The sequence below is a fragment of the Butyrivibrio sp. ob235 genome, assembly GCF_900109475.1.
Lineage (GTDB): Bacteria > Bacillota > Clostridia > Lachnospirales > Lachnospiraceae > Butyrivibrio.
In genome coordinates, this window is sequence record NZ_FOBE01000009.1 from 1 (window position 1) to 57,671 (window position 57,671).

The window sequence follows — 57,671 nt, forward strand, 5'->3', positions numbered from 1 at the left end:
ACACAGGCTGATGGACAGGGAACAACATATGAGCCTGGTAATACATACACACTCACGGATGAGGATGACGTCCTTTATGCGATCTGGGAAGACACGCTTACCTATAAGGCAAACAATGGAACCGGAGATGAAAGTGTAACTTCAGGTGAGATTGGTGAATCACTTATAGTAGAAGAGTGTACCTTTAATGAAACACGTTATACATTTGTTGAATGGAATACTAAGGATGATGGAACCGGTGTAAGTTATAAACCGAATACCAGTACTTATACACTCACAGATAAGGAAGACGTCCTTTATGCAATCTGGGAAGATACGCTTTCCTATGATGCTAATGGCGGTGAGGGTACGATGGAACCCACAACCGGAATTGCGGAAGGTGATGTAACAATTAGCGATAACGAATTCACCAGAGAGGGATACACTTTCAATGGTTGGAATACGGTTGCAAATCCTTCAGACAATGATCCTGGAGCAGCATACAATAACGGAGGTACATACAGATTAACTTCCGGCGATGATATCCTTTATGCTCAGTGGGCTGCAAATTACAACGTATTCTATGATGCTAAAGGAAACGGTGCTGTATCGAATAAGGAAGATACGAATCTTGTACAGCGCACAACAGATAAGATAAAAGGTTCAACAGCTATACCTGACAAGGGATACAGATTTGTTAAATGGATTAAGTATGGTCCGGAGACACCTGAGAATCCTATGGGAACAGAGATAGTTGTTTCCGATAAGGAAGTCCTTGATGCCACGACTATAGCAAATAACCTCAATATTAATCCTGAGACAGAGCTCTATGAGGATACTTATTTCATAGCCGTATTTGAAGAAAGCGATGAAGTATATCATGTTCTTTACATCGGTGAAAAGGGCGGAACTGCATCACCCGGTGACCAGTCAGACAAGCTTCGTTCGTTCGAAAATATAACCGGTTCAACAGCAATTCCTGAAGACGGATATGAGTTCGAGGGTTGGTACAAGAAGGTTAAGAATGAAGATGGCTCTGAAACATTAGTAAAGATTGAAGGCGCAGAGCAGACTCTTAGCAAGGACCTTGCAAGGGATTATCTTAATAAGAATGAAAAGAACATAGACAATGCAGCCGGTTACACATCAGGTGAGCCGAACGCTTACTACACAACTTATGAAGATACAACCTTTGTTGCTAAGTTCAAGGCAGTTATTTATAACATTACCTATGAATACAGACTTGCAGAGGGTGTTGAGAAACCCGCAAACTGGGATGCACTTGTAACAGAGCTTGCAACACATAACAGAACCGCTATGAGCGGTGAAGAGTTTATGTGTCCTGATCTTCCGACAGTAGATGGATACACCTTCGGCCTTTGGAATATGGAAAAAGTTGCCAAGGAAACTCCTTCAACACTTGGAAAGATACTAAACTTCTTTGGTGATGTTGCAGATTTCATTACAGGTAAGACGGATGTTCGCGCTGAAAGCCAGAAGATGATAATGCCTGCATCAGATATCGTGGTTTACAGTATTGTTACCAAGAATCCTGAACAGCTCGATCCTCAGCCTGATCCTAAGCCCGATCCGAAGCCTACACCTGACGATGACGACGATGATGATGACGATGATACACCTAGAAGACGTCGTAATACACCCGGAAATAATGACAACAATAACAACGACAATAACGACAACACAGGTGATCCTCAGGTACTCGGAGATAAGAGAAATCCCGCTGATGATAAGGCAGTTCTCGGAGCAAAGAGAGACCAGGAAGAAGAGAAGAAGGTACTTGGCGCAAGACGTGGAGGAACCGACGACAACACCAATACTTCCAGAATAATCGTTCTTCTTATCGCAGCCGGAGCAGTAGCAACACTCCTTGTAACAGGTAAGAAACGTAAGGAAGAGGAAGAACAACAGTAAAAAATTCCGACAGGAATTTGAATATCTAACCAATGGGAAACCCCCACCGCTAAGCGGTGGGGGTTTCCTACGTTAATGGTTTTACATTTCAACTTTCACTATACAGTTTCTGCCGCCTTCTTTGGCGTCATACAATGCTTTATCAACTCGAAGGAACATATCCTTTGCATTTACACGTTTACTAACTGTAATAACTCCGAGACTTATGGTAAGGTGTCCGACACCGGGAAAATCGTGGTTTTCAACCTTTTTCCTAAGTGTATCTGCTATCGACAGGGCATCTTCACTCCTGGTATCCGGAAGTATGATAAAGAACTCTTCTCCTCCCCATCTTCCCGCATGCCCATCCGGAACTCTGTTCGCGGCATCATCCAAAAGGGCTGCAGTTTCCTTCAATACCAAATCTCCGGTATGGTGGCCGTATTCATCGTTTACACTCTTGAAGTAATCAATGTCTATCATCAGAAGACTGAGAGGTGTTCCGTTTTTGGCTGTTTCATCAAGAAGACCATAGATAATATCCTCGGTCTTTCCCCTGTTGAAAAGACCGGTGAGAGCATCTCTATCTGCCATAAGCCTTAATTTTTCATTTAGTACCTGAAGGTCTTTCTGTGCTTTCTGGAGTTCCTCCATGGTCGTGTAAACAAGACTTGTCAGCCTTCTCATCTGCGCAGCAGGCCCTTTTAGTACGGAATCATCCACCTGTACCGCGGGAAGTTCTTCGTCAGAGGGTTCTCCCTCGCGCATAGCTATGGAAAGCTGCGTCACATTATGCTCAACAATCTCTCCCGATTCTGTATCGCGAATGACCTCGCCCCAGGTATAGAAACCGGTAGTTGAACATAGCTGCCCGAAGGGCTTTAGCTCCAGATCAACATATCTTTCCCAGAACGCCTTTCGGACGATGCAGGAATAAATGAAAATTGCCTGCGGTTTAAAATCGTGAACCTTTTCAAGTCGCTCATTAACCTGCTTAACGATTGATGCGGGATTTCCGTAGGAAAGCTGGATATCCATCCCTTCCATTACAGAGCCGTGCATATTAAGAGAACCGTCCTCTTCTATGTGAATGGCACTTCTTAGCCACTCTTCGCCGTTATATTCTGCAAGAAGAGGGAAAGTATATCCTTCTTTAGCATTACTATCAAGTCGCCTGTCAATCTCAAGGAACTTTTCATAGATCCCGGAAGCAGGTCTGTTATCCAGCTCGATCAACTTGTGTCCGTCTGCCTTCGTAACTGTGAAGGGGACTCCCAGAGGCTCCCAACCGATAACCTTGTCTATATCTATATGAAAATCGCTGCCGGCAAAGGTTGTTACCAGTATGGAATCAAACATAATTCCGCTTGCATCGAACACATAGTGCACCGGAGAATTCATCGTATGACCGCCTGAATAGCCGCCAAAAATCCTTATGGATTTGTCACATTCATCAATTTCATCGAATAATTCTTTGGTATCAAACTCTGTACCGGGAAGTAAGAGCTCTGCGGCTTTAATCTCTGGAATGCTGTCTAGCTGCTCTCTTATTTTTCGGCCGACAGAGGGTTCATTTCCTTTAACATTGTCATAGCGGAATACTTCTGCCGTTGTGCTTTCTAAAAATAGCGCGCCAATAAGGATACCTTTTTTGATAAGGTGTCCGTCCATAATTTCTCCGGCTGACATAGTACCTACGATATCAGCTTCAGGGAACAGCTTCTGAAGTCTCTTCGCAGCATAAGCTGTAAACATTTCCGCCTCCATACCGCTGTAAATATGAAAAAGTACCTGCTTATATTTGCCGGATTCCCAGGTCTTTATTATTTCTTCAACCTGAATATTGAGTTCAGGCATTTCTTTTAATTCAACAAGGATCTGTTTCAAAACATTAGGCCCTCATAAGATATATCTATGTATCATTCCATCGAATAAAATCTTACAAATATAAGTTTATACCAATGATAACTTTCATAATAGTTGTAAATTATGCCCTATTTATTAAAAAAGAATAAACAGGATGTTCATCATTAAACTTACACAATTTGATAATTATGGTACAATTATAAAAAGATATTACAGTTTGGGGAGCTGCTAAGCTCCCCTTCTATATGTAGAGAGAAGCGCCAATGAATTATACAAAGACCTACGAAGAAATGCTGTCGGATGACAGGAAGAAGCTTTTCATAGATATAAGGGAAAGCGAAGAATTTGAGAAAAACTCGCCACCGGAGGCTGTAAATATTCCGAGGGAAGAGTTCAGGGAAAGAATTGATGAGCTCCCGAAGGATGAGCCGATTTATCTTATCTGCTACTCCGGAAAGTACTCGGATGAGCTGTGCGAGGAACTATCACCCAAGGGATATGAGATTTACAGCATAAAGAGCGGAATTTACAGCTATTATAAATACACCATAGAGCACCAGCTCTCAGATGAAGAAGAGCAGGAAAAGCGCTGCAGGGAAATTGAGAGAAGCATCATCAAGAAGTACAGAAGAGACCTCTGGAGCCAGTTTACAAAGGCTATCAACACCTATGAGCTCATTAAGGACGGCGACAAAATTGCGGTCTGCATCTCCGGTGGTAAGGATTCAATGCTGATGGCAAAACTTTTCCAGGAACTTCTAAAGCATGGAAAAAAGAATTTCGATGTGGTGTACCTGGTTATGAATCCCGGTTACAACGACATCAATTACACCACGATCCTTAATAATGCTAAGCTCATGCAGATTCCGATAACCGTTTTTGATTCGGATATTTTCGATATCGTGGCTGATGAGAGCGGATCGCCTTGTTATCTGTGCGCGAGAATGAGAAGGGGAGCACTTTACAGTAAGGCTAAGGAGCTTGGCTGCAACAAGATTGCCCTTGGGCACCACTACGATGATGTTATCGAGACGATTCTCATGGGAATGCTATACGGCGGGCAGTTCCAGACCATGATGCCCAAGCTTCACAGCACGAATTTTGAGGGCATGGAACTCATCAGGCCCCTCTATCTGATTCGCGAGGAGAGCATTAAAAAATGGAGAGAATACAATAATCTGACCTTCATCAACTGCGCCTGCCGCCTCACAGAGAGCTGTGCAAGCTGCGGCGGTACCGAGAAGGGAAGTAAGCGTGCTGAGATAAAGGAGCTTATCGCAGAGCTTCGTGAGAGAAGCCCCTTCATAGAGGCTAATATTTTTAAGAGCGTTGAGAATGTCCACCTTAATGCGATAGTTGCCTACAAAACAGCAGATGGCGAAAAACATCATTTCCTTGACAGATATTGAGAAATCATTTATGAAAAAATGAAATAATAGGATAAAGAAAAGGGCTGCACTCCATGATTTAGGAGTGCAGCTCTTATTATATGCTGTGTATTCGGCGGATACGCCTCTATGTATTAGTACTTTCTGAACTTATAAACAGCCTTGGAACCGCCTGCCTTTTTAACCTTCTTAACAAGCTTGTTATATTTTGAGTAGCTTGTAGCTTTGAGAAGGAAGAAGGTGTTGGCATCAGCTGACTTGAATGCATCTTTTCCTAAGGTGTTAAGAACATAGCCCTGAGTTTCAACTCTGATGAGCTTGGTCTTTCCGGAGAAGGCATTAGCGCCGATTTCCTTAACGTTTGCACCGATCATTACTGTTTCGAGCTTTGAGCATTTCTTGAAGGCATTTGCTTCAATCTTTGAAACTTTATAGCTCTTTCCGTCAACTGCAACAGTTGAAGGGATGTTTACATTCTTTATTGTTTTCTTGGTGCACTTTACAAGTGAAACATTATCATCATCTATAACCTTGTAAATAAAGCTTCCGGTTGTGTTATCCTGATCAACAAGATTAACGTTGAAGGAGATGGCTGTACCTTCGTTTGTGCCGTCATCATAGATCATTACAACACTGAGAACTCTGCTTGCACCCGGGCCATTCTTTGTAAGTGTGATCTTAGGTGTCTTTGGTGTCCATTGAGTCCATGTAAATGCGCTCTCTGCAGGGTTGGTAGTGATGGTCAGACTCTTAAGAATCATGCTGCAGTTGAGCATCGATGAATTGTCAATGAAAACAGGAACAAGTGTAACTGTTTGCTCTGTGCTAAGAAGAGTAGTACGTGTTACGGAATTATCCGGGTTCAGAACTCCGAGTGTAAAGTTCTTGGAATCCTTGAACATTTCCTCACTGTATTTCTGGAGCTTGCTCTTTGTTGTTGAATTGGATCCTTTTGACTCACGGAACTTTGTGCAATAGTCCACACGTGTCAGACCATAGCTCTTCATCTTCTTCTGAGAAGTGTTGAAGCAGGTATAATCAACAGTTCCTTTTGTGGATTTATCGCAGGCTACAAGATCAGTCTCATACCACTTGGTTCCAATTTTTACCTGATTCCAGCATCTGTAGCTGTTGAACAGAATGTCGTTGTTGATCTCAAGCTCATCAAGAAGTGCAGCAAATGCAAGGGAATAACCCTGTGTTGATGCGCGATGCTGAACTAATGCACCATATGCTGTATTCTTCAGATCCTTGTTGTCGATTGCAATCTTTGCATAAGTGGTATTGTTGATAACCATGTCGAAGCACTGGAGTTCCATGACAAAGTTGGTGTCCTCGTCAATGTTCTTCATGATTTTCTTGATTGCTTTTTTGAGTGCCTTTGTCTCGCCGGTGTAATCGTTATCACCGGTTTTCTGAAGGTATGCGTAGCAGGAATACTTGTTGTCCTTGCCCTTGATGGTTAGGAATTTGATCTGTGCCATGGCGCCAGCAATCTCAAGCGGATTGGAATAGATATAAGCGCGGCGGGCATACTTCAAATCATCTGCTGAGTACTTAACTCTCTCCTCAGCGCCGGTATACATTGTATAGAATCCGGCTGAATCAAATTCGGATTTGTTCTTAGCGGTAATCTCGACATCTTTCTCTTTGATCCTGGTATCCAGATACTGATAAGCGTCGTAGATCTTTCTCTCGTTTTCGCTGAGTGAATTGACTATAGACTCTGTTGCTGCCTGTGCTGTGATAGGCTTGGCAATGGCAAATGTCCCCGGAATGATTGTAAGAGCGATGGCTGCCGCAATTATGACAGACTGCACCCTCTTACGAATAGAATTGTCTTTTTTCATTATCATGTTATAACCTCCCGTCAATAAAAAACTTTCTTCGGGATAATTATAACTTATTTTTCGATAAAATAGTTGTATTTGGACGACGAATTTTTGCTTTTTTTCGTTAATTTTTGTTGTGCTATGATGAGACTACATAGTAGAAACAACATGAAAATCAAGGTTCTCAATAGCTTTAATGAATATGTCGTTATCAATATCCCTGTCATATTCAATGTCGACAAGCCCCTTTTTCAGGTTCACCTTGCAGGAGGCTCCTTCGATACTGTTTATCACGCGCTTTACTCTGTTTCTGCAATTTTCGCAGTGCATACCTTCAACCTTAAGAGTGGTTTTGCCGATGACGGGATTATCGAGTTTTTTATCGGGCTCTTTAACCACTGAGTTTCCACCTCCGCAGCAGCCACCTTCGCCCCTGAAGTGTTTTATTGATCCTCTAAGCGAGAATGCTATGATTGCTACAATGATTATAGCTGCAAAAATATTAGACATCTGTATTTCTTCCTTTAACTGATAAATATTCTCGAATAGTAATATTGAACTGTTGGTTAGTCTATTCTAACATAAATAGTTAGTTAAAGCTAACTTTATTTTTATGAAGGAGGAAAGTATGAGTCTGAGTGAGCTTTCTATGAATAAGCAGGCAGTGGTTGAGAAACTGTCGGGGGATGCGAGGTTTGTGAGCAGGATTACATCTATAGGTCTTACTCCGGGATGCACCGTCAAGGTCATCAGGAATGATAAAAACAGGCCAATGCTGATTTACTCAAGAGATACAATGATTGCGCTTAACAGAAATGAATGTATGGGCATTGAGGTAAGGGAGGTGGCAGTATGAGTACAGCTACTATAGCACTGCTCGGGCAGCCTAATTCCGGAAAATCGACGCTTTTTAATGTGAAAAGACAGATAGAATATCTGGAGCATATGGGGATAATCCGCAGAGTGGATATGTCCTGCTGCAGCGGAGGCTGCGGCGGAGATTGCAACAAATGTGCTCCAAAGGATGGCTTTAAAAACATGGGAGAGATGTACGAGATTGTCCTGAAAAAGCAGGCCTGATTGAGAAAAATTATCATGTACAAAGCTATCAGCGGCTATGTGATTATGATATGCTTAAAAAGCAAACAAATGCGGGAGGAATCTTGCATTTGTTTGTTTTCATATACGGACAATTAGATTTTGCTAACAAAGAAGGAGATTGGAAAAATGATTAAGAATTGGAAGCATTGTGCATGGTTTTTAGGCGGAGTTCTTTTCGGAACAGCAGGTATTAAAGTTTTATCCAGTAAGGATGCAAAGAAGTGCTACACACATACAACAGCAGCAGTACTTCGCGCTAAAGAGTGCGTGATGGATACCGCGAACAAGGTTCAGGAGAACTGCGGAGATGTCCTTGCGGAAGCTAAAGAAATCAATGAAGAGCGCAAGGCTAAGGAAGACGTCGTAGTCGGAGAGTAATAACACATGAAAATAGTCATAAAACATGAGATAAACGGCCGAATCCGCTTTTCCATGCCCAAGAGACGGTTTTCATTCGAAGAGGCAGATAGATTACAGTACTATCTGCTTTCTCTTAACGGGGTGGAAAAGGCGACCGTCTATGAGAGAAGCGCGGATGCAGTAGTTGTCTATAAGGGAGACAGGGAAGAACTCCTTAAGAGCATACTGAAATTCGATGCCGATTCGGAGGATGTGAAGGCTCTTGTTCCGGAAAATACCGGGCGTGAACTCATGGCATCCTATAAAGAAAAGCTCATAACCAATGTGGTTATTCACTATGGCTGCAGAGTATTTCTGCCATCACCTCTTCGAAGGATAAAAGCGTGGATCCTTGCTTTGAAGTTTATCAAAAAAGGACTGGTGAGCCTGTTTAAGAAAAAGAGGCTCGAGGTTTCAGTCCTTGATGCAACTGCCATAACGGTTTCACTTTTAACAGGTGATTATGAGACCGCATCCTCTGTCATGTTCCTGCTGGGAGTAGGAGATTTGCTTGAGGAGTGGACTCATAAGAAATCTGTAGACGACCTCGCGAGAAGCATGGCGCTTAAGTCGGACAGAGTATGGCTTAAAAAGGACGGAGTAGAGGTTCAGGTTCCGATAAATCAGGTGGCTCCGGGTGATGAGATTTCCGTTAGAGTCGGAAGCGTAATCCCGCTTGATGGAACCGTGGTTGCCGGAGAGGCAATGGTCAACCAGGCGACACTTACCGGAGAGGGTATTCCTGTTGAAAAGAAGGAAGGTGCCTATGTCTATGCCGGCACGGTTATCGAAGAGGGCGATATAGTCCTGAAAGTAGAAAAGGCATCCGGTGCAACCAGATATGAGAAAATCATCAAGATGATCGAGGAGTCTGAGCAGCTTAAGTCAGGCGTAGAGTCAAGGGCTGAGCATCTTGCGGACAGGCTTGTTCCATATACTCTCGGAGGAACTGTTCTAGCATACCTCCTGACTAGAAATGTAACGAAGGCGCTGTCGGTTCTAATGGTTGATTTTTCCTGTGCACTAAAGCTCTCGATGCCGGTAACCGTGTTATCAGCTATGCGTGAGTGTCAGGATAACCACCTCACCGTAAAAGGAGGAAAATTCCTTGAGGCTATCGCTGATGCGGATACCATCGTTTTTGATAAGACTGGAACGCTTACTATGGCTACTCCGAAGGTTGTGGATGTAGTCACATTCTCAGGGAGTGACAAGGACGAGATGCTTCGGATAGCGGCATGTCTCGAGGAGCATTATCCTCATTCCATTGCGAATGCCGTGGTTGCAAAGGCTGCAGAAAAAGGGCTTGAGCACAATGAGATGCACAGCAAAGTGGAATATGTCGTTGCTCATGGAATAGCATCAACCATTGAGGATAAGAAGGTCGTAATCGGAAGCTGGCACTTTGTCATGGAAGATGAAGCGTGCACTATTCCTGAAGGAGAGCAGGATAAGCTTGATAATATTTCAAAGCGTTATTCAAGGCTGTTTTTGGCTATAGGCGGACAGCTCGCGGCAGTAATCTGCCTGGAGGATCCGCTTAGGCCTGAAGCTCCGGATGTTATTAAAAAACTGCATGAGGCAGGCTTTAAGAACATCGTCATGATGACCGGTGACTCTAAACATATCGCTAAAAGAGTAGCTAAGAAGGTAGGAGTTGACTCATATTATGCTGAGGTTCTGCCTGAGGAGAAGGCAGGATTTGTTCAGCAGGAAAAGGCGAAGGGTCATACGGTTGTCATGATCGGAGACGGAATCAACGATTCACCGGCTCTATCGGAAGCGGATTGCGGCATTGCAATAAGTGAAGGCGCACAGCTTGCAAGACAAATTGCGGATGTGATGATATCCGAGGATGATCTGTACAAACTTATTACCTTGAAGGAACTCAGCGGACTCCTAATGAAGAGAATTCATTTCAACTATCGCTTTGTTGTGGGATTCAACCTGGGGCTTATAGCGCTGGGACTTCTTGGAACCATAACACCTGCCACGAGCGCTACGCTGCATAACGGCTCAACCATAGCGCTGGGGCTTCACAGTATGACGAACCTGAGAAGAGAAGATAATGAGAGGGGGTAACATGAATTACCATAAGTTTTTCGCTTGGGCTACAGTAATTTGTTTTTTGCTGACAATGTATACAGGGTATAAAAAACAATAAGTTAAAAAAGAAATGAGACCGGAGGATCACAATGATCATCGTTTTCGGTCTCATTTCTTTTTGAAGAAACATGTATGAAGGATTAGTGCGCTTTACGCCTGTGCAAGCATTCTTCCAAGGTCTTCACACTGTGAGATTGCATCATCGTCCGGTGCGTTGTTGGCGATTACACCTTCGCCGCCGATAATTGAAGCTCCGGCAGCTACAAGTCTGTCCTGCCAGTCTCTCATCCACTGACCGTCACCCCATCCGTAGGAACCAAAGAGTGCAACCTTCTTGCCACTGCACTTGGTCTCATAGTCTGCCATGAAGGGCTCAACGATACTCTCTTCAAGAACTTCGGCGCCCATGGCGGGACATCCGAAAGCTATAACTGATTCACTTGCTGCATCAGCAGGACTGATAGAACTGAAGGAAGCTACTTCTGCTTCGCCGCCTGCGCCTGTTATTCCGTTTGCAACAGCATCTGCCATTGCCTGAGTGTTCCCGCTCCCACTCCAAAATATTACTTTAACTTTACTCATACTTTTTCCATCCTTTCATCTAACAAATAAATTTCCTTGCAAAATAAGTTAGCAAATGCTAACATAATAATCAAGAGAGGTAATTGATAACATTTATCACGATGTAAACAAGTGGCAAAAAATCCCGATGATAGGCGGGTTTTTATTTGAGAAGAATGTTAGCAATACCTAACACTTACGGCGGAGGGACATACCAATGGGGGATCAATTATTGATCAGGTTATGCTCGCCTACCTTGGCGGGACTTAAGACAGGAAATCTTTTTACGGTGGACATTGATGACAGGGAGAAGTTCAATAAGGAGGTCAGGGAGTTTAACAGCAGATTCTTATCAAAAGGAATCCGCATGATACCCGTAAAATATTCAAAGGGTCACGTACTCATATATTTATACAGACCTTCATATCTTAAAAGAGATTTTAGAAGCGATGAGGTATGCAGAATATTAAAAGAAAAAGGTTATTCATACAGTAACGCAGACCTGTGTGTGGCGCAGCTTGCAAGGCATCTTGCAAAGGACGGCACGTTCCCTCATGAGATAGGGCTGTTTCTCGGTTACCCGGTTGAAGATGTTGTTGGTTTTATGAGAAGCCCGGAGGAGGGCGTGAAGTATACAGGTTTCTGGAAGGTTTATGGCGATATGGACTCGGCGCTTAAAACTTTTGACAGATACAAAAAGTGCACGGAAATATACAGCAGAGCTCATAAGCACGGCATATCACTGGATAAACTGACAGTAGCAAGTTAATTGAGGAGGTGGGCATATGCTTACATGGGATCATATTTTGAAGAAAAGAATAATGCTTTCTCTTGTCTGGATTGTCGGAGTGATCGTTTTTACAGGAATGGCGATAGCGTTGTTTTGATATGATTTTTTACGCAAATTCGAGACCCATGAGAACCAGGCTCATAAGGATATAAGTGATGAACTTAAGGATGAGTGCCACGAGATATATCATATTAGAAAAAATTCAGAAACAGGGTTGACAGTAAAGTTAGCAAATGCTAACATACATTTTGTTAGTAATAACTAACGTATGACGCACATAGTCATAAGAAATCTCCTACCTGAAAAGCCGCATCTTGCCAATGCGGCTTTCATTTATATTAAAAAACTTTTAAATTATAAGATTTCTTATTGACAATTATTCTTAATAAGAATATCCTATGTATGAAGTTAGCGACGGCTAATTAATTGTTATGCTTTGCTAACTGGTTTAAGGAGGATTATATGACACTTAACGAAGTAGAACCCGGTAAAGAATATGTAATAGATGAGATAGATACCAGCGGAGATGAGGAGATGGAAAGCTTTCTCTTTTCGCTTGGTTGCTACAGCGGTGAGAACATTACTGTTGTTGATAAGAAAAGAAATCTGGTGGTCGCTATAAAGGATGCAAGATATAATATTGATCCGGAGTTAGCGAACGCTATCAAAATTCGAGCTTAATGCTAAGCAAAACGCCCAAATAATATTAGTTGCTAATTAAAAATGGAATAAAACATTAACAACTGATAAAATCGAACGGGTGTTAGCATCTGCTATCAAAACACGTTATAACTTCTCAGAGTTATTACTCTGGATAATTATAAATTTTTAAAGTTTTTTAGGAGGAAAAGTAATGAGAATCGCAATGGCAGGTAATCCCAACAGCGGTAAGACGACCATGTACAACGCTCTCACGGGACGCAGCGAGAAGATTGGTAACTGGGCAGGTGTTACCGTTGACAAGAAAGAGAGTGTCATCAAAAAGAGTTTCTATGATGGCGGAAAGGAGCTGATCGCGGTAGATCTTCCAGGTGCATATTCCATGTCACCGTTTACATCAGAGGAGAGTATCACCAGCGGTTATGTAAAAAACGAGCATCCCGACGCTATCATCAATATTGTTGATGCGACAAATCTTAGCAGAAGTCTTTTCTTTACGACGCAGCTTCTGGAATTGGGGGTTCCTGTAGTTGTTGCGCTTAATAAGACAGATGCGAACGATAAGAAGGGCAACACTATTGATGAAAAGCTGTTATCCGAAAAGCTTGGCTGTCCAGTAATTAAGACAGTGGCAACCTCTGAGACAGGTCTTAAGGAAGTTGTAAAGGCTGCAGCAGAGCTTCAGGGTAAGGGACAGAAGGAGCCTTACGTTCAGGGTGACATCGATCTTACCGATAAGGCTGCGGTGGAGACTGCCGACAGAAAGCGTTTCGAATTTGTAAACAGCATTGTTAAAGAAGTTGAGAATCGTAAGGTTCTTACAAAGGATAAGAACTTCGGCGATACAATTGACAGCGTTGTTACACATCCTGTTCTCGGTATTGTAATCTTTGCCGCAGTAATGTGGCTTGTATTCTATATTTCACAGACAACCGTAGGAACCTGGCTTTCAGAGCTTCTTGCAGGTTACATTGAGTCTTTCCAGGGCTTTGTTGGAGATAAGATGGCTGATGCCAATCCGCTTCTCTATGCGATCCTTGTTGATGGTATCATCGGCGGTGTCGGTGCCGTTGTTGGATTCCTTCCTCTTGTTATGGTTATGTACTTCCTCATCGCACTTCTTGAGGACTGTGGTTACATGGCCAGAGCGACAGTAGTTCTTGATCCTATTTTCAAGAGAGTAGGTCTTTCAGGAAAATCCGTTATTCCAATGATTATCGGTACAGGCTGCGGAATCCCCGCTATCATGGCTTGCCGTACAATCAGAAACGAGCGAGAAAGACGTTCAACAGCTATGCTTGCAACCTTCATGCCCTGCGGAGCAAAGCTTCCTGTTATTGCACTTTTTGCAGGCGCATTCTTCCCTGAGTCAAGATGGGTTGGTTTTGTAAGTTACTTTGTTGGAATCCTTCTTATCCTTCTCGGAGCATTGCTCATCAAGGCTATCACAGGTATGAAGTACAGAAAGAGCTTCTTCATCATCGAGCTTCCCGAGTACAAGGTACCCAGCCTTATGTTTGCAATTAAGTCAATGCTTGAGAGAGGTAAGGCTTATATCGTAAAAGCAGGAACAGTAATTCTTGTATGTAACACAGTAGTTCAGATCATGAGCACCTTCAACTTCAGCTTCCAGCCTGTAGAAGAGGGTATGGAGAGCACATCAATCCTTGCAGGTATCGCAGGACCTTTTGCTTACCTCCTTGTTCCGGTTGTTGGTATTGCCAGCTGGCAGCTCGCAGCAGCAGCCATCACAGGCTTCATTGCAAAGGAGAACGTTGTAGGTACAATCGCTACAGTTTATGCTATTTCAAATCTTATCGATACAGAGGAGCTTGAGCTTATCGGAGAAGGTAACGCAGTTGCGGCAGTTATGGGTATTACCAAGGTTGCAGCTCTTGCATATCTGATGTTCAACCTTTACACACCTCCGTGCTTCGCAGCTCTCGGAGCTATGAACTCAGAGATGAAGTCAGCCAAGTGGCTCTGGGGCGCAATCGGACTTCAGCTTGCTACAGGCTTCACCGTTGGTTTCCTTGTATACCAGGTAGGTACACTTATTACCACAGGTTCCTTCGGAACCGGCTTTGTATTCGGACTTATTGCAATTGCAGTATTTGCAAGCATTGTAGTATATTTGATTAAGAGAAACCAGAGAGAAATGGTACTTGAGTACAAGCTTGATTAAAAGGATTTATTGATTTAGGAGTAATTATGAGTAATTTTATTGCAGGTGCAGTTATTGTACTGCTTGTGGGATTGGCCTCAGGGTATATCTATAAAGAAAAGAAAAAAGGAACTCATTGTATAGGTTGTCCCATGGCAGGAAACTGTCATAAGACAAAGACCTGCAAATGATTAAGAAAAAGACAAGACCCGCCTCGTGCGGGCCTTGTTTTAAACAGAGAGTTAGCAAAAGCTAACTTGCAAGAGGGGGCAACTTTTTATCAGTTATTTACTTATTTGTGTTGACGAAAAATAATCAAATTGGGGATATAATGATGAGTAATGAACAGATAATTACAGCGCTTAGAGATAAGGGAATGCGAATTACAAAGCAGAGAAAAATCGTGGCAAATGTCATTGCTGAAAATGATGGAGCATCATGTAAGGATATATGCTGTATTGTGCGAGCAAAGGACAAATCCATCGGGACTGCCACGGTATATCGCATGATCAAAGCGCTTGAGGATATAGGTATCGTTGAAAGAATCGATATGATCAAGCTTCACTGAGCGCATAGGATTTATGGTATGAAGGGGAAAGTTATGCAGCTGGAATTACAGAATATTAAAAAGTCATACGGCGAAAACGGAAGCCGTGTGGAGGTTCTAAAGGACATAAGTCTGAGTGTGGAAAAGGGCGAATTTGTGGTGCTTCTGGGCCCGTCAGGATCGGGCAAATCCACTTTGCTAAATATAATAGGCGGAATAGACAACGCCGATTCCGGGAAGATAATCATCCGGGATAAGAGTATGTCGGATATGGATGAAAAGACGCTGACGGCATACAGAAGAGATCATCTTGGGTACATTTTTCAGATGTACAATCTTATACCGAATCTGACGGTAAGAGAAAATATCGAAGTAGGAGCATATCTCTCCAAAAATCCATTGAACATAGATGAAATAATAAGTGTTTTGGGACTTACCGAACACCAGAATAAGGTTCCTAGTCAGCTCTCCGGAGGCCAGCAACAGCGCTGTGCAATAGGAAGAGCCATAATTAAAAATCCCGACATTTTGCTGTGTGATGAACCGACAGGTGCTCTGGATTACAACACTTCAAAAGAAATTCTGGCATTAATTGAAGAGGTTAATCAGAAATATGGTAATACGGTCATTATGGTCACTCATAACGACGCCATAAAGAATATGGCCGATTTTGTAGTGAAACTGCGAGACGGTGTTATCCGTAAGAGCTACAGAAACGAAGAGAAGCTTTCAGCGGCGGAGCTTGACTGGTAAAGGAGCATGGTATGAAAAATCCGTTAAATAAAAGGCTCCTTCGCGAGCTAAAAGGGGATATCGGAAAATACATAGTTATTTTCATATTGATGGTTCTGTCCATAGGCTTCGTTTCGGGATTCCTGGTTGCCGGGGAGAGCATGATCAAGGCATATAATGAGAGCTTTGAAAAGTACGCCGTCGAGGATGGTAATTTCAGGACGGAAGATCCTCTCACCGCTTCGCAGAAGGCGCGGATAGAGAAAAAGGGAGTTACGATATATGAAAACTTCTATGTGGAAAAGGAGTTTGATAATAACACAAAGCTTAGAATCTATCCAAACAGAGAAGAGATAGACAGAGCCTGTTTGATGAAGGGGAGCTTCCCCGAGGCTGATCTGGAGATCGCAATTGACAGGATGTATGCGGACAATAACAGCTTAAGTGTCGGGGATACGCTGGTTTCGGGCGGGAAAACCTACAACATAGTAGGACTCGTAGCATTGTCGGATTATACAGCGCTTTTTTACAGTAATAACGACATGATGTTCGACTCCTCTGCCTTCGGAGTTGCCGTTGTATCGGGAAAACAGTTTGCGGAGTATCCTGACAGTGAGGTTCAGTATAACTACGCCTGGCTTTATGATAAGAAACCTGCCGGTGAAGAAGAGGAAAAAGAGGTTTCCGATGAGCTTATGGAGGCCATCTCAAATAAGGCGGACCTTGAGAGTTTTACCCCTCAGTATCTGAATCAGTCCATCAAATTCGCAGGAGATGATCTGGGAAAAGATAAGGCAATGATGACGGTTCTTTTATACATAATCATCATTATTGTTGCCTTTGTTTTCGGAGTTACCATAAATAATACGATTCATAAGGAAGCCACGGTTATAGGAACTCTTAGGGCTTCCGGATATACCATAAATGAGCTGATAAGGCATTATATGGCGATGCCGCTTCTGGTCACCGTCATCGCGGCTATTATAGGAAATATTCTGGGATATACCTGTTTCAAAGAGGAATGCGTTGCAATGTACTACGGCAGCTATTCACTACCGACCTATGTGACGGTGTGGAGCGCCGAAGCATTTCTTAAGACGACAATAATCCCGCTGATAATCATGATGGTAATCACTTATGTTGTACTACGAAGAAAGCTTTCTATAAGTCCGCTAAAGCTGATAAGGCGCGATCTGTCGGCAAAGAAGCAGAAAGCTGCGGTGCCTTTAAATAAGAACATCAGCTTTTTCAACAGGTTCAGAATAAGAATACTCATACAGAATAAAAGCAGCTACATTATTCTGTTTTTGGGACTTTTGTTTGCAAACATGCTGCTCTTTTTTGGAATGATGCTTCCACCGATACTTGTTCATTATCAGGGAATTGTGACGGATACTATGCTGGCAAAGCACATTTATCTTTTGCAGATTCCGGCAGGTGCTATAGATTCAGATAATGAACTCTCGGCAGCTTTTTCCTATGTGGTTTTGAAGAGTAAGATAAATACCAATAACAGAGACGCGGAGAAGTTCTCAGCGAGCAGTTTGAAAACAACCGGAGATGGCGGAACGAGAGTCGAGGATGTGACCATCTACGGCGTCAAGGAAAACAGCAGGTATATAAACGCCGATTTTGATGAAAAAACGGTGCTGATTTCATCGGCGTATGCAGATAAGTATGACCTTAAAAAGGGAGCCGTCATAACATTGAAGGAACCTTACGAGGATAAGTATTATGGTTTCAAGGTCACGGGAATCTATGACTACGACGGCGGAATTACTGTGTTTATGAGTCAGAAGCATCTGAACAGTGTACTGGGCTATGACGAGGAATTTTTCTCGGGATACTTTTCGGACACGGAGATTACTGACATAGACAAAAAATATATCGGCACAACTGTAGATGAGGAGTCGCTTACAAGAGTTTCAAGGCAGCTTATGATTTCTATGGGAAATCTTATGTATATGGTGGACGGCTTTTCAGTGATAATGTTCATTGTGCTGATGTATCTGCTGTCGAAGCTTATTATCGAGAGAAATGTTCAGTCAATATCGATGACAAAGATTCTGGGATATTCCAGAAAAGAGATTGCAGCGCTTTATATTATTCCGACTGCACTGGTGGTGATTTTTTCACTGCTGATCTCGTATCCGATACTGTCCTATGTGATGGTGGAGATATTCAGGGTGATGCTGAAGCAGATGATGAGCGGCTGGATGATTATATGGCTTGATCCGTCAGTTTACGTTAAAATGTTTCTTATGGGAGTGCTGACCTATGTGGTGGTGGCCGTGATTGAATATCGCAAGATCGGGCGTATTCCCATGAGTGAAGCACTTAAGAACGTGGAGTGATAAGGAGTTAAGGCATGGCAGAATTGAAGTGCCCGCATTGCGGACAGGTATTTTCGGTTGATGATACGGAGCTTAGTTCCATCGTAAGTCAGATAAGGGACGAGGAGTTTAACAAGGACGTTGAGAAGAGGACCAGGGAGCTTGAGAAGCATCTTGAGGAAAAACACAAGCTTGAACTTGATGCATTGGGAGCCGATGTTAAGCTAAAGCTCCAGGAGAATTATGAAAAGCAGATGGCGCAGCTCCGCGAGAGCTATGATAAAGACACGCAGAAGCTCCGGGATGCGCAGACCGCCGAGGTACAAAAACTAAGAAATTCCTATGATGAGGAACTAAAAAAGCTTCGGGACGAGGTATCAAAGGCGGAGCTTGAGAAGCAGAAACTCTCATCCCAGATCGAGAGTGCTGAGGATAAGAAGCGTGTTGCAGTGCTTGAGGCTGTAAAAGAGGTTGAGGATAAAAGAAGTGATCTTGAGAGAACTCTTCAGGCTGAGAAGGAGAAGAATCAGTATATGCTTTCTCAGAAGGAAAAGGAAATCGAGTTTTACAAGGATCTAAAGACCAAGATGTCCACCAAGATGGTCGGCGAGACGCTTGAGCAGCACTGCGAGATTCAGTTCAATCAGCTTAGGGCCACTGCTTTTCCTAATGCATATTTCGAGAAGGACAATGATGCCCGCTCCGGCAGTAAGGGTGACTACATCTACCGCGAGAATGATGAGTTCGGCAACGAGATTATCTCCATCATGTTCGAGATGAAAAACGAAATGGATACGACCGCCACGAAGCATAAAAATGAGGATTTCTTCAAGGAGCTTGATAAGGATAGGAGAGAAAAGGGCTGCGAATATGCGGTTCTTGTATCACTCCTTGAGGCCGATAATGAGCTCTACAATGCGGGAATTGTGGATGTTTCCTACAGATATGACAAGATGTATGTGGTTCGTCCCCAGTGTTTTATTCCTATGATAACCCTGCTTCGTAACGCTGCGATGAATGCGCTTATGTACAAGCAGGAGCTGGCGGAGATCAGGAATCAGGACATTGATATCACTCACTTTGAGGAGAGTCTTCTTAAATTCAAGGATGACTTTGGACGGAATTATTCCATAGCACATGACCATTTTGAGAAGGCTATCGATGAGATTGATAAGACCATCCAACACCTTGAGAAGGTCAAGAAGGAACTGCTCGGATCAGACAATCAGCTTCGAATCGCCAACAACAAAGTGGACGATGTCAGCGTGAAGCGACTCACCAAGGGCAACCCCACAATGCAGGCGAAGTTTGAGGAGCTGAGGAAGTAAATTAAGGCGAAAAGTATACCAATTTGGTAAAAAGCCGCTATAATTTACTTTCTTGCAACAGTGTAGTAGATTTCTTCAAGTTTATTTATGTGTGAATCAAAGCTATACCCTTCATCCGCAAGTCTAAGGCTCTGGCGGCTTGCCTCTTCCCAGGCTGATCTGTCTGAGAAGTAGGAGAGGATGCCATCGGCCATACCGTCAACGTCCTGTGGCTTGTAGAGCTTTCCGTTTACATCTTTTGAGACTACGCGCGGAATTCCGCCGACCTCACAGGAGATGATCGGAAGGGCGTAGCCCATAGCTTCAAGAATGGACATGGGCATGGCTTCCATGTGAGAGGGCAGAAGGAAGATGGTGCTTTCTTTTAGAAGCTTTATCTTTTCATCGCCGCGGATCCAACCGGGCAGAAGGACTGTATCTTCAAGATGCAGTCTTTTTATTTCGGCTTCGGTAGGCTCTGTTTCGCCGGTGCCACCGAGGATAAATTTTGCCTCGGGGAATTTCTTTATTACTTTATCAGCGATAGCGGGGATATCCACTACGCCCTTAAGGTTGTCGAATCTTCCAAGGTAGAGGATTTGCTTTTTTTCAAAGCGCTTATCCATCACTCCTTCAGATACCATTTCTGGAACGATTACACTGTAATTAGGAACAACCTCTATCATCTCAGCAGGTACGATGGCTGAGATTTTTTTCTTCCAATCCTCAGATAAAACTATGAGTTTGTCGCAGCTTCCGTAACTCTTTTCCACCATGCGCTTTTTCCATGCGGGAGCGTTGGTGTAGAGCTCATCGAGAGCAGAGCCGTGGATGTGATTTACGACAGGAATCCCGGCATCATGTGCCATCTTTATTATTGGATATTTTCTGAAAAAGCTGGGACCGAAGGATGAGTGAACGTGCACTACGTCCGGGCGGTCTTTTTTCAGGACCTTGCGAAATTCGCGGTAGGCCTTAAGCGCTTTGGTCAGCTTGTCCAGCTTACTTCCGTCGCGGTAGGATTCCACATAAGTGATGTCAAAATCCTGCTCCAGGCGGCTTCCGTAATAGCCTCCGGTAACGGCGGCAATTCCGCCCTTTACATTGGGATCCTGAACAATCATACAAATTTTTAGTTTTTTGTTTTGTGGTTGGTTGGTATTTTTCATTTGTTGGTATCTGTATTGTTGGTTATTTTATTTTTTGCTGATAGTAGTAGACTTTTTATGTCAGCAGCCTATGTTGTTAACAATTCCGAAGGAGATGTAGTTCTCCACAAGTGCTCTGAAGTCAGTTCCTTCCTCGCACTTTTCGTTGTAGATTCCGTCTACCATGAGGCGAACTCCGCCGCCTTCGAAGTGCTCGATGACTTTGTATCTGTCCTTGAAGAAGGAACCTCTGGAGACTGCTACATCTCTGCGGATGCCCTTGAATTCCGAAAGGGGACATCCGGGGAAGTTGACATTCACAATCTGGCCGTATTCCAGTTTTACCTCAAGGGCTTCCTTAAGCATATCTCGTAGGTATTTGTTTGTAACTTCGTGATTGTCGTCTATGTGCTCCGAGAATGCGATGGCGTGATATCCCTGAAAAGCAGCTTCAAATGCTGCTCCGGCAGTCGCAGAGTACTGGATGTCAGTAGCGACATTGTAGCCGTAGTTGATTCCGGAGAGCACAATGTGGGGCTTCTTCGGCATGATATTGAGCCCGCCGACTCTGACGCAATCTCCGGGGGTTCCGCTGCAGGCAAAGGCGTGCACGCCCTCGACCGGGAAATCATGCGGGAACACATCAATAGGATCTCTTAAGGTTATGCTGTGTGAAGCTGCGCTTCTCTGGTGAACCGGTGCGACAACCCAGACTTCTCCGAATTCCTTTGCTGCTTCTGCAAGTCTGTGAATTCCACCTGCATCTATTCCATCATCATTTGTGATCAGTATTCTTTTCATGTGGTTTCCTCTGGAGTTATATATTTTGACTCAGTAATACTAATATAGCATAAATATCTTCCATAATCGCAAAAGATACACATTAAAAAAGCAAGATTATCTAAGACAATGACCTTGTTTTTTGGGATTATAAAGTCATAGCAAAAAACTTGGGAGGTTTTATTTTTATGGCTAAACAACTAATTTATTCGGTGTATTTTATACTACCGGTTCTGCTGCTGTGGAACGCAAGGCCCGCTGGTAGGGGACAGTGGAACGACAGTCTTTCACTTGAGCAGACCAAGGCATTTCAGGGGTTCCTTGCAATCTGCATTATGCTTCATCACATCGGTCAGAAGACCTGTGCTTCATGGCTTTTTCCTAAGAGCAGAATTGTTCCGGGACTTGAGTTCTTCGTTCCGATCGGATACGTGATGGTGGCATTTTTTGTATTCTTCAATGGATACGGTGCTTACAAGAGCTTCCATACGAAGAAAGATTATCTTAATGGATTTGTGAAAAAGAGAATCCTGCCCATTGTTCTTGCATTGTACTCCACAACACTGATTTACTTTATTGCAAGACTTCTTGTCGGTGAGAAGATGGACTTAAACGGTGCACTTTTGTATCTTTCAAGCATCAAGCTTTGCAATCCGTACACCTGGTACGTTATCGTGCTGCCGTTCTTCTATCTTGCATTTTATCTTGCATTTAAGTTCATTAAAAAGGATGGCCTCGCAGTAGCTGTTGTAGCTGCTTTCGTAATCGGATATATGCTTGTGGGAACAACGATTGACCACAACGACTATCTTATCCGAGGTGAGTGGTGGTGGAACTGCGTTCATCTTTTCCCTGTGGGAATTCTGTTTGCAAAATATGAGGATAAGATCGTTCCTCATCTCAGAAAATATTTCTGGGTATATGTAATCGTTGCAGTGCTTGCGCTTTATCCTCTGTATATGCTTTCAGTAAATGCGCAGGATGTGTTCTCCTACTATGGTGAGAACTGGGGCGCTCCGGATACAGTCCTTAGAAGACGTATTACACTTCTTACACAGGTTCTTGTTACTTTGGATTTTGTTTTTGCAGCAATTCTTCTTGGAATGAAGGTGAAAATCGGCAACAAATTGCTGAAGTTCATGGGCACCATTACACTTGAGTTTTACCTGATCCACGGACTTTTTGTAGAGCTCTGCGATCACACCTTTGACGGTGGTGTAAAGTCACCTTTCCCGATCAAGAATGTATTCCTGTATGTGCTCGTGGTATTTGCCCTCGGTGTACCGTCAGCTATACTTCTTAAGAAGCTTCACGGACTGATTCTCGGAAAAGGGAAATCCGGCAAAAACGGCAAGTCAGTTCAGAAAGCTGCATAAATTATTAAAAAGCTTTTTCTTCATTTAAATACCCTAAAATGATTTGTTTTACAGAAAAGGTCGCCCGGTATGGGCGACCTTTTCTGTTTATAATAATTATTTATCGTAATTTCACGTCTTGTTTATCAGAATTTAATACGAGTGTTTCATAATAATAATGTGATTGTATGTAACATAGCATTTTTATACGTATTTTTAGATTTATGGGGATAAAAATGCTTTGATAATGAGGGGAATTTATGAACAAGAAAGTGGTTTCGCTGCTTCTGGTGGCAGCTATGACGGCAAGTATGCTGGTGTCCTGTAAAGGCTCGTCTGATGAGATTGTTGGGGCGGATGCCGAAGAGGATGGAAACAACGTGATGGTTGTTGATATTCTGCTGACTGAAGAAGATTACGGAATAGGCGTTGATAAGGACAACCCCGAACTTCTTCAGCAGATAAATACCTTTATAGAGAAGGGACGTGTGGATGGAACCTATGATGAGATCACCAGCCACTACTTTGACAGAAGCAAGGAGCCGGTGCCGGTGTATTCAGCCAAGCTGGACAATAGCAAGGACCAGCTTGTTGTGGCGACTACAGGCGATTTTGAGCCCTTTGACTACGATGTGGGGAATGCATACTACGGCATAGATAAGGAGATGATCAAGGCTATAGCGGATTATCTGGGAAAAGAGCTTGTGCTTGTAACGGTTAATTTCGACACATTATTCATGACTGTATCTCAGAAGAAATGCGATGCCTGTATTGCGGGAATCACCATCAAGGAAGAGAGGGAAAAGTATGTAGATTTCTCTGTTCCATACTTTCATGCCGGGCAGAGCATTGCTGTAAGGAAGGATAATAAAGAATTCATCTACGCAAAGACAAAGGAGGATGTTGAAAAAATCATTCTTGGCTTTGATGAGACGAAAACTATTGCAGTGGAAGATGCAACCAGCGGTGAGGATTATCTGCTGGGGAAGGATCCGGGAGGATTCCCGGGCTGCAATTGCAAGTTAAAGAAATGTGCCAATATGAAGGAGGCACTGATAGCGCTGAGTAACGGTGAAGTCGACTACGTTATAGGGGATTCGTCGGTTTTGAAGTATATGATAGCACATGACTTCAGTGACTATTTCCAGAATTAAGGGGAAGGCAGATACTTATCCACCTAAGGATTAAAAGTATGAAAAAACTAAAAGAAAACTTATGGATAATTATATTAAGTACTCTCTTACTGATCCTGCTCGCTATTGTGGTGGGGCTTATAAATTATGCACGCCCGCAGGATGTGAAGAAAATAGTAGTAGGTGCGCTTTTTATTGATGGAGTAGATGACAGGGGATGGAGTGAAAGCCACTATAATGGGCTAAAAAACGCCTGTGATAATTTGGGAATTGCATTGGAAGTAGAAGAAAATGTATCTGAGACGCTTGAGGATGCAGAGCCTGCAATAGACAGATTAGTAGGAAAGGGCTGCAGTGTTATCTTCCTTACAAGTGATGGATATGATGAAAAACTTTATCCGGTGATACAAAATTATCCTGACATTGAATTCTATACGGTTTCCCCGGATTCATCTCCCGAAAATGTAACCACATATTTCGGAAGGATATACCAGATCAGATTCCTGGCCGGTATACTCGCGGGGAGGATGACAAAGAGCAATATTATAGGATATGTTGCAGGACAAAAATCATGTCAGGTAAATCGTGGAATAAATGCGTTTGCTCTGGGCGCGAGATCGGTTAATCCCGACGTTGTGGTAAAGGTAAGATTCATCAATTCATGGACGGATGCTGAAAAGGAAAAAGAGCTGGCGACAAAACTCATAGAGGAGGATGGCGCCGACCTCATTACTTATCATGCAAGTATTCACACAGCTGTTGATGCAGCTGAGGAACATTCGGCCTATTCAATAGGATATAACAACAACGGAACCGACTATTCCGAGAAGTATCTTGCCTCTGTTAATTTCAACTGGGGCAATCTGTATAAGACGCTACTGCATGATTTCTTTAATGGAGATATGTATCCGGGAAAGTATTACTGGCATGGTGTAGTATACGGAACCGTAGAGATGAAAACATACTCTAAGGTTATACCCGAGGAAGTTATAAAGGAGATAGATGACAGAAAAGAAAAGCTTATAAATGTTCAGGATGTCTTCTATGGGGATCTGTATTCGAACGATGGAACAAAGAAATGTTCCAAAGGTCAAAGAATAAGTGATGATGCCCTTTTTAGAAGAATGGACTGGTTCGTAGAGGGGGTGGAAGTATATGAATGAAAAGTTCCGCCTTTTCACAAGAAGACGTGCTGCCATCCTTATAGCCTTTGTTCTTATAATGTCGTTTTTGGGAGTTTACTTCTATTTATATCTTATGGATATCATAGATAGTGTCGCCAAGCATAAAATAGTCAGGGAGGCTGAGGAAGCAACTGAATTTTATTATGAGGAACTCAGTAACGAGATGAATGTCATCGAGTATATTGGGTCTATTCTTGAGGATGACAGAGAGGAAAATCAGGAAGAAAATTTAAAAAGAGTACAGCGTGCCATTGAAAGTGTTTTCAGCTCAGAACCCAGTATCCTTATAGGAGTTATGAACGGTGAGAGCGAAGCGGTATACGGTGAGAGAATTCCGCCCAATGAATATGACGGACTTCTTAGCTCAATGACGGGTAATGATGGCATTTCCTATATGCCGACAGGTGCATTCCTGTTTTCGCATGCGATTATTCATGGTGATAATGTTGCGTACGTAATTTATGCAATATGTTCTAAATCATATATAAGTAAGAATCATAGTCTTGATATAATACATAACCTTGGAAATATTGCACTTATGACAAGGGATGGCGATGAGGTACTGCCGTTTACGAATGTGGCTGAGGAAGACAAAGCCTTTTTCAGAAGCAAATCCGTAATGAAGACCTTTGAAAATATCCGCGATAATCACAATCTTGAAGAGGTTGCGGTTGAAAAAGTAAAAACAGTAAAGGGCGATATGTATTTCTATAACGCCCAGATTGAAAATACGCATTTCATGCTGAATGGCGTCATGAAATATGAGGATGCGGTGGGATATGCTGCCAAAGTTCCGCTTGTTGTATTGGCTGTATACGTAACCCTGGTTCTCATGACCACCATACTTTCGTTTTTCCTGATTATTACCTCTGTTAAGGCAGGAGAAAGCGTAGAGCTTAAGAAGGCAAAGCAGGAGGCCGAGGACGCATCAAAGGCCAAGGGCCAATTCCTTGCAAATATGTCACATGAGATTAGGACTCCCATCAATGCAATCATGGGTATGGGAGAGCTTATTACAAGAGAAACGAATGATGCAAAGCTGCAGCAGTATGCGTTCAGTATCAAAAACTCCGCAACTCAGCTTCTGACACTGGTTAACGATGTCCTTGACTTTTCGAAGATGGAAGCCGGAAAACTGACACTTCGAAATGATCCGTATTATCTTTCTTCTGTGCTCACTGACGTAAATGTAATGATCAAGTCCAGAGCGGAAGGGAAAGGTCTGGTTTATCAGGCAAAGGTTGATAAGACAATTCCCGATGAACTTATCGGAGATGAGACAAGGCTTAAGCAGGTTATAGTAAATCTTTTGACCAACGGCGTAAAGTACACAATGGCAGGGTTTGTTCATTTGACCATAGATATGGTAGAGAAGGGTGAGGATTATGTAGATCTCAGGATATCCATTAAGGATACCGGAATGGGTATGAAACCTGAGGACGTGGCAAAACTGTTCAATGCCTTCGAAAGACTTGACGAGGACAGAAATAAGACCATCGAGGGCACAGGCCTTGGAATGGCAATTGTTAAGCAGATAATGGATGCGATGGAAACAACACTTGAGGTAAAGAGTGTATATGGCGCTGGCTCGGAGTTTTCATTTGTGATTCATCAGAAGGTTGAGAACTGGCAGCCGATCGGCGACTATGAGGCCGCTGCCGAGAGAGTTGTATCCAGGCAGGAGAGCTACAAGCCAAGCTTTATTGCACCTGATGCAAGAATTCTCGCTGTTGATGATACAGAGATAAACCTTAAGGTTTTGGAAGGACTTCTCGGACCTACCAGGATCAAGATTGACACAGCAATAAGTGGAAGACAGGCTCTTGATCTCATGAGTGCAAACCGCTATGATCTGGCACTTATCGACCACCGAATGCCCGAGATGGACGGTATGGAGCTTCTTAAGCACATAAGATATGACGAGGGCAATGGGAACCACGATATGCCGTGCATAGCGCTTACAGCTAACGTGGTTGCCGGTGTCAGAGAAATGTATCTAAGGGCCGGTTTTGATGATTATCTGGAAAAGCCGGTGAGTGGAATGCGCCTTGAGGAGGCACTGCAGAAATACCTTCCTAAGGAGAAGCAGCTGGAGTACGTTGAGGGCGATAACAAGGAAGATAATAAGAGCGTCTCAGAAACAGCGGAACCTTCAACGGAATCCTCAGAGATAAGAGATCTTCAGGATGCAGGTTACATAGATATCGCAGCAGGCATTGAATACGCCGGAACTGAGGAACTTTTCATAGATACTCTCGGATTCTTCAGGGATGCGATAGATAAAAAGGCGGATGAGATTGAAGAACTCTATCTGGGAGAAAGGATAGAGGACTATACAGTTAAGGTTCATGCCCTAAAGAGCTCTGCGAGAATAATCGGAGCCAAGGACCTTTCAGAGAAGGCAAGACTTCTGGAAGAAGCCGGAAAACAGGGAAATCTTGATTACATAAGAGATAATAACAGCGATTTACTTGAAGCCTACAGGCATTATAAGGAAGTACTAAAAAATATCTGATCGGGGTGACAGACCATATGGACGGTAGAAAAATTCTTGTCGTCGACGATGATGAAATGATTCGCATGATGACAGTCAGAATGCTCAAATCTAAATATCATGTCATAACTGCTTCGTCGGGCATGGAAGCGATAGAAATCTATGAGAAGGAAAAGCCCGACATGATTTTGTCTGACCTTATGATGCCGGGAATGAGCGGCTTTGAGATGATGCAGGCTCTTCGTGAGAAGTACAGCTATGTCATTCCTGTTATGTTCATGACAGCTTTTTCAGGTGATGACACAGAGTCCAAAGGGCTTGAAGTCGGGGCTGTAGACTATATCAGGAAACCCTTTAAGCCTGATGTTCTCTTATACAGAATCGACAACATAATGAGTAATCTGGACCGCATAAGAGGTCTTGAGATGGCTGCAGAGGTTGAGCCGATGACAGGTCTCCTTAATAAAATTGCTACGGAGAGAGAAGTCGATAAGGCAGCAGCTAAAGGCCGCGGAATTTTCATGATGATAGACCTCGACAGCTTTAAACTGGTAAATGATCTGTATGGCCATGAAAAGGGCGACAAAGTACTTATCTGGTTTGCTGAGATGCTCCGCAGTATTATGCGGAGTAACGATGTTATAGGAAGAATCGGCGGCGATGAGTTTGCAGCGTTTTGCCTTAACACCAAAGAAGAGAAGATGGTTGCCGAGAGAACACAGTACATGAACCGGAAAATCGTTAGCTTTGCCAAGGAACTTCTCGGTGATGACATGAATATCCCGATCGGTGTGTCTGTGGGTGCGGTGCTTTGCCCCGATGATGGGTCGGATTATCAGGCGCTTTATAAAAAGGCAGACAGAGCGCTGTACGAGGTAAAGCAGAGCGGAAAACACAACTATGCATTATATAAGCATGAGGAAAATAATGGCGCCAGAAAAAGTCCGGAAGCAATGGCGGAAATCAACATGCTCTTTAAGGAAAGAAATCCTGCACGCGGCGCCTTTGTTCTCTCTGAGGATCAATTCAAAGTTGTTTACAGATTTATGATGCGTTTTCAGAAAAACTATGCATGGGATGTCCATTTCCTTTGCTTTAAGGTAGAAGCTGAAAACGGTGATGAAGAAAAACTGCAGAAGGCAGCGGATCATTTTCTTGAGGTTGCGGCGAGTTCCCTCAGAGGAAGCGATGTCCTTACAAGGTATGGAAATGACAAAGTGCTCGCTATTTTCCTGAAGGTGACAGAGCCTGATTGTGAGGTTCCGATCAACAGAATAGAGGCCAAATGGAGAGAGGATCCCGAGGCAGCAGGCTATACCGTCAGTGTGCTTAAGGAATATATGGTTCCGGATTGACGGTTAAGAAAACGGTTATGTGAGGGAGTATGTTCAAGGAAAATACCACTGTAGAAAATCCAAAACTTAAGAAGTGTTTATCTCCTATCGGGACGTGGGCGCTTGCTTTTGGCTGCGCTGTAGGATGGGGCTCTTTTGTGATGCCGGGAACGACTTTTCTTCCGCTTGCAGGACCCATAGGCACAATGCTTGGAATGATTCTGGGGGCTGCAGTAATGCTGCTTATTGGAATCAACTACCACTACATGATGAACCTGTATCCCGATGACGGAGGAACCTATGCATTCTCCAAGCATGAGTTTGGATATGACCAGGGATTTCTTGGTGCGTGGTTTTTGCTCCTTGTCTACATGGCGATAGTGTGGGCAAATGCTACGGCTATCCCGATAATCTGCAGAAATCTGTTCCCCGGAGTTCTGGAAGTTGGTCCTAAATTTATCGTGGCAGGGTTTGAAGTTTACCTTGTTGAATCCGTTGTGGCATCTCTTGTAATCGGAATCGCCGGCTTTATCTGTGTCTGCGGTGGACGGATATCTTCTCTTGTTCAGACGGTATTTGCGCTCGTACTCATCGGCGGCATCGTGCTCGTTGCAGTTCTGATAACAGTAAAAGGAAACGTATCACTTCTTGACGTGAAGCCTTCATTTGTGCCTGAAAAATCAAAGTATTTTCAGGTATTTCAGATAGTTGCACTGGCTCCTTGGGCATACGTTGGATTCGAATCCATATCTCATTCAACCGAGGAATTCAATTTCTCCACAAAAAGGACTATAGGTATAATGGTGGGTGCCCTTATCTGGGGAGCGATAGCGTATTCATTGCTTGCCCTTATAGCAGTATCCGCAGTTCCGCGTGGTGTGTGGGATTGGACCGGTTATTTATGTAATCTTGGAAGATTTAAGGGCTTTGGAGGGCTGCCTACCTTTAATGCAGCGACCACTTATCTGGGGGATCTCGGTTTCGTGATACTGGGACTCTCTGTGGCAGCAGCAATTATTACAGGCCTTATCGGAAACCTGATTGCAGCCAGCAGACTTATATATTCCATGGCCAGGGATAATCTTTTCCCCAAGTGGCTCATGCACCTCAACAGATATAATGTTCCCTACAAGGCAATTATCACTATTACGTGCATATCGATGGTGATTCCTTTCTTTGGAAGAACCGCGATAAGCTGGATAGTCGATGTCAGTACAATAGGCGCCTGCGTCGCTTATGCGTACACTTCTCTTGCCGCATTTTTCAGAGCAAAAAGGGAGAAGAAATTTCTTGTAAGAATTACAGGCATTACAGGTTTTGTATTGTCATCTGTTTTCGCATTATATTTTCTTATTCCCAATCTATGGTCAGTGGAAGCGCTCTCACCCCATTCATATCTGATAATAATAGTGTGGAGTATCGTCGGATTTGTATCCTACTTTTTCATTTTCAAAAGAGACAAGGGAAAACGTTTCGGGCATTCTACGCTTTCGCTTTTGTCACTTCTTTTCCTGGTGTTCTTTATAAGCATGCTCTGGTTCAGGGAGGAGTCCCACGAGACTACCGCGAGAGCCTTGGATGAATTCAATGAGTATAATACGACAATCCTCAGGGAGCACGGCATCAAGCAGGATTACATAGAAAAACTGGATATGAATTATTTCCGCGATCAAAAGCTTAAAGAAGTAACCGATTCACTTCAGATAAAGAGTATTGCCCAGATGGCGGTCATCATGGTTGCCCTTTTCATCATGTTCAGCGTTTATCGCTCCATGCACAGAAGAGAGCGTGAGCTGGAACTTCAGAAGGTTAAGGCTGAGGAGAACAGTAAGGCGAAGTCTATGTTCCTGTCGAACATGAGCCACGACCTCAGAACGCCCATGAATGCCATAATAGGCTACACTGAACTCACTAAGGATATTGAAGGACTCTCACCGGAGGTTAGGGATAACCTTGAAAAAATTGATAACTCGGGCAAGCACCTTTTATCTCTCATAAATGACATCCTTGACATGGGGCGTATCGAGAGCGGCAAGATGACGCTTGAAATAGAGGATACTGATCTGACCGAGGCAGTGGACGAACTCAAGGTACTTTTTGCTCCGCAGATGAAAAATAAGGGCATTAACTTTACCGTTGATACAAGCAAACTTACCAACAAATATGTAAAGTGCGATGAGAACAGATTAAACAGAGTGCTGCTTAATCTTCTTAGTAATGCCTTTAAGTTTACATCGGAGGGCGGCAGCATAACCCTTACTATCAGGCAGAGAGGAATGGATGGCAATAAGGGAAAATACGAGATAAGCGTAAAGGATAACGGAATGGGCATGAGTCCCGAGTTCGCTGCGACTGTTTTTGAGGCATATTCAAGGGAAAATACTGCAAGTAAGATTCAGGGTACAGGACTCGGGATGGCCATTACCAAGAGTATAGTCGATCTTATGGGCGGCAAAATCCGTGTTAAGAGTCAGCAGGGTAAAGGATCGGAATTTATTATCGACTTTGATTTTGAGACGATTCCGGATGCGGATTTTGTGAAAAAATATGTGCCCACCAAGGAAGAAACAGAGATTGATTACAGTAAATACAAGGTTCTTCTGGTTGAGGACCAGGCAATCAACAGGGAGATTGCGACAAGACTTTTGAAGAAATTCGGATTTCAGTATGACACAGCCGAGAACGGAAAAATTGCTTTGGACATGATTTCTGTGTCAACTCCCGGAACTTATAGTATAATACTGATGGACATACAAATGCCGGTTATGGATGGCTACACAGCTTCGAGAGAGATAAGAAAGCTCTCTAATCCGGAGCTTGCCAATATTCCTATACTTGCCATGTCCGCCAGTGCCTTCACAGAGGACATCAATAACGCTAAAGACAGCGGTATGAACGGTCACATTGCAAAGCCGATTGAAGTAAATAAGATGCTTGATACTATAAGGGAATTTTTGTGAGGAAAGTCATGGGGAGCAATCGCGGAAAAGGGGATCTGCGTCTACCTAAGATAGGTTTTTTTATTCTGATTATTTTATATCTGATTGTGGCAAGGTTCACGAGGTACTGCGCTACTTCAGATGATGTACTGGTTGTGATGGGGCAGCCGCTGGCGATCACGTCTTTTGCAGGCGCCTTTGATTCCGTGCAAAACGGAATTATCATATGTCTTGTCGTGTTTTACGGCATACCGGGCTTTGTCATAAGCCTGTTTTTCTATGCGATTACCATTTTTAATTTAATGAGCGGAATTATCTTCTCACATAATCTTTTGATATTTCCGGGATTTTTTACAGGCCTTGTCTCTCTTTTGGCTGTTGTGCTTATTTTCCGCAGAAACAGGGAAATTGAAAAACTGCAGAATAATGAGATTAAACACCTGAAGGAACAGCAGGTCTTTTCACAAAAACTGTTTGAACAGACGGCTACTGCGCTTGTCAGTGCTATCGATGCGAAGGACGAGTATTCAAGAGGACATTCCCTCAGGGTGGCAGAGTACTCGGTGAAGATTGCAAAAGCGATGGGTAAGGATGAGGAAGACTGTAGAGAGGTTTATTATGCTGCTCTTCTTCATGATGTAGGAAAAATCGGTATCTCCGACGTTATCATCAATAAGAACGGAATGCCTACGGATGAGGAATATGATGTTATCATGCAGCATCCGATTATCGGTAATCAGATTCTTTCAAGTATCAGTGAGTACCCATACCTTAGTATTGGTGCGCATTATCATCACGAGAGGTTCGATGGAAAGGGCTATCCGGATGGTCTAAAGGGTGAGGATATTCCCGAAATCGCAAGGATTATTGCGGTGGCGGATACTTTTGATGCCATGACCTCCAGCAGAAGCTACAGGGATGCACTCCCTCAGCAGCTTGCCTGGGAAGAAATCATAAAGGGATCCGGAACACAGTTTGATCCCGAGATAGTTAAGATTGCGCAGTGCCTTGTAGATATCGACGGCGAATTCAGTAAGAGAGAAAAAAACACCCTGCAGGAGCTTTTGGACAAGGGCGGAATGCATTTTGGGGAGTACAGAAGCGAGATATCCGTCGGAGTTTTGCTTTCTCCGTTTATCACAAAGATGAATTTCAAATATCACTGCGATGAGGTTACTTCCGAGAACCGGAAGGGGCCTTCAATGGTGTTCTTTGATTCCTTTGACGGAAGAGCTCATGAAGAGGAGAGCATCATCAGGGAGCTGAGTTATTTTGAGTACTGTGAGGTTACCGCAGACGGCACGGTCATCGGTGATGGCACGAGAAAAGTAAAGACTAACGTGATAGAGTACGAGACTTCTGAGGAGGCGGTGGTTAGCGACGATACTGCGCCGATTGACAGAGTATATGATATCGAAGCTGTTAAGTGCATCGATCATCTTCTTGTAAGAATTGATGACGGAGTTAAGAAGGTTGAAGTTATAGTTGCACTGCCTGACTCCACCAGGTTTGTTTATATGGGGCTTACAGGGGAATATTGTGATATCAGTGATGTCAGCATAGCCAAGTCCAAGGACAGGGTTGAAGAGGACTATATTCCGAGGATCGCAGAGCTTGTAAGCTATCTTGAGGGACCTGAGGGCGATGTACCGAATGTTCAGATAAACAGTCACAGAACACAGGCAACCAAGGGTGTTCCGATAGATGATGAGCTTACACTCACTTTCCATACAAAGAGCCTTCCGGCTGCAAGACTTATCTGGCACTGCGCCTACGCTGTGCTCTTTAGTTCAAAGAGCGGCGAAGTCGATTTTGAAGCACCGGATTATCATGAATATGCACTTATAAGATTAGACGGCGAATCCTGGGAGGATGGAAAATACTCTTCGAACAGGATAATTGTCAATATGAATGATAACTTTGACAGCTGGGAAGCCTGGAAAAAGGGCATGAAGGAGGGGACAGACTGTACCATCACCTTCAAGCGCGACGGCAATACGGTTATTTCGACCACCGAGGTCCTGGGACTGTTCATCAAGAACAAGACCACCCTCAAGGAGGACTGCGACAAGCTCTACGTAGCTATTACGGGAGATATCTGCGCAATTACGAATGTACGGGTGAATCCCTGACAAAGCCTTCCCCCTCCGGGGGCGCTCGACGTCCGGGGTTGCTACTCGTCCGGGGGACGAGTGCTTAGCAACGACCGGAGTGGAACGTAGACCGTCGGTTCAGCGCGGACCGAAGCGGAGCGAAGACAGGTGGCACGAAGTGCCGGATGAGGGGAATCTCTTAAATATCTCTAAAATTCGGTAAGAATATCTAAAGTCGATAATTTTTAGCAATAAATCAGCTAAAATATTATCATGGAAAAACAAATCACAGAGCATGTCATAAGCAAATTTGATACCGCTTTGGAGCAGGGCTGGGTAGAAGTATACTTCCAGCCTGTTATTCGTGCGCTCACGGGAAGGCTCTGTGGTATGGAGGCTCTGGCGAGATGGAATGATCCACAGTGGGGAATGCTTGCGCCCTTCAGGTTTATAAAGCCATTGGAGGACAATAAACTCATCTACAAGCTGGACGCCTATGTGGTGAGGGAAGTCTGTAGGATATTGAGCGAACGCATTGCAAACAAGTTGCCGGTGGTTCCTGTTTCCATCAACTTTTCACGCCTGGATTTTGTGATGTGTGACATGTTCGAGTCTGTGGAAAATGCGATTAAGGATTATGACATTCCCAGAGATTATATTCATATTGAGATAACAGAGAGCGTCTTCGTATCGGATGAGGGCTCTCTTCATGATGTCATAGATAAGTTCAGAAAAGCGGGCTACGAAATCTGGATGGATGACTTCGGAAGTGGATACTCTTCGCTTAACCTCCTGAAGGACTACGATTTTGACATGCTGAAAATCGATATGAACTTCCTTACATCTTTTACCGAGAAATCCAAGGCGATTTTGCGCTCGACCGTGGCTATGGCCAAAGACATAGGAATTAAAACGCTGGCAGAGGGCGTTGAGACAAAGGAACAGTTCGAATTTCTCAGAAACATCGGCTGTGAGCAGATCCAGGGCTACTATTTCGGAAAGCCAAGACCCATAGAGGATACATTGACACTTCTTGGAGAAAAGAGCGTTAAGATTGAAAGGCGTGAGTGGAGACATTTTTATGAAATTGCCGGCATTCATGTAAAGGATACGGATATTCCGCTTGAAATAATCGAGGATGACGGCGAGACTTTCCATACTTTATTTGTGAATAAGGCTTATTTGGAACAGGTATTTCATGACTTTGAGGGCGAAACGACTCCCGAGGAAATTGACAGAAAACTATATTCACCGGGCACACCGCTTCTTGGAAAATACAGGGAGTTCGCAAATACCATAGAGAAAAGCTCAAATATTGAGACTTTTTATTACACAGATAACGGATACTATCTGCGTTTCAGGGCTAAGTGCCTCGCATCGCATAACGGACATCATATAATTAAGGGCTCGATTATAAACATAACACTCGACCAGAATACCAGCGAGAGAGACAGACTCGACAGCAAGATCAGGGAACTGAATCGTCTGTTTGAGGTGGTTGATCTGGTAAATATTGAGACCAATATCATAGCACCTCTGCTGGGGAGATTTAAGTATCTTGATAGTGCCACCTATGTTTATTCCGATATGAAGAAGGCTATCAACCTTTTCGTAGAGTCGGTCATTTACGCTCCCGAGAGACAGGATTTCTTAAAATTCATGGATATTGAGACTTTAAGGGAGAGGGTGGAGAGCAGCAAAAAGGGATACATTGAGAAAATATTCAGAATTAAACAGCCTGATGGAACCTTCAAGAGGAAAAACGTGATCGTCATGATGGTTCCGGGAGCCGGAGGAAATGAGTTTCTTATTTGTTATAAGACAGTACCCGATGAGATATCCAAGATACTGGATGGTCTCACAGCTTCTGCGCGCTCACTTGTCGATAAGTATCTTGCTGACAGCGGAGCAATAACATACTCTGAGCTCTGGGAAAATATGATATGGGATTCTTCCATCAAGTTTTTCTGGAAGGACAAAAATCGCAGATTTCTTGGTGCGAGCCAGTCATTCCTCGATTTTTACGGTCTTAGATCTGTTGAAGAAATAGTCGGAAAAACCGACGAGGACATGCAGTGGCATGTTGATGAAGCCCCTTATATGAACGATGAGTTTGACGTTCTGGAAAACGGTGCGAAGGTGATTGACGTTCAGGGACAGTGCATTGTCTCAGGAGTTGTGCATGAGATCACCTGTCAAAAGATGCCGATTTACAGAAATGGTGAGATAGTTGGTCTGGTGGGCTTTTTCCAGGATAGGGACGAGGAGCTCTACAGGCTTGAAAAGATTGCCATTCCTTCAAATGTGGACAGCGTAACCGGACTTATGAATGCGAAAGGTATTTTCATAAGTACGACGGAGTATGCCGTTCAACATGCGGATAAGGGTAAAAACTACGGACTAATCCTTCTTAGAAACACAAAGTATCAGCGAATACTGTCAACCTATGGCCAGGATGTATCTAATAAGCTTCTCTTTGAGATAGGCCGGAAGATCGTTAAAGTTACCGGACAGACCTGCGCTGTTGCAAGGACGAAGGAGAGCTACTTCGCGATACTTACTTACGTCAAGACCAGGGAAGCGCTGGAATATTTAGCCGGTGAGGTGAAGAAAAACGTTGAGGGAATCAATGCTGTCGACGGCAATAACGTCACCGTTATGGTCAATGTGGGTATGGCCCTTAGAAGCGATGAGGGCGTCACGGACGAGAACATATATATCAAAGCACTTGAGGAGTGCGACGGAAATCTCTGACAGGGGAGGCATTTTTTGATATAGTATAAGAAGCATTTAAAGCCTTCCTCTTGGGGGAATGGAAATATTAAAGCCTTCCCCTTGGGGGCGCTCGACGTCCAGGGTTGCTACTCGTCCGGGGGACGAGTGCTTAGCAACGACCGGAGTGGAACGTAGACCGTCGGTCCAGCGCGGACCGGAGCGGAGCGTAGACAGGTGGCACGAAGTGCCGGATGAGGGGACCGCCACTTCAATATATTACAACATATGAATTACTAACTTTGGAGGAAACGGTATGAATAAGTATGCTATACGAAGGGGTATCGCCATAGGCATGGTATGCTCTATGGCTTTTTTATGTGCTTGCGGCAAAAAGAAGGAGGATGCTCCTAAGGATACTGTGCAGACTAAGGCACAGATTGACAAGGACCATATTTTTACCATGGATGATATGGAACTTCCGATGGAGGGTGACTACGGCGTAAACAAATGCTGCACCACAAAAGACGGTTTATATGTGCTTGCAACCACATACGGAGAAGAATCGGAGACAAACAAACTTTTCAAGGTGTCCTTCGAGACCGGTGAGGCAGAAGAAATCGAGATCGGTGATGATGACAATTCCTACTTCGACAACATGACCTGTGATGAAGATGGGAACATCTATATTATTAAGAGCGTCTGTAATGATGAAGAAGAGGAGGAGTCATCAGAGGATTCACAGGATGAGGAGACCTCTTCCGACTACCATCTTGTTAAGCTGTCACCTGCAGGCGAGGTGCTTTTTGATGTCGAGCTTCTGGAGGAAGACTTAAAGGAATACGTTCAGTCTTTAGTCTTTGTTAAGGGCGAGGGCGTCATGACCTGCTGCAACGGTAATATTTCGCTCTATGATATGAAAACCGGTGAGGGAAAGCATATCACAACAAGAGATAAGAACGACGACTATTATTACGGCAGTCTCTTTGCATCAAAAGACGGCACTGTCTATCTCTCGGAGGATGAATGGGATGATAACAGCAGAAGCATCCTGAATAAATATAATCCGCAGACAGGGACTTTTGATAAGGATGTATCGCTTCCCGACAACATTTATGCATCCAGTCTGTATGCCGGAAATTCTTATGATTTTTATACCTCGGATCGCGGTAACATCGAGGCATTCAATCTTGGGGATGAGAAGACAACGCTCATTTGCGATTTTACTGCCTCGGATATAATGACAGAATACATCAGTTATATTGCTGAAGCCGGCGAGGGAAAGCTCTTTGTGATAAATAGTACTGATTACGGATATGGCAAACTCGCCTGTATGAACAAGGTGGAGCCGTCCGAAGTTACTGACAAAGAGATTCTTACGATCGGAACAACCTTTGTGCCGGAAGCAGTCAGAAAACAGGTTGTACAGTTCAACAAGTCTAACGACAAGTATAAGATAAAAATTGTTGATTACACAGAGGACGATACAGAGGACGATGCAGAAGCTTACAGCGATACCGTAAAGAAAATCGGTCTGGCACTCACTCAGGGTCAGGGACCTGATATGCTGGTATTAGATTACAACATGCCTATCGAAAGCTACGCTGAGAAGGGCGCACTCGAGCCGCTCGATCCTTATTTTGAGGCTGATCAGGATGTTAACACTTCCGATTTTCTGCAGAACATTCTTGATGCAACCAGGATAAACGGTAAGATGTACAGTGTAATTCCTTCATTTTACGTTGATACATGCGTTGCTTCAAAAAAGAAAGCGGGGAATGACGGAGTAACGCTTAAGAATTACACGGATGTATGTAAGAATAATGGGATTGATCCCAAGCTCGGAATGGGCTCTATGAACAGAGCATCAGCCGCCGAGCTCTATTCCACAGTCGGCAGTACCTTTGTTGATTATGAAAACGGCACCTGCAATTTCGACACGCCCGAATTCATAGATCTTCTTAATCTTGTAAAGCAGCTTCCCGAAGATATGGAGGGGACGGGCTACGACTACGAGGACTTTGACTCATTCTACAGAGAGAATAAGTCACTTCTTTTTGAATACTACATAAGCTCTTTTGATGACTATCAGGTTCTGAAAAAGGGATACTTTGGGGAAGATATTGTATTTAACGGTTTTCCTACAACCGACGGAGGAGAATCCTTCATCTCCACAAATCTTCAGATCGCTATGAACAACGACTGCAAACACAAGGATGTAGCTTGGGAGTTCATGAAGTCATTTTTATCGGATGAATATCAGAAGAAGATTGAGTGGGGATTCCCTTCAAGGGAAGATGCTCTCGAGGCTCTTGCAGCCAAGGCTCAGGAGAAACCTTATTATATCGATGCGCAGGGCAAAAAGCAGGAGACGTCACAATTTTGGAGCGTAGGAGATACAGAGGTGGAGATTACTGAGCTTTCCAAGGAAGAGACCACTGAACTTGTGGACTTCATCAAGTCAGTAACAAGGACGATGGTCTATGAGGATACCGTAAACAACATCATTTCTGAGGAGGCCGGAGCCTTCTACGAAGGTCAGAAGACCGCCGAGGAAGTTGCAGATGTCATCCAGAACAGAGTTCAGATATACTTGAGTGAGAATATGTAAAAAAAATAGCGCCCCCTCATCCGGCACTTCGTGCCACCTGTCTACGCTCCGCTCCGGTCCGCGCTGGACCGACGTCCCCTGGACGTCGAGCGCCCCCAAGGGGAAGGCTTTTGTCTTTTGCCTTCCCCCCAAGGGGGAAGGTGGCAGCGAAGCTGACGGATGAGGGGCGCTATATTTCATTGTTTAAACCGACAGTCCTCGTCACCCATGAAGAAGAGTGCTACGGTTCCGGGACCGACGTGGGTGCCGGTTACGGGCTCGTACATGACGGAGAGAATCTCCTTCGGAGGATTGTTTTTGTTAAGAAGCTCTATCAGGTAAGCAGTGTCGGCGTCGTTGTCGGCGTGGGCTATGCACACTGTCTGGGAGCCGGCATCCTTGACAATTCTATCGTAGACTTCCGCCATTGCCTGAATTGCTTTCTTGTTTCCGCGAACCTTATCAAAATTGATGATCTTACCGAATTCATTGCCGCGAAGGATGGGCTTTATATTAAGTACGGTTCCTATGATCATCGCTGCGTTGGAGAGACGACCTGTTCTCTGGAGATGACGAAGGGAATCCACCGTGAAAATCTGATATACGCATTTTGAATCGTAGGTCAGCTTTTCATAAGCTTCATCTATTGAAAGGCCCTGCTTTCTGTACTCTATAGCCTTCATGACAATGATGCCCTCGGCGAGAGATGCGGCCCTGGTGTCAAGCATGTAGAATTTTCTGTCCGGGAATTCCTCCTCCAGCATATCCTTTGCGATAAGCGAAGTGTTGTAAGCGCCGCTTATTCCTGATGACATTGCGACGTAGAGACAGTCGTAGCCTTCCTTGGCATATTCAGACATTATATCGTAGTAGTACTGCGGTGAGGGCTGGGTAGTGTTGCAGAGAAGGCCATTTTTAATGCTCTCGTAGTAGCCCTTTCCATCAAAATTCTCTATATCAAAGCACTGACGGATGTCATCCTCATTGTCCTTCGGATAGTATGAAAAAGGAACCTGCTTGATATCCTCAGGCTCAAGGATCCGCAAAGGAAGGTTGCAGGATGTATCCGTAACTATTTTAAAACTCACTATATAATCCTCCCAAAAAGTAATACAATATATATTGTCAAAAGGCTGAAAATGCATACAGATTTGTTTGCAGGTGGTTTTGACTACTACATTATATCACATAAATTACGATGAGAATTATTTTGATGAATATGCCGGCAATTCCGGGATTTTCAATATAAAACAGGAGGGGTGTATGAATATTTGTTTACTTAATGACTCGTTTCCGCCAGTTATTGACGGCGTGGCTAACGTGGTCATGAACTACGGAAGAATTTTTACGAATGATATAGGGGCAAAAGTTGTTGTCGGGACTCCCAGATACCCTGACGCGAGCTATGAGGGATATCCTTACGAGGTCATTCCCTACAGCAGCCTTGATACCACAGATCTTGTGGCGGGCTACCGCACGGGGAATCCTCTGGCGATGCGCGAGATCATGAAGATGGCTGAGTTCGGGCCGGACATCATTCACACGCACTGTCCTGCAGCTTCCACAATTATTGCGAGGATACTGCAGAACGAGACCGGCGCGCCGATCATCTTTACCTATCACACCAAGTTTGATGTCGATATTGCAAGAGCAGTCGGAGAGGGCTTTCTTAAAAATGAGACCGTGAAGGCTATGGTTAAAAATATATCCGCTTGTGACGAAGTCTGGGTGGTATCCGAAGGTGCGGGAGATAATCTTCGTTCGCTGGGATACGAGGGCGAACTTCGCGTTATGAATAACGGCGTCGATTTTCCTAAGGGGAGAGTCTCAGAGGATAAGGTAAAAGAAGTAACTTCCGGGTACGACCTTCCAGAGGGACTTCCGGTATTTCTTTTTGTCGGAAGAATGATGAAGTACAAGGGACTGCCGCTTATCATAGATGCACTCAAAATCCTGAGTGAGAAGAATGTGGATTACCGCATGGTATTTGTCGGCGGCGGTGCGGACCTTGAAGAGATGCAGGCGAAGGTGAAGGAGTATGGAATAACTGACAAGGTTATTTTTACAGGACCTATACACGACAGAGAGATGCTTCGTGCCTGGAATACCAGAGCAGACCTGTTCCTGTTTCCTTCCGTATACGACACCAATGGAATCGTTGTCAGAGAGGCAGCAGCCTGCGGACTTGCCAGCGTGCTAATAAAGGGATCCTGCGCAGCAGAGGGAATCACTCATGCGAGAAACGGATATCTGATCGAGGAGACTGCCGAATCTATGGCCGGACTCCTGGAAGAACTGTCCGATAAACATGACACAATGAGAGACGCCGGTCAGCATGCGATGGATGAGATTTATATCTCCTGGGAGGATGCCGTGCACGCAGCTTATGAGAGATACGGCGTGATCAGGGATATGGTCGCGGACGGAACACTTCCTCGAAGAAAGAAGCAGAGCTCGGACTACTTCCTCGAGTCGGCATCAATGATAGTCAAGGGTACCGAGCACATCTTCGACATCCCGCGCAACATCTACGGCGGAATGAAGGAGAACTTCGATGACTTCAAGGAAGACTTCAAAGAGAACCTTGAGGAGTTCAAGGAGAGCCTTCCCGAGGGAGTAAAGGAGTTTTCCGAGAACGCGAAGGAACTTGGAGAGAGCGCCAAGAAGGGCGTTAGACAGGGTATCAAATACGCCGAGAAGAGCGTCCGCGAGGGCTTCGACCTTAGCATCAACGGCATGAAACTCGACGATTGATAATGCCTTCTCCTTTTGGAGAAGGTGTCAGCGCAGCTGACGGATGAGGGGAAAACATGAAAAATGAAGTACTGGTACGGCAGGAAAAAATTGCACTCATGCTCACTCTTTACAGAATTCCCGGCACAATAGCTTCTTTCATTGCAGCTATGGCCAGTGATTACATGGTCCTGTGGATGGAATTCATTGAGAACCTGAGTGTGCTCCTACCGAGCCTTATACTCTTTATTATTTCCAAAAAACTTCAAAAAAATCTGAAGTTCAGATTCAATTACGGCACCGGTAAGGTTGAGGCAATTTCCGCACTTAGCTGTGAGATGTTCGACATGGCAGGTCTTTTCTGTGTGGTGTTCTTTTCAGTAAGAAAACTAATAGAGCGGGAACAGGAGGAGGAATTTCTGGTATTTGCGCTCATAGTCAGCATTGTCGGCGTTCTTATCGATATCTTTGTGTTTTTCAGGGAAAAAGAACTCTCCAAGAAGGAGCACAGCAGGATGCTGCACACCGCATACATTGGTGCCCAGAAGGAGTTTGGATTTGATCTCGTATCAATTCTGACGCTTGCCATAAGCCTTGTTTTCAGCAAGGAATCCTGGATATACTATTTTCCCCCGATCGTCTGCATAATCATGGCCATCCCGTTTTCAATAATAATCTACGGCCATATTCGTGAAGCCTTCATGGAACTGGCGGACCTCACTATAGACGAGGAGAGCCAGCTCAAGATAGTGAAGGTGCTGAACGAATTCTACGATTCCTATGAACTTCTCGGCGACGTAAACAGCAGAGTTAACGGCAAGTACAAGCACATAGATATCGGCCTGCAGTTTCGCCCGGATATGACCTATGACGAGGTCAGAACTGTCTCGGAACAGATGAAGAACCGAATCAAGGAAGAAATCGGTAAGTGCCGGATCAATATAAATGTGATGTGAAGGCACTCGTATATCTATTATTCTTGAAGTGGGAATGCAGACTATAAGAGCAAAGAGGGCTGCAAGGATGATGATTCTACGAAGAAGATTTTTAGAAGACGATTCTGCGAAGAAGATTCTACGATGAAGATTCTGCCGGCCCAGACAATAAATCAGCGAAATTGTATGTGGTTTGTTGTACATAAAAAATGGAGTAACAACAAATCAAGAGGAATCCGTCGGATTTGTTGTATATAAAAATTGGAGTAACAACAAATCAAGAAAATCCGCCTGATTTGTTGTTTATAAAAAATGGCGCAACAACAAATCAAGAAGAATCATTCGGATTTATTGTATTTACAAAAACTATTGACAACAAATATATAAGAATTAGTTGGATTTATTGTACTGGCGGAAAATGGATACAATAAATCTATAGGAAGTAGGAAAAATTGTTGTACTTGCGGACGGTATGTTATTAAAAGGCATTATCGTCCGTATTTTTTTGAGCACCCAAATAAAAAGAATGTAAAAAAGAAATGGCCATAGATGATTGGTAAGATAAAGAGTACTCATATTGAAAATACCCCCAAATGGCGGTAGTGGAATTTTTGTTATTTTATTACAATTTAAAGCGTGTTCTATGAAATAAAATTCCACAAGGGGGAAAAGAGAATGGAGAAAAGGAAACTATTAACAGGATTGTCAAAATGGCTGTTCATGCTGTGCATGACGCTGCTTGTACTCGCGGGTGTGAAGACAAAGGTACACGCAGTAACCGAATATGATTTGTGGATTGGCGCAACTAAGATAACCAGTGAGAATTGCAATGACCTTAGTGATATTGTGGTTGGTCCATTTACTCGCAAAACACATTCATATTTTGATCCGGACACAAATACTCTGTATTTGGATGAGGTTTATAGAATTGACGGGAACACTATGCATAATGGAACACGTTCCAAGATTTATTCCAAATTACCGCTGAAAATCAGAGGAAACGCTGAATTAAACCTCAAAAATGAAGATGATGTTACAGCGATATCAACAGAATCATATCTGGATATTCAAGGTAATTTTTCTTTTGAAGGCGGTAATGGCGCACTATTTGCAGGACAAAAGATTACTATTGACGGAGAAAATACAAAAATCACAATTACGAAAACACCACAAGATTCGGCAGCCATCTATGGATTGTTTGGAGTATGTGTCAATAATGGCTCAATTAATATTGAGGGCTATTCAGACGGCATTTATTCATCTTGGGGGGATGTCTGCTTATTTGGAGGTACATATAAGATGGCCTGCAATGGAGGTATGGCAGTAAAGGCTAGAAAAGGCGGTCTTTTCTTAGCTTATGGTTATACTCTGAATAAGCCTATACAGGGAAGAGTTGGTACCTATGGAGATTATTCGACAATAGTAAAGCTGAAGCATGAAGAAGGTGAGCTGGATCGCCTTTATGCCTATGATCTTGATCTTGTTATGGGTCAAGATAGCATATGCTATGTAACATTTGACACTAATGAACAATTGGGCTTTAATTCAAAACAAACATCTTGGAATGGTAGGCCCAAAGGAAGCACATTTGATCGTCCCGAAGATCCTACGAGGGAAGGATATTTCTTTGGTGGGTGGTATACCTCAAGAGACTGCAGAGATGGTGAAGAATATGATTTTAATACTAAAGTAGAAAGAAGTATAACTCTCTATGCAAAGTGGAACAAGGGTAAGCAGTATAACCTTTGGGTTGACGGTACCAGAGTAACAACTCTTAATATGGATAATATTCCGGTAAATGCTAATGGCAAAGTATCATTTGATCCGGCAAATAATACCCTTAACCTTGACGGATGGTTTGGAATTTATCAGGACAGCGAGACTGTAAATAGTGTTAAATCATTTATTTATACAGGTATGCCAATCAGGATTGTAGGAGATGCTGATATTGTTGCCAGAGACGCCAATGCATATCCGATTTACAGTTATTTGGGGAATGTAACCATTGACGGTGATATTCGTATTAGTGGTGCAAATACAAGTATTTTCTCAGCAATGGGCGTAAAGGTTGATGGCAAGAATACAAAGCTTACCATTAAAGATACAGATATAGGCATTTTCGGAGGATCCGGAGTTACGATAAACAATGGAATAGTTGATATTGATGCGAAAGCCTATGGCTTTAAAACAAGCGCAGGACTTATTGATATTCAGGGCGGATTAACAACGATAAAAGCTGGTCAGTGTGCTATTTACGGTGGTAAGCAAAGGAGCGTTAATGTCGCAGATACTGTGGCTATTCTCGAACCAGAAAGATACAGCTTCGGCAAGAGTCAAAGCGGTGATCCATTCTACACAATTATGGGTGGTGATTCCAAGGATGCGAAGACGGTTAGATTTGATGCATCCCGTCCGGTTTACACGGTTACCTTTGATATGAATGGTCAGAATGTAACTGCTCCCAAGCCTCAGCAGATTGCTGACGGAAGATGTGCGCATCAAATCAGTATAAGCAATTACCCCAGAGGATATGGCTTTGGTGGATGGTATACTGATAAAGCATGCACACAAGGCTACGATTTTTCAAAACCGGTACATAACAGCTTTACTCTTTATGCAGAATGGGTAGAAGATAAATCACAGATAGATCCTGATAAAATTCACAGACCCGAAACTGACAAGATATTAAGCGGTAAGGAAGCAAAGGGACGCGGAAGCGCATTTGCATTTGGACGTGGACAGAGATTCAGAGTAACTTCCGATGATAAGGCTACTCCTACAGTAACCTTCGAGAGACTCACTGACAAGAAGGCTACAAGAGTCACAGTTCCGAAGACCGTAACCGTTGACGATGTTACCTACACAGTAACAGCTGTCAGCTCCAAGGCCTTCAAGGGTTGCAGCAAGCTTAAAACGGTAACTCTCGGATCCAACATTGAATCTATCGGAGCAAATGCTTTCAAGGGATGCTCCAGCCTTAAGACTATTAAAATTCAGTCTACAAAGCTCACGAAGAAGTCAGTTGCGGGCAAGGCATTTTCAGGAGTTAGCAGTAACGCTACAATCAAGGTTCCTGCAAAAATGAAGAAGAGCTACGGAAAGATCTTTACTAAGAAGGGGCTCTCCAAGAGTGTGAAAATAAAATAAGAATTATGAGCTGAATGCGAAAAACGAGGCGGTGCACTAATATTTAGTGTGCCGCTCTTTTTGATTAAGCCATTGGAATACCAGGGATAATATCAACGGAAAAGTAAATAATACCCTTGGTAAAGTGTATAAATCCGTCTAAAATGTATACCAAAGTGCAAAAAAGCTACAAATATTTACGAGAACTAAGAAGTGGCAACTTTTTACCCTAAATTAGGGTATCATAGATATAGAAAAATATGGTAGGGGGAGAACGGTATGAGTAAGGATGGAAAAAACAGCACGCTTGGTTTCTGGCTATTGGTATGGCTTCTGGGGCTTGCAGGACAGCTGTGTTGGAACATGGAAAATCAGTGGTTTAACACCTTCGTATACGCAAAAATAGCCAAGGATCCCACCATAATCTCATGGATGCTGGCCATATCTGCCACCGCCACAACTATATCTACATTCCTTTTTGGCTGTATTTCAGACAGAATTGGAAACAGAAAAAAACTGGTTGCTATAGGCTATATCCTCTGGGGCGTGTTCACCATACTCTTTGGAACCACACAGTTCATGAAGCATGGAAACGGGGATGAAATGGCATTTGTAGGTGTTGCCTTTGCAGTTATCGCTGCGGATGCCATCATGAGCTTCTTTGGATCCATGGGTAATGACATAGGCTTCAATGCCTGGATTAACGACCACATGAATGAAAAAAATTCAGGCTCTGTCGGTGCGGCCCTGGCTGTCCAGCCTGTTATCGGAACCATAGCAGGAACCGTCATGGGCGGACTTTTGGTAGGCGCTGATGATAATTATATGAGACTCTTCGTTGTTATCGGCCTTCTGGTAATCCTGTTGGGAATCGTATCCCTTTTTGGCATGAAGGATGCGGAAAGTCTTAAGCCCTCAAAGAAAGGTTCTTTTTCAAAACAGTTCTTTTCAATATTTAATGTCAAAGAATACCTGCAGCACAGAGAGCTGGTATTTGTAAACCTGATGCTGGCAGTTTACTTCATTTCCTTCAATGTTTACTTTTCTCATCTTGGTAATTTCATGATCTATTATCTGGGCTTTACTGCAGATATGATGGGACTTATCGAGGGTGTTGGACTTCTTATTGCGATGTTTTCCGCAATCCCTGCCATCAGGCTTATTCGCGACGACAGATCGTCGCTTCTGATATTAGTGGCAGTAATCCTTAACGCAGTAGGACTTTTTATCATCGGACTATTCGTATCACCTTCAAATGTAAATCCCGCCACAATCTGGAATCCGCATCTTCTGGCGGGGGTACTGTTTGTGGGCATCGGTTATATCCTTTTCCTGCAGACCATTACAGTATGGTCCAAGCGTCTGTACCCGGAAGATGCCAGAGGACAGTTCGAAGGAATCCGCATTATTTTCTACGTTCTGATTCCAATGGTTGTAGCACCACTTATTTCCAATCCAATCATCAAGACCAGCGGAGAATTTGTGGACGAATACGGTTTCACGGAGTATCTCCCCACTAATACACTGTTTCTGGCGGGAGTTGTCATTTTGCTGATGACACTAATTCCGTTATTATTGGCCAATAAAGAACACAATCACAGAAAATAGCAATAAACATGAAAACATCGATAAATACTGAGGTGGACAAGGTGTGTCGGGTTGCGAAAATGACATTTTTCTCGCTTTATGTCGTGTTCGCACCAAGGCATAATTGATAGGATTTTTTCAGAAGGAGGAAACAAAATAATATGGATCAGCAAAAGATCGGAAGCTTTTTAAAAGAGCTTCGAAAGGGTAAGAGTCTTACCCAGGAACAGCTTGCAGAACAGTTTGGAGTCTCAAGCAGAACAGTATCTCGTTGGGAAAACGGAAATAATATGCCGGATATTGATCTTCTAATAGAACTTTCCGACTATTACGAAGTTGATCTTCGGGAAATCCTCAATGGAGAAAGGAAAAGCGAGAATATGGATAAAGAAGTAAAGGACACGGTTTTACAGGCAGTAGATTACACAAATACAGAGAATGAGAAGTACAACAAGCGCATACGTATATGTAATGCCATAGGAATGCTTCTTATTATGGCATATATGATACTTGTGGATTCTGCGATTTATAATGAATATCATCTGGTAAGAATCATTACTTCTCTGATGCAGGGTATGGCAGTTGGTATGATGTTTGCGGGACTTCTGATGTCCAGCAGGTACGGAGCAAGGATCAGAGCGTTTAAGATGAGGCTGTTAAAAAAAGAAAAATAGGCTCAATGTGACGAAACTTCCCATGCAAACATATCTTTTTTTTGTTATAATCTTTCCTTGAGGGGACGCCGCTTTCTGCGGTAAAAAATATAATTCTAAGGGGAAAGAATCTATGAAGAAATCACTCAAAGCACTACTTCTAACAGTCGTGTGCCTTTTTCTTGTGTTCTCTAAAGGCAGTGTAAACGCGGCGAATTCAACAATCTCAGTAACAGACAAAGATATGCTTGGCACCTGGACCGGGACTTATACCGGGACCAACTCGGGTACTAAAATCGACAGAAAAATCACGCTAAATGTTAACAGGTATTCAAAGAACGGTAAGTTTTCCGGAACAGCATCAATCGATGACAACAGAAATGGAAACTACTACTTCGAAGGCTCTATCGATTCAGAAGGTGAGATAAGATTCGAAGGTGAAAAATGGCGTCACAATCCCAGTAATTTTGGGTTTGGCACTTTCGTCGGAACTTTCGGTGATTCAAAGAAAACAATCAGTGGTACGATGGATGGCGCAACAGACAGACCTTTCACTATCAGCCACACTTCTGCTAACTATGTTGAAACGGCAGTTCCGGCCACAAAGGTTGCTGAGTACTGGACAGGTGAATATGACGGATCCAGCGGATCAACTGTTGTAAGAAGAAACCTTAAGACACATATAACACATCTTGCCGGCGGTATAATTCAGGGCGTCAACAGAATGCTTCCTTCATCAAAGGCAGATTCACAGTACGGAGCAACAGCCAAATACTACTTCAAGGGAACTTACGATGAGGCACTTGCAACCTTCAACATTCAGGGATATGAGTGGATTGAGTATCCTGCAAGTGAAGACGGTGTTTCAAATTGGTCATTCGTAGAACTGACAGGCTTCATCGATCCTGCAACGGGCACAATTATCGGATCCACAGATAACGGAATCTGGAGCATGCGCATAAGTAATGCAGCAGAGTTTGAATACACACCCGACTACAGGGAAGACGCTGTATTTGAAAGCGGCGAAACTACTTATTACACTTATGCAAACGGAACATCAGATGTTAAGACCTGCAAGAGCTATACAACAACACTGACAATTCCCGATACCATCGAAATGTATCATCAGCAATATGCTGTTATCGGTATTTTCAAGAAGGCATTTTACAAGAATACTTCTATTCGAAAAGTGGACGGCGGACATAACCTCGGAAGCATAGGTGAGAAAGCTTTCTATAAGGCAAAGAATCTCCGCGAAGTCGATTTTGCCAATGCTCCGATAAGCAAGATTGATAAGAGAGCATTCTATGGATGCAGCAATCTTAAGACCGTAAGAATTAATGGTGACACCCTTTCAAAAGTGGGAGCAAAAGCCTTCACAGGCGTTAAAAATGCTAAGGTTTACGTTCATGCCAAGGATAAAAAGACTTTCAATAAGGCTGTTAAGCGCTTAAAGAAGGCCGGCATGAAGAAGTCAAAGTATAAATTTGTAAAGCATTGATAAAAAGAATCCTGCCTTCCCCAACATGGGGAAGGTGGAGCGCAGCGCCGGATGAGGGAAAGGGGATCACGAGACGTATGAAAAAAGTAACTAAATATCTTTCTTTATTACTGGCTGTGATTTTAACGGCCACAGCTTTTCAGATGACGGATGCTTCTGTAAGTAGTGTTAAGGCTGCAGGGGAGAATGGCCTTGATCCTATAATTATTCCGTACAACACAGGCGATTATGCCAGCTATACGACGCAGTATCGCGATACTTATTATGCAATAGATCTGCCTGAGGATGGAGATCTTAAGATTACTATTCTCAGTGATTATGCTTATTTGGAAAAATTTTACACCGACTCATACAATTTTATAGATGCGTATGAGAATATAAGTACGAATAGACCCTATGTTGCGCACTTTACTGCAACAGCCGGAAGATATTATTTGTATTTCTACGGAGCCGGCAAAAATTTCAAGATTAAAACCGAGTTCTCCGGCTTTGGCTTTAAAGATGAGTTCGACGATGTCTATGAAAATCCCAAGATGTACAGTCTTGGAACAGAGGCAAACGGGGCGGTCGGATATACGGATGAGTATGACTGGTATAAGTTCGAGATTCCGGAAAACGATAAGTATAAGATCAGTTACATAGCTAACACCGGTTATTACGACTTCAATATATTAGATAATGATCTGAATAGTTATTGGTATGATATCAGTGTAAAAGGGAATGAGCTTAAAACCGCTAACTGCTATTTCCTTAAAGGTACTTACTACATCAAGATTGTTGGCGGTCGAAAGGCAAAATATAAGTTCACTATTGCGAGAACAGGCGTAACACCTACAGCAATTAAGAAGGTGAAAGCCGGTAAGAAATCTGCCAAGGTTACCTTCAAGAAGGTAGATGATGTAACCGGATATCAGATTCGATATTCAACAAACAAGAACTTCAAGGGCAAGGTTAAAACCAAGTCCTTTGCGCAAGGCTACAGCAGTACCAATAACCTGTATGCAACAATCAAGAAACTTAAGAAGAATAAAACCTATTACTTCCAGATTAGAACCTTTGAAGAAGGAAGATCAGGCAACTACTATTATTCCGACTGGTCAAATACGAAACGTGTAAAGGTTAGATAATTGAGGAGAAACGAAAAACAGCCCTTATCGTGCGAGGCACGATAGTGGCTGTTTTTTATGTGCTCTTTGCGGCGCACGTATCTTTCTATTTTACAGTGGCATTTGTCTGCTTTGCGACAGCCTTAACAAGCTTCTTCTTCGCATTACCCTTTAGCCCTTTAATCTTAATAGTCGCATTCTTGGGTAGTTTTTTAAATGCGCCTTTTCCTATGACAAGTTTTTTATTTGCCCTGATGGTTATGGCTTTAAGCTTCTTGCAGCCCTTGAAGGCATTCTTTCCTATAGTGGATACGTTTGACCCGATAGATAGTGATTTGATCTTTTTATTGCCTTTAGCGGCGTTATCCGCAATTGCTGTGACAGGGTAGGTTTTACCGGAAGTTTCGACAGTATCAATCAAAACCTTACCGGATGCTCCAATTTTTGTAACCGTAGCACTGCCATCTTCATTAAGGATGTAGGTATTGTTCCCTACTGAAAAATCCTTGCCTGCAGTAGCTGTTTCCACAGTAGGAACTTTGTTTTCTTCAGATCCGGGGGATTCTTCAGAACCATGGCATTTTTCAGATCCGCTGTAATCGCCAACATTCTTTTCATCGGCCAGTCTGATAAATCTGTGGCTTTTTGCCGATATCGGAAAAGACTTATATTTCTTACCGTTATCCGGCTTTCCGTCCCCATTATCATCGAGAGCAAAAGTTGCCTTAAGCGGAACAGCCCTTGTCACATTTTTAGGAGAGATGATCACTTTAAGCTTATCGCAATCTGTTACGAAATTATAATAACTTCCGTTACTGCATACGCCGGTAAAATCGAGCTCCTTTAGGTTAATTGTCTCGATAGAAGTACAGCCTTTAAACATACTTGAAACTCCCCGCAGCTTTGATGGCTTAAAACCGGTCAAATCCACATTTTTTAGGGATGTGCAGTTTTTAAACATAGAAGTTATGTATTCAAGGCTGGAGGTATCAAGAGATTTCAGACTGACGCTCTCAAGGCTTGTGCATCCGCTAAACAGCCCGCTCATTTCCGTTACATTTTTTGTTTTCAGCTGTGAAAGATTAACTGATTTTAACGAACTACAGTCGTTAAAGATATGGCATAAACTCGTGACATTTGATGTGTTAAGCCCCCCAAAATATACGGTTTCAAGACTTGCACAACCACTAAACATACTATCTATATCTTTTACGTTCTTAGCCTCAAACCAGCTTGGAAATGAAAAATTTTTAAGCCCTTTGCAGTCAAAAAACATTAATGACATATCTGTTATTTTGGATGTATCGAACTTTTTCCAGGTAATCTCTTCAAGTTTGGAACAGGTGCGAAACATCTCGTTCATATCCGATACCCCTGACAGATCGATATTGCTAAGGTCGGCCTTTTTTAAGCTGTGACAATCTATAAACATGCGGAATACATCTTTGGGAGCCGCATCTTTAATTATATTCGAATCAAATGTAGTAAGACTGCAGCATTCTTGGAGCATATATCTCGCATTAGATACATTTTTTGCACTAATGCTTTTTGCACCTTCATCAGTGATAGATTCCAAAGATCTAAAGCGTTTGAACATATCTTCGCAATTAGAATTGAAAAAAATCGTTGAAGCAGCATAAATGTAAATAACGCGGTTTTCTTTGTCGTAATAGGCAGTTACATTATTTCCGACAGGAGTATTGGGAAAACCTTTTATTTTTGCAAAAGTTTTGCTGCTAACAGTAAAAACCATTTTTTCAGGCTCGTCGCAAAATGAAATGGAATCGGTGTAGTTGTCATCCTTACCTTTAACAAGCTTTTTTATGTTTCCGTTAAAGGTTCTGCCTTCATATAGAGTTTGGTTAGATTTAGCTTTTGATGCTGCTTTTGATACAAATGAATTCTCTGCTAAAAATGCAACTGCAAAGGTAATTACCAGTGCAAGCATTATATGTTTTAAAACTTTTTTCATACCTGTATTCCCTCTTACTTAACCTTTACATCAGCATTCTTCTTTAAAGCCTTTATAAGCTTTTTCTTTGCTTTACCCTTAATGCCGTTAACTTTGATAACCGCTTTCTTATTTATCTTCTTAAAAGCACCGCTCTCTATTTTCAGATCTTTATTGGCGTTTATGGCTATCTTTTTAAGGTTTTTACATCCCGAAAATGCTTTTTTCCCTATCTTCTTTACGTCTGTACCAATGCTTAGCGATTTTATTTTTTTATTGCCCTTGCAGGCTCCCCCGGCAATTTTTGTAACAGAATATGTAAAACCGTCAACTTCAATCTTGTCAATGATGACATCCCCTGATGCATTTATCTTCGTTGCAACGGCGCTTCCATCGGAATAAGTATTGTATTCAATCCCGGACAAATTCACCGCTGCGTCCTTTGCTGTCGGTACCGGCGGTTCAGGCTCTTCAACTTTAACTTCATCTTTCTTTATATTAAAAATGAAATGACAGGATGAATCAGAAATCGGAATCTTGGAATATTTGCTATCTACGTCAGGCTTATCGTCACGGTTGTTGTCGAGATAGAACTCTCTGGGAAGATCTATTTCAGTGATGGTCTTGCGCGGAGTGTCAATTGTTTCAAGCGCCTTGCAGCCCGTTAGCATATTTTCAGTATCACTATTATTTGATAGATTAAAGCTGCTGATATTTAAAGTTTTCAGACTCCTGCAGCCATAAAACATGCCCTGTATGGTTTGGGTGCTCTCGGTATCAAATGAAGATAGATCCAGGTTCTGAAGGCTTTCACACCCTGCAAACATCTGACTCATCCAGCTTGCGGCAGCAGTATCAAAATTACTAAGATCTAAAGAAGTCAGTTTGTTACACTGTGCAAACATTTGACTCATGTTTCTCACGCCTGAGGTATCAAAGCTCGACACATCCAATTTCGTAAGGCTCCTGCATTTTGAGAACATCTCCGTCATGAAGTCTGCATGAGATGTATCAAAACTCCTAAGAGATAGGTTCTGAAGGCTCTCACAGCCATAGAACATCCTCCTAAAATTTTCTACCCGTGCGGTTTTAAAGTTTCCAAGCTTTATACTTTTTAGTGATACACACCCTTCAAACATAGAGGACATATCAGTTACATTAGAAGTATCAAAGCAGCTAAGATCCACAGCTTTTAGACTCATGCAATTCTTAAACATTTTATTTGTTGAATCCACATTCTGCGAAAATTTTACATTACCCTTTGAAAAATCAATCTCTTCCAGACTGGTGAAATTTGCAAAATCTCCTCTGGGATCATCAAAAATTATGTTGTTTGCTCTCGTGCATACATACACTGTATCGGTATTTTTATCGTAAAAATCATATACCCCAAAACCTTCATGTTCATATGGAAGATTACTGTAAGATGTTAAATCCGCTTTGGCGATAAAAACCAATTTCTTAACAGCTACGTTTTCATTATTTTCACTAATCGTTCCATGACTTACACTTCCTGTAAGTGAGTTAACTGCTCCCAGACCGGTAATAACACCATCTTCCCGTGAATACTCTCTTGCGCTGCCGATTATTGATGACGTACCAATCATAATCACAGCACCTGCAAGTACAGCAATCCCCTTTAACCGTTTTACTATTCCTGTTTTCATACTTATTCCCCTGATTTCACTCATTTTACTTTTGCATTTGTCTGTTTCTTTATGGCCTTAATAAGTTTTTGTTTACTCTTGCCTTTAATTCCTTTAACTTTTATGGATGCTTCCCTTGATATCTTTTTAAAAGCACCTGCTCCGATTTTTAATGATTTATTGGCATTTATAGTGACCTTCTTAAGTTTCTTACAGCCCTTGAAAGCATTCTTGCCAATTGAAGTCACATTGTTTCCGATTGAAAGTGATTTGATTTTCTTATTCCCTTTACATGCAGAAGATTCGATTTCTTTTACAGTATATGTTTTCCCCTCGTAGGAAACGGTATTTATGGAGACTTTTCCGGATGCTTCGATTTTAATGACCGCAGCATTTCCGTCACTTCCCAGCTTGTAGGCTATTCCCTTGTCAGTTATTATCGCCTCCGCGTTCTTTGTCTCTGCTGCTGGCGTATCAACTGCCGGCGCATCAGCCGGTGGTGAATAGACCATACTGTCGTCATCAAACGGAATCATCCTGTTCACATTGTCAGAGATGGGATTTTTATGAAAAGTCTCAGCTGTGTCAGGCTGTCCATCCGAATTATTATCAATAACCATCAGCATGGGAAAATCCATAAATCCGCGCGTTGCCTTAGGAGCCATGACTGTCTTAAGGTTCAGGCAGTTGTAGAGTATTTCATCTGTATTATAGACTGCCGACAGATCAAGATTTCTTATATCGAGATACTCAAGATTTTTGCATGAGCGGAACAAACTTTCTGCTTTACGTACATGCGATGACGAGAAATTCCTTAGATCGATGCTCTTTAAGGATTCACAAGCCTGAAACATATAACCAATATCGGTTGCATCACAGGCATCGAAAACACTTAAATCCAGTGATTCCAGTGCATAACAGCAGCTAAACATCCACGATATATCTGCAGCGTTCTTCATATTAAAACTTGAAATATTCAGTTTCTCAAGACTGTCACAATGCTGGAACATCGCACGGGTAGAGCAAACATTTCCGGTGTCAAAGCTGCTAAGGTCAAGTTCTTTTAGTTTATAACAAGAACCAAACATATACTCCATGTCACCGACATACTTCGTATTCATATTGCTAAGGTTAATTTCCTCAAGACTATAGCAATCCTCAAACATCTGCTTCATAGAGTATACATGAGAGGTATCAAAGTCCTTCAGGTCAAGGCTTTTCAATTTTCTGGCATATTTGAACATGCCTTGCATGAATGTGACATTTGAAGTATCCACTCTGCCTTTTCCAAAATCAATCTCCTCAAGCTCTTTAAAGCCATAAAACATATAGCCGGTACTTTCCCCAAAAATTATCTTATCGGCTGCGCTGTATATTGAGATAGTTCCCTTCCCGTCATAGTATGCAGCAACACCTTCACCTACGGACACGCTTTTCTGCTTCTTTGGCTCTTTTGCTTTAGCCTTTGGTAGAAATACAATCTTTTTGATTTTCTCATCATACTTATCGTAGTCCATCTTTGGATCACCATTAGCGAGGCTTTTTATAGCACTACAAAAATACGATCCGTTTAACAGTGTTCCTGTTACCTTGGTTTGTTTATTGTCAGCTGCTTTTGAAATAATGGACGAATGTCCTGACAACACAAAAAAACACAGCAAAGCTGTGATGGCAAATAATAGATTCCCCAACCTACTTTTCATTTTTGATTTCCCCTTTTTAAATTTTCATCCCAAATAATAGTTCCCCTCTAATCTGATATTCTAGCAATGACATATATAGCATTGCAAGTGTTTGTGTACACTTTTTCGATAAATTAAGTTAGAATATGAGAAGAATAAGGAAAACAAATTAAGTTGGGGAATGATTAGAATAAGAAAAACCTCTGAAATGCAAATAGGTAGGCACTTCAGAGGTTTTGCTGTTACTTTATTTTGAGTGTTGTAGTGCAGGCGCTGCTCTTATTGCCTTGGTGGAACTGGAAATACATATAAAGCTGAGTTCCCTTTCTGAGCTTAATTGTGCCGACACGCTTCTTTTCGCTGTTGGAATATTTCTTGGTTGCTATCATCATAAAATGGTTCTTGGTACTCTTTTTTAGCTTCACTGTCGTTCCGGCAAGACTGGTGGCATTTCCCGGTACAAAGAATTCAACCGACCCGAAAATGAAGTCTTTCTTCTTGCCCTTAATAGGACCTGCAGTTATTGTATAGGTCTTGGTCTTTGGAGCAACGAACTTGAGAAAACCACAAAAGTTTCCGGCTTCATTTTTAGTGGTAATGATGCTGTACTTGCCAGTCTTAGTTATAGTAGACACGGTAGGCTCAATATCCTCTAACTGATCGGAAAATAGATTTTGAGTAAGAGTGATTTTCTTTGCAGCCTTAGCATTGATGGGAAGCAGCAGACATACGCTCATCGCAAAGACAAGAGCAATTGACAAAAATCGACTAAAGATGCGTCTTTTTACGGATTTATTCTTCATATAATCCCCCTTCCGATAAGAAACACATAAGAAACAAAATATAACGAAATGTTGTGACACGTATATTATAGCAAGTTAGAATCTTCGTGAAACCAGAGAATTATTATTTTTTCATAAACTTGTAAGGAGACAGATGTTGGTGAATCCAGGTAAAACTGATAAATACTCTATTTTATTGGAGATTTGTATTGGAGATTTTAGATTTGTTGGAGATTTTTCTTGTTGCAACAAATAACTCTATTATCATGTCATTTGTTGTATAGGTATCAGCTAAGATGCAACAAAATAATGAACTGACAGAAGATTTGTTGTATGGCTTTTGCTTGGAAACAACAAATTCAGTTTATATCACAAAATTGTTGTACATAGGACCCTCATATTACAACAAAAATGGCTCGATATGAAAATTTGTTGTTTTGCCTTTTTGGGGTTACAACAAAATCTTATTTTAGCGCTGTATTTATTGTATAGAAGTATTTGGATTACAACAAAAACTGATTTTGAAGCTGC

Annotated in this window: 41 protein-coding genes; 30 read left to right on the plus strand and 11 right to left on the minus strand. The window is 42.8% G+C overall.

What is annotated here, in order from left to right:
• Positions 1 to 1,911: InlB B-repeat-containing protein (locus BMW61_RS08580; protein WP_175475143.1), on the plus strand; the 1,911-nt coding region annotated here is incomplete at its 5' end.
• An 81-nt stretch (positions 1,912 to 1,992) separates the two neighbouring features.
• Here BMW61_RS08580 and BMW61_RS08585 read toward each other — a convergent pair.
• Positions 1,993 to 3,777 (minus strand): sensor domain-containing diguanylate cyclase, encoded by a 1,785-nt coding sequence (locus tag BMW61_RS08585; protein WP_091821014.1) that lies wholly within the window; start codon positions 3,775 to 3,777, stop codon positions 1,993 to 1,995.
• Between the two features lie 242 nt (positions 3,778 to 4,019).
• On the opposite strand from BMW61_RS08585, the gene BMW61_RS08590 reads away from it, so the two are divergent.
• Complete coding sequence (locus tag BMW61_RS08590) at positions 4,020 to 5,165, plus strand: PP-loop family protein (RefSeq protein ID WP_022763236.1); 1,146 nt, start codon at positions 4,020 to 4,022, stop codon at positions 5,163 to 5,165.
• A gap of 113 nt (positions 5,166 to 5,278) precedes the next feature.
• Here BMW61_RS08590 and BMW61_RS08595 read toward each other — a convergent pair whose 3' ends face one another.
• Both BMW61_RS08595 and BMW61_RS08600 read right to left on the minus strand, forming a co-directional pair.
• A complete protein-coding gene (locus BMW61_RS08595) occupies positions 5,279 to 7,000 on the minus strand; it encodes a leucine-rich repeat protein (RefSeq protein WP_091821016.1) in 1,722 nt (573 codons plus the stop codon).
• A 126-nt stretch (positions 7,001 to 7,126) separates the two neighbouring features.
• On the minus strand, positions 7,127 to 7,486 hold the full coding sequence (locus tag BMW61_RS08600) for a heavy-metal-associated domain-containing protein (protein WP_091821018.1): 360 nt from the start codon (positions 7,484 to 7,486) through the stop codon (positions 7,127 to 7,129).
• Between the two features lie 118 nt (positions 7,487 to 7,604).
• On the opposite strand from BMW61_RS08600, the gene BMW61_RS08605 reads away from it, so the two are divergent.
• From BMW61_RS08605 to BMW61_RS08620, 4 genes are all read left to right on the plus strand, one after another.
• A complete protein-coding gene (locus tag BMW61_RS08605) occupies positions 7,605 to 7,832 on the plus strand; it encodes a FeoA family protein (protein WP_026498944.1) in 228 nt (75 codons plus the stop codon).
• Positions 7,829 to 8,056: a hypothetical protein gene (locus BMW61_RS08610; RefSeq protein ID WP_091821020.1), complete on the plus strand. Its 228-nt coding sequence runs from the start codon at positions 7,829 to 7,831 to the stop codon at positions 8,054 to 8,056. The genes BMW61_RS08605 and BMW61_RS08610 overlap by 4 nt, the downstream gene beginning before the upstream one ends.
• Positions 8,057 to 8,203: 147 nt before the next feature.
• Positions 8,204 to 8,455: a DUF6110 family protein gene (locus BMW61_RS08615; RefSeq protein WP_022763232.1), complete on the plus strand. Its 252-nt coding sequence runs from the start codon at positions 8,204 to 8,206 to the stop codon at positions 8,453 to 8,455.
• A 6-nt stretch (positions 8,456 to 8,461) separates the two neighbouring features.
• Positions 8,462 to 10,558, plus strand: coding sequence for a heavy metal translocating P-type ATPase (locus BMW61_RS08620; RefSeq protein ID WP_091821022.1), 2,097 nt, complete (start codon positions 8,462 to 8,464; stop codon positions 10,556 to 10,558).
• 174 nt (positions 10,559 to 10,732) lie between these two features.
• Here BMW61_RS08620 and BMW61_RS08625 read toward each other — a convergent pair whose 3' ends face one another.
• Complete coding sequence (locus tag BMW61_RS08625; RefSeq protein WP_022763230.1) at positions 10,733 to 11,164, minus strand: flavodoxin; 432 nt, start codon at positions 11,162 to 11,164, stop codon at positions 10,733 to 10,735.
• A gap of 196 nt (positions 11,165 to 11,360) precedes the next feature.
• Here BMW61_RS08625 and BMW61_RS08630 point away from each other — a divergent pair, with 196 nt between their 5' ends.
• The 8 genes from BMW61_RS08630 to BMW61_RS08665 all read left to right on the plus strand — a co-directional run bounded on the left by BMW61_RS08630 (position 11,361) and on the right by BMW61_RS08665 (position 19,697).
• Positions 11,361 to 11,912, plus strand: a complete 552-nt coding sequence (locus tag BMW61_RS08630; RefSeq protein ID WP_091821024.1) for a DUF3793 family protein — start codon at positions 11,361 to 11,363, stop codon at positions 11,910 to 11,912.
• A gap of 483 nt (positions 11,913 to 12,395) precedes the next feature.
• Complete coding sequence (locus BMW61_RS08635) at positions 12,396 to 12,614, plus strand: FeoA family protein (protein WP_022763227.1); 219 nt, start codon at positions 12,396 to 12,398, stop codon at positions 12,612 to 12,614.
• A 172-nt stretch (positions 12,615 to 12,786) separates the two neighbouring features.
• Positions 12,787 to 14,778: a ferrous iron transporter B gene (gene feoB / locus BMW61_RS08640; protein WP_091821026.1), complete on the plus strand. Its 1,992-nt coding sequence runs from the start codon at positions 12,787 to 12,789 to the stop codon at positions 14,776 to 14,778.
• Between the two features lie 26 nt (positions 14,779 to 14,804).
• Positions 14,805 to 14,948, plus strand: a complete 144-nt coding sequence (locus BMW61_RS08645; protein WP_022763225.1) for a FeoB-associated Cys-rich membrane protein — start codon at positions 14,805 to 14,807, stop codon at positions 14,946 to 14,948.
• Positions 14,949 to 15,088: 140 nt separating this feature from the next.
• A complete protein-coding gene (locus tag BMW61_RS08650; RefSeq protein WP_242829212.1) occupies positions 15,089 to 15,325 on the plus strand; it encodes a Fur family transcriptional regulator in 237 nt (78 codons plus the stop codon).
• A gap of 33 nt (positions 15,326 to 15,358) precedes the next feature.
• Entirely contained in the window at positions 15,359 to 16,057 is a 699-nt protein-coding gene (locus tag BMW61_RS08655) for an ABC transporter ATP-binding protein (protein ID WP_022763223.1), read from the plus strand.
• 11 nt (positions 16,058 to 16,068) lie between these two features.
• Positions 16,069 to 18,390: an ABC transporter permease gene (locus tag BMW61_RS08660; RefSeq protein ID WP_091821027.1), complete on the plus strand. Its 2,322-nt coding sequence runs from the start codon at positions 16,069 to 16,071 to the stop codon at positions 18,388 to 18,390.
• A 14-nt stretch (positions 18,391 to 18,404) separates the two neighbouring features.
• Entirely contained in the window at positions 18,405 to 19,697 is a 1,293-nt protein-coding gene (locus BMW61_RS08665) for a DUF2130 domain-containing protein (RefSeq protein ID WP_091821029.1), read from the plus strand.
• A 44-nt stretch (positions 19,698 to 19,741) separates the two neighbouring features.
• Here BMW61_RS08665 and BMW61_RS08670 read toward each other — a convergent pair whose 3' ends face one another.
• Together BMW61_RS08670 and surE are read right to left on the minus strand one after the other, a co-directional pair.
• Entirely contained in the window at positions 19,742 to 20,845 is a 1,104-nt protein-coding gene (locus BMW61_RS08670) for a glycosyltransferase family 4 protein (protein WP_091821032.1), read from the minus strand.
• 60 nt (positions 20,846 to 20,905) lie between these two features.
• A complete protein-coding gene (gene surE, locus BMW61_RS08675) occupies positions 20,906 to 21,625 on the minus strand; it encodes a 5'/3'-nucleotidase SurE (protein WP_091821035.1) in 720 nt (239 codons plus the stop codon).
• 167 nt (positions 21,626 to 21,792) lie between these two features.
• On the opposite strand from surE, the gene BMW61_RS08680 reads away from it, so the two are divergent.
• From BMW61_RS08680 to BMW61_RS08720, 9 genes are all read left to right on the plus strand, one after another.
• Positions 21,793 to 22,980 carry an acyltransferase family protein gene (locus BMW61_RS08680; RefSeq protein ID WP_091821037.1) on the plus strand — a complete coding sequence of 396 codons (1,188 nt, stop codon included), beginning with the start codon at positions 21,793 to 21,795 and terminating at the stop codon, positions 22,978 to 22,980.
• A 239-nt stretch (positions 22,981 to 23,219) separates the two neighbouring features.
• On the plus strand, positions 23,220 to 24,113 hold the full coding sequence (locus tag BMW61_RS08685) for a transporter substrate-binding domain-containing protein (protein ID WP_091821039.1): 894 nt from the start codon (positions 23,220 to 23,222) through the stop codon (positions 24,111 to 24,113).
• 38 nt (positions 24,114 to 24,151) lie between these two features.
• Positions 24,152 to 25,255: a BMP family ABC transporter substrate-binding protein gene (locus BMW61_RS08690; RefSeq protein ID WP_091821041.1), complete on the plus strand. Its 1,104-nt coding sequence runs from the start codon at positions 24,152 to 24,154 to the stop codon at positions 25,253 to 25,255.
• The gene (locus tag BMW61_RS08695; protein ID WP_091821043.1) at positions 25,248 to 27,791 is read left to right on the plus strand and encodes an ATP-binding protein; all 2,544 of its coding nucleotides are present in this window, start codon (positions 25,248 to 25,250) and stop codon (positions 27,789 to 27,791) included. The genes BMW61_RS08690 and BMW61_RS08695 overlap by 8 nt, the downstream gene beginning before the upstream one ends.
• A gap of 17 nt (positions 27,792 to 27,808) precedes the next feature.
• Positions 27,809 to 29,125, plus strand: a complete 1,317-nt coding sequence (locus BMW61_RS08700) for a GGDEF domain-containing response regulator (RefSeq protein ID WP_091821045.1) — start codon at positions 27,809 to 27,811, stop codon at positions 29,123 to 29,125.
• Between the two features lie 29 nt (positions 29,126 to 29,154).
• Positions 29,155 to 32,064 carry an amino acid permease gene (locus BMW61_RS08705; protein WP_091821047.1) on the plus strand — a complete coding sequence of 970 codons (2,910 nt, stop codon included), beginning with the start codon at positions 29,155 to 29,157 and terminating at the stop codon, positions 32,062 to 32,064.
• 8 nt (positions 32,065 to 32,072) lie between these two features.
• A complete protein-coding gene (locus BMW61_RS08710) occupies positions 32,073 to 34,175 on the plus strand; it encodes an HD-GYP domain-containing protein (RefSeq protein WP_242876677.1) in 2,103 nt (700 codons plus the stop codon).
• A gap of 234 nt (positions 34,176 to 34,409) precedes the next feature.
• Positions 34,410 to 36,890, plus strand: a complete 2,481-nt coding sequence (locus BMW61_RS08715; RefSeq protein WP_091821049.1) for an EAL domain-containing protein — start codon at positions 34,410 to 34,412, stop codon at positions 36,888 to 36,890.
• A 274-nt stretch (positions 36,891 to 37,164) separates the two neighbouring features.
• On the plus strand, positions 37,165 to 39,459 hold the full coding sequence (locus BMW61_RS08720) for an ABC transporter substrate-binding protein (protein ID WP_091821051.1): 2,295 nt from the start codon (positions 37,165 to 37,167) through the stop codon (positions 39,457 to 39,459).
• Positions 39,460 to 39,635: 176 nt separating this feature from the next.
• Here BMW61_RS08720 and BMW61_RS08725 read toward each other — a convergent pair whose 3' ends face one another.
• A complete protein-coding gene (locus tag BMW61_RS08725; protein WP_022761520.1) occupies positions 39,636 to 40,526 on the minus strand; it encodes a DegV family protein in 891 nt (296 codons plus the stop codon).
• 175 nt (positions 40,527 to 40,701) lie between these two features.
• On the opposite strand from BMW61_RS08725, the gene BMW61_RS08730 reads away from it, so the two are divergent.
• The 7 genes from BMW61_RS08730 to BMW61_RS08760 all read left to right on the plus strand — a co-directional run bounded on the left by BMW61_RS08730 (position 40,702) and on the right by BMW61_RS08760 (position 51,100).
• Positions 40,702 to 42,192, plus strand: a complete 1,491-nt coding sequence (locus tag BMW61_RS08730; protein ID WP_091821053.1) for a glycosyltransferase — start codon at positions 40,702 to 40,704, stop codon at positions 42,190 to 42,192.
• 56 nt (positions 42,193 to 42,248) lie between these two features.
• Entirely contained in the window at positions 42,249 to 43,127 is an 879-nt protein-coding gene (locus BMW61_RS08735) for a cation diffusion facilitator family transporter (protein WP_091821055.1), read from the plus strand.
• Positions 43,128 to 43,781: 654 nt separating this feature from the next.
• A complete protein-coding gene (locus BMW61_RS08740; protein ID WP_091821057.1) occupies positions 43,782 to 46,253 on the plus strand; it encodes an InlB B-repeat-containing protein in 2,472 nt (823 codons plus the stop codon).
• Between the two features lie 258 nt (positions 46,254 to 46,511).
• Positions 46,512 to 47,840 carry an MFS transporter gene (locus tag BMW61_RS08745; RefSeq protein WP_091821059.1) on the plus strand — a complete coding sequence of 443 codons (1,329 nt, stop codon included), beginning with the start codon at positions 46,512 to 46,514 and terminating at the stop codon, positions 47,838 to 47,840.
• Positions 47,841 to 47,980: 140 nt separating this feature from the next.
• Positions 47,981 to 48,493 carry a helix-turn-helix domain-containing protein gene (locus tag BMW61_RS08750; RefSeq protein ID WP_022761524.1) on the plus strand — a complete coding sequence of 171 codons (513 nt, stop codon included), beginning with the start codon at positions 47,981 to 47,983 and terminating at the stop codon, positions 48,491 to 48,493.
• A gap of 112 nt (positions 48,494 to 48,605) precedes the next feature.
• Positions 48,606 to 49,973, plus strand: a complete 1,368-nt coding sequence (locus tag BMW61_RS08755; RefSeq protein ID WP_091821061.1) for a leucine-rich repeat protein — start codon at positions 48,606 to 48,608, stop codon at positions 49,971 to 49,973.
• A 77-nt stretch (positions 49,974 to 50,050) separates the two neighbouring features.
• Positions 50,051 to 51,100 (plus strand): fibronectin type III domain-containing protein, encoded by a 1,050-nt coding sequence (locus BMW61_RS08760; RefSeq protein WP_091821063.1) that lies wholly within the window; start codon positions 50,051 to 50,053, stop codon positions 51,098 to 51,100.
• Between the two features lie 85 nt (positions 51,101 to 51,185).
• Here the strand turns inward: BMW61_RS08760 and BMW61_RS08765 are convergent, their stop codons facing one another.
• The 4 genes from BMW61_RS08765 to BMW61_RS08780 all read right to left on the minus strand — a co-directional run bounded on the left by BMW61_RS08765 (position 51,186) and on the right by BMW61_RS08780 (position 57,161).
• Positions 51,186 to 53,051, minus strand: coding sequence for a BspA family leucine-rich repeat surface protein (locus tag BMW61_RS08765; protein ID WP_091821065.1), 1,866 nt, complete (start codon positions 53,049 to 53,051; stop codon positions 51,186 to 51,188).
• Positions 53,052 to 53,065: 14 nt separating this feature from the next.
• Entirely contained in the window at positions 53,066 to 54,697 is a 1,632-nt protein-coding gene (locus BMW61_RS08770; protein ID WP_175475144.1) for a BspA family leucine-rich repeat surface protein, read from the minus strand.
• Between the two features lie 20 nt (positions 54,698 to 54,717).
• Positions 54,718 to 56,379: a BspA family leucine-rich repeat surface protein gene (locus BMW61_RS08775; RefSeq protein ID WP_091821069.1), complete on the minus strand. Its 1,662-nt coding sequence runs from the start codon at positions 56,377 to 56,379 to the stop codon at positions 54,718 to 54,720.
• 221 nt (positions 56,380 to 56,600) lie between these two features.
• Positions 56,601 to 57,161 carry a hypothetical protein gene (locus BMW61_RS08780; RefSeq protein WP_091821071.1) on the minus strand — a complete coding sequence of 187 codons (561 nt, stop codon included), beginning with the start codon at positions 57,159 to 57,161 and terminating at the stop codon, positions 56,601 to 56,603.
• Positions 57,162 to 57,671 lie beyond the last annotated feature (510 nt).

Coding starts and splice junctions, on each gene's coding strand:
- BMW61_RS08660 (WP_091821027.1), top strand. CDS start 16,069: ATGAAAAATCCGTTAAATAAAAGGCTCCTTCGCGAGCTAAAAGGGGAT.
- BMW61_RS08720 (WP_091821051.1), top strand. CDS start 37,165: ATGAATAAGTATGCTATACGAAGGGGTATCGCCATAGGCATGGTATGC.
- BMW61_RS08630 (WP_091821024.1), top strand. CDS start 11,361: ATGGGGGATCAATTATTGATCAGGTTATGCTCGCCTACCTTGGCGGGA.
- BMW61_RS08700 (WP_091821045.1), top strand. CDS start 27,809: ATGGACGGTAGAAAAATTCTTGTCGTCGACGATGATGAAATGATTCGC.
- BMW61_RS08610 (WP_091821020.1), top strand. CDS start 7,829: ATGAGTACAGCTACTATAGCACTGCTCGGGCAGCCTAATTCCGGAAAA.
- BMW61_RS08685 (WP_091821039.1), top strand. CDS start 23,220: ATGAACAAGAAAGTGGTTTCGCTGCTTCTGGTGGCAGCTATGACGGCA.
- BMW61_RS08655 (WP_022763223.1), top strand. CDS start 15,359: ATGCAGCTGGAATTACAGAATATTAAAAAGTCATACGGCGAAAACGGA.
- BMW61_RS08780 (WP_091821071.1), bottom strand. CDS start 57,161: ATGAAGAATAAATCCGTAAAAAGACGCATCTTTAGTCGATTTTTGTCA.
- BMW61_RS08620 (WP_091821022.1), top strand. CDS start 8,462: ATGAAAATAGTCATAAAACATGAGATAAACGGCCGAATCCGCTTTTCC.
- BMW61_RS08715 (WP_091821049.1), top strand. CDS start 34,410: ATGGAAAAACAAATCACAGAGCATGTCATAAGCAAATTTGATACCGCT.
- BMW61_RS08680 (WP_091821037.1), top strand. CDS start 21,793: ATGGCTAAACAACTAATTTATTCGGTGTATTTTATACTACCGGTTCTG.
- BMW61_RS08665 (WP_091821029.1), top strand. CDS start 18,405: ATGGCAGAATTGAAGTGCCCGCATTGCGGACAGGTATTTTCGGTTGAT.
- BMW61_RS08770 (WP_175475144.1), bottom strand. CDS start 54,697: ATGAAAACAGGAATAGTAAAACGGTTAAAGGGGATTGCTGTACTTGCA.
- BMW61_RS08635 (WP_022763227.1), top strand. CDS start 12,396: ATGACACTTAACGAAGTAGAACCCGGTAAAGAATATGTAATAGATGAG.
- BMW61_RS08600 (WP_091821018.1), bottom strand. CDS start 7,486: ATGTCTAATATTTTTGCAGCTATAATCATTGTAGCAATCATAGCATTC.
- BMW61_RS08740 (WP_091821057.1), top strand. CDS start 43,782: ATGGAGAAAAGGAAACTATTAACAGGATTGTCAAAATGGCTGTTCATG.
- BMW61_RS08760 (WP_091821063.1), top strand. CDS start 50,051: ATGAAAAAAGTAACTAAATATCTTTCTTTATTACTGGCTGTGATTTTA.
- BMW61_RS08625 (WP_022763230.1), bottom strand. CDS start 11,164: ATGAGTAAAGTTAAAGTAATATTTTGGAGTGGGAGCGGGAACACTCAG.
- BMW61_RS08590 (WP_022763236.1), top strand. CDS start 4,020: ATGAATTATACAAAGACCTACGAAGAAATGCTGTCGGATGACAGGAAG.
- BMW61_RS08755 (WP_091821061.1), top strand. CDS start 48,606: ATGAAGAAATCACTCAAAGCACTACTTCTAACAGTCGTGTGCCTTTTT.
- feoB (WP_091821026.1), top strand. CDS start 12,787: ATGAGAATCGCAATGGCAGGTAATCCCAACAGCGGTAAGACGACCATG.
- BMW61_RS08695 (WP_091821043.1), top strand. CDS start 25,248: ATGAATGAAAAGTTCCGCCTTTTCACAAGAAGACGTGCTGCCATCCTT.
- BMW61_RS08735 (WP_091821055.1), top strand. CDS start 42,249: ATGAAAAATGAAGTACTGGTACGGCAGGAAAAAATTGCACTCATGCTC.
- surE (WP_091821035.1), bottom strand. CDS start 21,625: ATGAAAAGAATACTGATCACAAATGATGATGGAATAGATGCAGGTGGA.
- BMW61_RS08765 (WP_091821065.1), bottom strand. CDS start 53,051: ATGAAAAAAGTTTTAAAACATATAATGCTTGCACTGGTAATTACCTTT.
- BMW61_RS08730 (WP_091821053.1), top strand. CDS start 40,702: ATGAATATTTGTTTACTTAATGACTCGTTTCCGCCAGTTATTGACGGC.
- BMW61_RS08750 (WP_022761524.1), top strand. CDS start 47,981: ATGGATCAGCAAAAGATCGGAAGCTTTTTAAAAGAGCTTCGAAAGGGT.
- BMW61_RS08705 (WP_091821047.1), top strand. CDS start 29,155: ATGTTCAAGGAAAATACCACTGTAGAAAATCCAAAACTTAAGAAGTGT.
- BMW61_RS08595 (WP_091821016.1), bottom strand. CDS start 7,000: ATGATAATGAAAAAAGACAATTCTATTCGTAAGAGGGTGCAGTCTGTC.
- BMW61_RS08745 (WP_091821059.1), top strand. CDS start 46,512: ATGAGTAAGGATGGAAAAAACAGCACGCTTGGTTTCTGGCTATTGGTA.
- BMW61_RS08650 (WP_242829212.1), top strand. CDS start 15,089: ATGATGAGTAATGAACAGATAATTACAGCGCTTAGAGATAAGGGAATG.
- BMW61_RS08690 (WP_091821041.1), top strand. CDS start 24,152: ATGAAAAAACTAAAAGAAAACTTATGGATAATTATATTAAGTACTCTC.
- BMW61_RS08670 (WP_091821032.1), bottom strand. CDS start 20,845: ATGAAAAATACCAACCAACCACAAAACAAAAAACTAAAAATTTGTATG.
- BMW61_RS08615 (WP_022763232.1), top strand. CDS start 8,204: ATGATTAAGAATTGGAAGCATTGTGCATGGTTTTTAGGCGGAGTTCTT.
- BMW61_RS08645 (WP_022763225.1), top strand. CDS start 14,805: ATGAGTAATTTTATTGCAGGTGCAGTTATTGTACTGCTTGTGGGATTG.
- BMW61_RS08775 (WP_091821069.1), bottom strand. CDS start 56,379: ATGAAAAGTAGGTTGGGGAATCTATTATTTGCCATCACAGCTTTGCTG.
- BMW61_RS08605 (WP_026498944.1), top strand. CDS start 7,605: ATGAGTCTGAGTGAGCTTTCTATGAATAAGCAGGCAGTGGTTGAGAAA.
- BMW61_RS08710 (WP_242876677.1), top strand. CDS start 32,073: ATGGGGAGCAATCGCGGAAAAGGGGATCTGCGTCTACCTAAGATAGGT.